Annotated in this window: 50 protein-coding genes and 1 pseudogene; 22 read left to right on the top strand and 29 right to left on the bottom strand. The window is 62.6% G+C overall.

All coding sequences use genetic code 11. The annotated features are described in order from the left end of the window. The first annotated feature begins 5 nt into the window (after positions 1-5). The 4 genes from istB to ROE7235_RS10550 all read left to right on the top strand — a co-directional run bounded on the left by istB (position 6) and on the right by ROE7235_RS10550 (position 3095). A complete protein-coding gene (gene istB, locus ROE7235_RS10565; RefSeq protein ID WP_121095411.1) occupies positions 6-764 on the top strand; it encodes an IS21-like element helper ATPase IstB in 759 nt (252 codons plus the stop codon). A gap of 291 nt (positions 765-1055) precedes the next feature. Continuing rightward, positions 1056-1967 (top strand): GTPase Era, encoded by a 912-nt coding sequence (gene era, locus ROE7235_RS10560; protein WP_121095409.1) that lies wholly within the window; start codon positions 1056-1058, stop codon positions 1965-1967. After that, complete coding sequence (locus ROE7235_RS10555; protein ID WP_121095407.1) at positions 1964-2299, top strand: DUF1491 family protein; 336 nt, start codon at positions 1964-1966, stop codon at positions 2297-2299. Before era ends, ROE7235_RS10555 begins: the two co-directional genes overlap by 4 nt. Next, positions 2292-3095 (top strand): propanediol utilization protein, encoded by an 804-nt coding sequence (locus ROE7235_RS10550; RefSeq protein WP_245963933.1) that lies wholly within the window; start codon positions 2292-2294, stop codon positions 3093-3095. The genes ROE7235_RS10555 and ROE7235_RS10550 overlap by 8 nt, the downstream gene beginning before the upstream one ends. Before the next feature lie 32 nt (positions 3096-3127). On the opposite strand, the gene ROE7235_RS10545 is transcribed toward ROE7235_RS10550, so the two are convergent. The 7 genes from ROE7235_RS10545 to ROE7235_RS10515 are packed head-to-tail and all read right to left on the bottom strand — an operon-like array spanning position 3128 to position 11708. Continuing rightward, a complete protein-coding gene (locus tag ROE7235_RS10545) occupies positions 3128-4912 on the bottom strand; it encodes a hypothetical protein (RefSeq protein ID WP_121095403.1) in 1785 nt (594 codons plus the stop codon). Beyond that, positions 4909-5610 carry a cytidylyltransferase domain-containing protein gene (locus ROE7235_RS10540; protein WP_121095401.1) on the bottom strand — a complete coding sequence of 234 codons (702 nt, stop codon included), beginning with the start codon at positions 5608-5610 and terminating at the stop codon, positions 4909-4911. The genes ROE7235_RS10545 and ROE7235_RS10540 overlap by 4 nt, the downstream gene beginning before the upstream one ends. A gap of 7 nt (positions 5611-5617) precedes the next feature. Continuing rightward, entirely contained in the window at positions 5618-6745 is a 1128-nt protein-coding gene (locus tag ROE7235_RS10535) for an N-acetylneuraminate synthase family protein (RefSeq protein WP_121095399.1), read from the bottom strand. Positions 6746-6750: 5 nt separating this feature from the next. Then, positions 6751-7722 (bottom strand): hypothetical protein, encoded by a 972-nt coding sequence (locus ROE7235_RS10530; protein WP_121095397.1) that lies wholly within the window; start codon positions 7720-7722, stop codon positions 6751-6753. Positions 7723-7724: 2 nt separating this feature from the next. Continuing rightward, positions 7725-8828 carry a polysaccharide pyruvyl transferase family protein gene (locus ROE7235_RS10525; RefSeq protein WP_183073466.1) on the bottom strand — a complete coding sequence of 368 codons (1104 nt, stop codon included), beginning with the start codon at positions 8826-8828 and terminating at the stop codon, positions 7725-7727. Between the two features lie 8 nt (positions 8829-8836). Continuing rightward, positions 8837-9889: a UDP-glucose 4-epimerase GalE gene (gene galE, locus ROE7235_RS10520; RefSeq protein ID WP_121095393.1), complete on the bottom strand. Its 1053-nt coding sequence runs from the start codon at positions 9887-9889 to the stop codon at positions 8837-8839. After that, a complete protein-coding gene (locus ROE7235_RS10515; RefSeq protein WP_220669554.1) occupies positions 9870-11708 on the bottom strand; it encodes an ABC transporter ATP-binding protein in 1839 nt (612 codons plus the stop codon). The genes galE and ROE7235_RS10515 overlap by 20 nt, the downstream gene beginning before the upstream one ends. A gap of 495 nt (positions 11709-12203) precedes the next feature. Between ROE7235_RS10515 and ROE7235_RS10510 the strand changes: the two genes are divergently transcribed. Further along, the gene (locus ROE7235_RS10510; RefSeq protein WP_220669553.1) at positions 12204-14042 is read left to right on the top strand and encodes an ABC transporter ATP-binding protein; all 1839 of its coding nucleotides are present in this window, start codon (positions 12204-12206) and stop codon (positions 14040-14042) included. A gap of 33 nt (positions 14043-14075) precedes the next feature. Here the strand turns inward: ROE7235_RS10510 and ROE7235_RS10505 are convergent, their stop codons facing one another. The 6 genes from ROE7235_RS10505 to ROE7235_RS10480 form a co-directional block, all read right to left on the bottom strand. Beyond that, positions 14076-14828 carry a hypothetical protein gene (locus tag ROE7235_RS10505; RefSeq protein WP_121095392.1) on the bottom strand — a complete coding sequence of 251 codons (753 nt, stop codon included), beginning with the start codon at positions 14826-14828 and terminating at the stop codon, positions 14076-14078. A gap of 21 nt (positions 14829-14849) precedes the next feature. Further along, positions 14850-17072 (bottom strand): hypothetical protein, encoded by a 2223-nt coding sequence (locus tag ROE7235_RS10500; RefSeq protein WP_121095391.1) that lies wholly within the window; start codon positions 17070-17072, stop codon positions 14850-14852. Beyond that, positions 17065-17439 (bottom strand): hypothetical protein, encoded by a 375-nt coding sequence (locus ROE7235_RS10495; RefSeq protein ID WP_121095389.1) that lies wholly within the window; start codon positions 17437-17439, stop codon positions 17065-17067. The genes ROE7235_RS10500 and ROE7235_RS10495 overlap by 8 nt, the downstream gene beginning before the upstream one ends. A 16-nt stretch (positions 17440-17455) precedes the next feature. Next, positions 17456-17953, bottom strand: a complete 498-nt coding sequence (locus tag ROE7235_RS10490; protein WP_121095387.1) for a DUF4123 domain-containing protein — start codon at positions 17951-17953, stop codon at positions 17456-17458. Further along, positions 17950-18387: a PAAR domain-containing protein gene (locus ROE7235_RS10485; RefSeq protein WP_281272859.1), complete on the bottom strand. Its 438-nt coding sequence runs from the start codon at positions 18385-18387 to the stop codon at positions 17950-17952. Before ROE7235_RS10485 ends, ROE7235_RS10490 begins: the two co-directional genes overlap by 4 nt. Before the next feature lie 140 nt (positions 18388-18527). Next, complete coding sequence (locus ROE7235_RS10480) at positions 18528-20426, bottom strand: asparagine synthase-related protein (protein ID WP_121095383.1); 1899 nt, start codon at positions 20424-20426, stop codon at positions 18528-18530. 103 nt (positions 20427-20529) lie between these two features. On the opposite strand from ROE7235_RS10480, the gene ROE7235_RS10475 reads away from it, so the two are divergent. From ROE7235_RS10475 to ROE7235_RS10430, 10 genes are all read left to right on the top strand, one after another. Further along, complete coding sequence (locus ROE7235_RS10475; protein ID WP_121095381.1) at positions 20530-22557, top strand: acyltransferase family protein; 2028 nt, start codon at positions 20530-20532, stop codon at positions 22555-22557. 259 nt (positions 22558-22816) lie between these two features. Next, the gene (locus ROE7235_RS10470) at positions 22817-23953 is read left to right on the top strand and encodes an MraY family glycosyltransferase (protein WP_121095379.1); all 1137 of its coding nucleotides are present in this window, start codon (positions 22817-22819) and stop codon (positions 23951-23953) included. 154 nt (positions 23954-24107) lie between these two features. Continuing rightward, the gene (gene rffA / locus ROE7235_RS10465; protein ID WP_121095377.1) at positions 24108-25274 is read left to right on the top strand and encodes a dTDP-4-amino-4,6-dideoxygalactose transaminase; all 1167 of its coding nucleotides are present in this window, start codon (positions 24108-24110) and stop codon (positions 25272-25274) included. Then, a complete protein-coding gene (locus ROE7235_RS10460; RefSeq protein ID WP_121095375.1) occupies positions 25271-26446 on the top strand; it encodes a hypothetical protein in 1176 nt (391 codons plus the stop codon). Before rffA ends, ROE7235_RS10460 begins: the two co-directional genes overlap by 4 nt. Positions 26447-26452: 6 nt before the next feature. Continuing rightward, complete coding sequence (locus ROE7235_RS10455; RefSeq protein ID WP_147434200.1) at positions 26453-27157, top strand: NeuD/PglB/VioB family sugar acetyltransferase; 705 nt, start codon at positions 26453-26455, stop codon at positions 27155-27157. Between the two features lie 126 nt (positions 27158-27283). After that, positions 27284-29257: an acyltransferase family protein gene (locus tag ROE7235_RS10450; protein WP_121095371.1), complete on the top strand. Its 1974-nt coding sequence runs from the start codon at positions 27284-27286 to the stop codon at positions 29255-29257. Continuing rightward, positions 29254-30048, top strand: a complete 795-nt coding sequence (locus ROE7235_RS20125; RefSeq protein ID WP_183073464.1) for a glycosyltransferase — start codon at positions 29254-29256, stop codon at positions 30046-30048. The genes ROE7235_RS10450 and ROE7235_RS20125 overlap by 4 nt, the downstream gene beginning before the upstream one ends. Positions 30049-30050: 2 nt before the next feature. Next, a complete protein-coding gene (gene asnB, locus ROE7235_RS10440; protein WP_121095369.1) occupies positions 30051-32030 on the top strand; it encodes an asparagine synthase (glutamine-hydrolyzing) in 1980 nt (659 codons plus the stop codon). A gap of 2 nt (positions 32031-32032) precedes the next feature. Continuing rightward, positions 32033-33106, top strand: a complete 1074-nt coding sequence (locus tag ROE7235_RS10435; RefSeq protein WP_183073462.1) for an EpsG family protein — start codon at positions 32033-32035, stop codon at positions 33104-33106. A gap of 3 nt (positions 33107-33109) precedes the next feature. Beyond that, complete coding sequence (locus tag ROE7235_RS10430; protein WP_121095365.1) at positions 33110-34243, top strand: glycosyltransferase family 4 protein; 1134 nt, start codon at positions 33110-33112, stop codon at positions 34241-34243. A gap of 19 nt (positions 34244-34262) precedes the next feature. On the opposite strand, the gene ROE7235_RS10425 is transcribed toward ROE7235_RS10430, so the two are convergent. Next, positions 34263-35573, bottom strand: coding sequence for a type VI secretion system protein TssA (locus tag ROE7235_RS10425; RefSeq protein ID WP_121095363.1), 1311 nt, complete (start codon positions 35571-35573; stop codon positions 34263-34265). 32 nt (positions 35574-35605) lie between these two features. Beyond that, a complete protein-coding gene (locus tag ROE7235_RS20815) occupies positions 35606-36136 on the bottom strand; it encodes an OmpA family protein (protein ID WP_183073460.1) in 531 nt (176 codons plus the stop codon). 243 nt (positions 36137-36379) lie between these two features. Here ROE7235_RS20815 and ROE7235_RS10415 point away from each other — a divergent pair, with 243 nt between their 5' ends. Both ROE7235_RS10415 and ROE7235_RS10410 read left to right on the top strand, forming a co-directional pair. Then, positions 36380-38038, top strand: a complete 1659-nt coding sequence (locus ROE7235_RS10415) for a caspase family protein (RefSeq protein WP_121095359.1) — start codon at positions 36380-36382, stop codon at positions 38036-38038. A 15-nt stretch (positions 38039-38053) separates the two neighbouring features. Further along, positions 38054-40003 (top strand): lysozyme family protein, encoded by a 1950-nt coding sequence (locus ROE7235_RS10410; RefSeq protein WP_121095357.1) that lies wholly within the window; start codon positions 38054-38056, stop codon positions 40001-40003. A 7-nt stretch (positions 40004-40010) separates the two neighbouring features. Here ROE7235_RS10410 and ROE7235_RS10405 read toward each other — a convergent pair whose 3' ends face one another. Together ROE7235_RS10405 and ROE7235_RS10400 are read right to left on the bottom strand one after the other, a co-directional pair. Continuing rightward, positions 40011-40904 (bottom strand): glycosyltransferase family 2 protein, encoded by an 894-nt coding sequence (locus ROE7235_RS10405; RefSeq protein WP_121095355.1) that lies wholly within the window; start codon positions 40902-40904, stop codon positions 40011-40013. Then, the gene (locus ROE7235_RS10400) at positions 40901-42148 is read right to left on the bottom strand and encodes a nucleotidyltransferase domain-containing protein (RefSeq protein WP_147434199.1); all 1248 of its coding nucleotides are present in this window, start codon (positions 42146-42148) and stop codon (positions 40901-40903) included. The genes ROE7235_RS10405 and ROE7235_RS10400 overlap by 4 nt, the downstream gene beginning before the upstream one ends. A gap of 259 nt (positions 42149-42407) precedes the next feature. Between ROE7235_RS10400 and ROE7235_RS20120 the strand changes: the two genes are divergently transcribed. Further along, entirely contained in the window at positions 42408-42569 is a 162-nt protein-coding gene (locus ROE7235_RS20120) for a hypothetical protein (protein WP_183073459.1), read from the top strand. A 327-nt stretch (positions 42570-42896) separates the two neighbouring features. Here ROE7235_RS20120 and ROE7235_RS10395 read toward each other — a convergent pair whose 3' ends face one another. Then, positions 42897-43403 (bottom strand): lasso peptide biosynthesis B2 protein, encoded by a 507-nt coding sequence (locus tag ROE7235_RS10395; RefSeq protein ID WP_121095351.1) that lies wholly within the window; start codon positions 43401-43403, stop codon positions 42897-42899. After that, positions 43378-43653: a PqqD family peptide modification chaperone gene (locus ROE7235_RS10390; protein WP_121095349.1), complete on the bottom strand. Its 276-nt coding sequence runs from the start codon at positions 43651-43653 to the stop codon at positions 43378-43380. The genes ROE7235_RS10395 and ROE7235_RS10390 overlap by 26 nt, the downstream gene beginning before the upstream one ends. 168 nt (positions 43654-43821) lie before the next feature. Between ROE7235_RS10390 and ROE7235_RS10385 the strand changes: the two genes are divergently transcribed. Together ROE7235_RS10385 and ROE7235_RS10380 are read left to right on the top strand one after the other, a co-directional pair. After that, positions 43822-44736, top strand: a complete 915-nt coding sequence (locus ROE7235_RS10385; protein ID WP_121095347.1) for a phosphoenolpyruvate carboxykinase (ATP) — start codon at positions 43822-43824, stop codon at positions 44734-44736. Then, a complete protein-coding gene (locus ROE7235_RS10380) occupies positions 44733-45596 on the top strand; it encodes a sulfotransferase domain-containing protein (RefSeq protein WP_121095345.1) in 864 nt (287 codons plus the stop codon). The genes ROE7235_RS10385 and ROE7235_RS10380 overlap by 4 nt, the downstream gene beginning before the upstream one ends. A gap of 75 nt (positions 45597-45671) precedes the next feature. Here the strand turns inward: ROE7235_RS10380 and ROE7235_RS10375 are convergent, their stop codons facing one another. The 6 genes from ROE7235_RS10375 to ROE7235_RS10350 all read right to left on the bottom strand — a co-directional run bounded on the left by ROE7235_RS10375 (position 45672) and on the right by ROE7235_RS10350 (position 50109). Then, positions 45672-46178 (bottom strand): hypothetical protein, encoded by a 507-nt coding sequence (locus tag ROE7235_RS10375; protein WP_121095343.1) that lies wholly within the window; start codon positions 46176-46178, stop codon positions 45672-45674. 183 nt (positions 46179-46361) lie between these two features. Then, positions 46362-48041: a hypothetical protein gene (locus tag ROE7235_RS10370; protein WP_121095341.1), complete on the bottom strand. Its 1680-nt coding sequence runs from the start codon at positions 48039-48041 to the stop codon at positions 46362-46364. After that, positions 48038-48454 (bottom strand): ExbD/TolR family protein, encoded by a 417-nt coding sequence (locus ROE7235_RS10365; protein WP_121095339.1) that lies wholly within the window; start codon positions 48452-48454, stop codon positions 48038-48040. Before ROE7235_RS10365 ends, ROE7235_RS10370 begins: the two co-directional genes overlap by 4 nt. 1 nt (position 48455) lies before the next feature. Next, positions 48456-48908: an ExbD/TolR family protein gene (locus tag ROE7235_RS10360; protein WP_121095337.1), complete on the bottom strand. Its 453-nt coding sequence runs from the start codon at positions 48906-48908 to the stop codon at positions 48456-48458. An 11-nt stretch (positions 48909-48919) separates the two neighbouring features. After that, positions 48920-49654 (bottom strand): MotA/TolQ/ExbB proton channel family protein, encoded by a 735-nt coding sequence (locus ROE7235_RS10355; protein ID WP_245963931.1) that lies wholly within the window; start codon positions 49652-49654, stop codon positions 48920-48922. A gap of 32 nt (positions 49655-49686) precedes the next feature. Beyond that, positions 49687-50109, bottom strand: coding sequence for a hypothetical protein (locus ROE7235_RS10350; RefSeq protein ID WP_121095335.1), 423 nt, complete (start codon positions 50107-50109; stop codon positions 49687-49689). A gap of 173 nt (positions 50110-50282) precedes the next feature. Here ROE7235_RS10350 and ROE7235_RS10345 point away from each other — a divergent pair, with 173 nt between their 5' ends. Next, positions 50283-50810: a hypothetical protein gene (locus ROE7235_RS10345; RefSeq protein ID WP_121095333.1), complete on the top strand. Its 528-nt coding sequence runs from the start codon at positions 50283-50285 to the stop codon at positions 50808-50810. A 22-nt stretch (positions 50811-50832) separates the two neighbouring features. Here the strand turns inward: ROE7235_RS10345 and tagH are convergent, their stop codons facing one another. The 3 genes from tagH to ROE7235_RS10330 all read right to left on the bottom strand — a co-directional run bounded on the left by tagH (position 50833) and on the right by ROE7235_RS10330 (position 54784). Then, positions 50833-52089, bottom strand: a complete 1257-nt coding sequence (gene tagH, locus ROE7235_RS10340; protein WP_121095331.1) for a type VI secretion system-associated FHA domain protein TagH — start codon at positions 52087-52089, stop codon at positions 50833-50835. Positions 52090-52184: 95 nt separating this feature from the next. Beyond that, positions 52185-52751, bottom strand: coding sequence for a DUF6931 family protein (locus ROE7235_RS10335; RefSeq protein ID WP_147434198.1), 567 nt, complete (start codon positions 52749-52751; stop codon positions 52185-52187). A 188-nt stretch (positions 52752-52939) separates the two neighbouring features. Then, positions 52940-54784 carry a type VI secretion system Vgr family protein gene (locus tag ROE7235_RS10330; RefSeq protein WP_121095327.1) on the bottom strand — a complete coding sequence of 615 codons (1845 nt, stop codon included), beginning with the start codon at positions 54782-54784 and terminating at the stop codon, positions 52940-52942. Positions 54785-55109: 325 nt separating this feature from the next. Between ROE7235_RS10330 and ROE7235_RS10325 the strand changes: the two genes are divergently transcribed. Further along, positions 55110-55775, top strand: coding sequence for an outer membrane protein (locus ROE7235_RS10325; protein ID WP_183073456.1), 666 nt, complete (start codon positions 55110-55112; stop codon positions 55773-55775). Positions 55776-55846: 71 nt separating this feature from the next. Here the strand turns inward: ROE7235_RS10325 and ROE7235_RS10320 are convergent. Further along, positions 55847-56047 (bottom strand): annotated as a pseudogene (locus tag ROE7235_RS10320) (IS630 family transposase); the annotation flags it as partial.

Below are 56047 nucleotides of genomic sequence, written 5' to 3'. Positions count from 1 at the left end.
ACACAATGCTTGATCATCCAACTCTTCATCACCTCAAGGCCCTCAGGCTGGACGGCATGGCCGAAGCTTTTGCCGAACTGCAGATGCAGGATAGAGCTGCCGATCTCAGCCACGCTGAATGGCTTGGCCTGCTCGTTGACCGCGAGGTTGCAAGCCGAGAAACAAAGCGGTTTGAGGCCCGCATGCGGACTGCCAGGCTGCGCCATGTTGGCGCCAGCCCGGAAGATGTCGATTACCGCGCACGCCGGGGCCTCGATAAGGCGCTGTTCCAAAGCCTGCTCACCGGCAAATGGATCACCGACAAGCGTAATCTGATCATCACTGGCCCCTGCGGCGTCGGCAAAACCTGGCTTGGGTGCGCACTGGCACAGGCGGCCTGTCGTGACGGCGTAACTGTGGTCTACAAACGGATGCCGCGTCTCTTTGAAGAATTGGAGCTGTCCCATGGTGACGGACGCTTCCCCCGCTTGTTCCGCAGCATCACGAAGGCGCAATTGTTGATCTTGGACGACTGGGGCCCAGACAGGCTGACATCACCGCAACGCCGCGATCTCATGGAGATCGTCGAAGAGCGTTACGGCCGCGGCTCAACGATGATCACAAGCCAATTACCCGTCAAAACCTGGCACGACGTCATCGGCGAACCAACCTTTGCAGATGCCATCCTGGACCGCATCGTTCACAACGCCTACCGCCTCGAACTCGAGGGGCAATCCATGCGCAAGACCATCACTAAAATAGATGACGAAACCCCTCAAGACTGATAACCAAAATACGCTGCCTCACGGCAACGCGTCACAGGTGGCCGGATACCCCGGAACAGGTGGCCGGATGTTGTCGGAATAGGTGGCCGGATCCTCCGGAATACGCAGTTTGGACCAGATCATGCGCGGCATGGCCTGTGATCGTCGGATATGGACCACGCCCAACGCGCAGTTGCGTGTGCCGACACTCTGTCTGGCCGCGTTGATCCCGCACCGATGGTTCTATACGCTCTGGCGGGGCGGGCTGAAACCGGCTAAAGGCGGCAGTTGAATGCAAACGGGGCCTATTCCATGACAAAACGCGCGGGCTTTGTTGCCCTGATCGGCGAACCCAATGCGGGCAAATCCACCCTGACCAACCGCATGGTCGGGGCCAAGGTCAGCATTGTGACGCATAAAGTGCAAACCACCCGGACGCGCATTCGCGGCGTCGCGCTGGAAGGGGATGCGCAGCTTGTCTTTGTCGATACGCCCGGTCTGTTCCGTCCGCGCCGCCGTCTGGACCGCGCCATGGTTGCGTCTGCTTGGGGGGGCGCTGCCGATGCCGATGTGATCGTTCTACTGGTAGAGGCGCATCGCGGGTTGACGGACGGTGTGCAGACCATATTCGACACGCTGCGTGAGCGCGCGCGCCCCGAACAGACCGTGGCGCTGGCGATCAACAAGATTGATCGTGTGAAATCCGAGGTGCTGCTGGCCCTGACCGCCAAGCTGAACGAGGCCTATCCGTTCGCGCAGACCTTCCTGATCTCTGCCGAGCGTGGTCATGGCGTGGACGACCTGCGCCGCTGGTTGGCGACGCAACTGCCCGAAGGCCCGTGGCTGTATCCCGAAGACCAGATCGCCGATCTGCCCATGCGCATGATCGCGGCTGAAATGACGCGCGAGAAGCTGACCTTGCGCCTGCATGAAGAACTGCCCTACCAGTTGACCGTGGAGAGCGAGAACTGGGAAGAACGCAAGGACGGCTCTGCTCGGATTGACCAGACCATCTATGTCATGCGCGATGGCCATAAGGGCATTGTGCTGGGCCATAAGGGTGAGACGATCAAGGCGATTTCGACCGCCGCGCGGGCCGAGATTACGGAGTTTCTGGGCCGCCCCGTGCACTTGTTCCTGCAAGTGAAGGTGCGCGAAAACTGGATGGAAGAGTCCGAGCGCTATTCCGAGATGGGTCTGGAGTTTCGCGACGGCAACGCATGACAGAGGCGCGGCTGGCAACGGGTATCTGGGTTTCGGCCTATGTGCGGCGGCTGCAACTGGCGGGGCTTCCCGCCTATATCACGGCCAAAGGCGACGATACGGCGGGCGCGGTGCTTGTTAAACTGGCGCTGCTGGACGGGACCGCGCGCGCCTATCTGCGCCGCTACGATTTCGAGCGGGATGCACGGGTCTGGGACGTCCTGTGCGACGGGGCGGAGACCGATGTTGATGCCGCAATCTCCCGCCAGCGCAGCTTCGACAGCGACCTTTGGGTAATAGAGGTCGAGGACGCCAAGGGCCGTCATCTGCTGGAAGAGGACGGGCTTGCATAGGCGCATTTTAGAGCAGCCCGGCCATTTCGGCGAATGGATGCAAGGGCGCTTGGGGCCGGACGGGCCGGTGGTTTTGGTCAGCCTGCCGTTCCCACGCCCGGTGCTGCGGGCATGGCATATCGCGGGGCGGGGGCCACTGCGCCTATCCGGCGCTGGGCTGACAGCGGGCCAGGCGCGGCACTTTTTGCAACGGCTGGGCTGTCCCCTGACGGGCCGTGTGCAGATGAAGCCCCTTGTGCCGCCGGGGCAAGGCATGGGCGTGTCCACCGCGCGGCTTGTGGCGTTGGCGCGGCTGGCGGGGTGCGCCGCGCCGGACGCCGTCTTGGCCCGCGCCTGTCTGCGCGCCGAAGGGGCAAGCGACCCGCTCTGGTGCGCCGCGCCCGAGAGGATCCTCTGGGCCTCGCGTTTGGGGCAGCGGCTGGGCGGCCTGCCCGAATTGCCGCGCTACCAGATTATCGGCGGCCTGTGGGGCGCTGGGCAACCGACGGACCCCACCGACAGCCGCTTTCCCGATATTTCGGATATCTTGGGTGCATGGCAAAGCGCCCGAACCCTTGCGGAGTATGCAGCGCTCGCTTCGGAAAGTGCGGCGCGCTGTGTGGCACTGCGCGGCCCGGTGGCCGATCCCACTGCGCGGCTGGCGCGCAATTTGGGCGCGTTGGGCTGGGCGGCAGCGCATACCGGCAGTGCGCGCGGTCTGATTTTTGCTCCCGGCACCGCCCCGCACACCACCGCCGCCCAGTTGCGCGCGGCCGGGTTCCGCAATCTGGTGGCGTTCCAGGGCGGTGCCAGATGAGTCCAGCCCGCCGCGCTACGTTGGCGGGAGGATCAGCGCGGGCTTGGCTGTGAGCCATGCGCGAAGCGGTCAAGCTGCGCTTCTACCGCGTCGATCAGCGGGCGCGGGGCCGGATCGATGGACGCAGTCAATCTGTCCCTGTCCTCTAGGCACCGGGCATGCAGACTTGCAGTATCTTCGAGCAACCGTAGCTGCTGGGCCAGTGTCGGTCGGTCCAGACAGATGCGACCCGTCGTTTCCAGCACATCGGCATGGGCCGGTGCGTTCGAGGACAGGTAGGGCAGGCTGAGAAGCGCCGCACCGCACCGGACACAATCGGCGCCGACACCGGAACAGGGCGTGATTGCAAGCGTGCGACCGGGCGTGACCACGTCTTCCAGCGGCTTGCCGGTGGCGTTTTCCCATGTCACGCCTTCCAGCTGCGCCATAAGCGCTGGCATCTTGTCCATCGGCCAGACCGGGTTGGCTCTTATCCGCAAGGTGTAGCGCAGGTCTGTCGGCAAGTTTGTCAGAATGTCCGACAACATTGCAGGGCTGTTCATGGCGTTGTCCAGCAAAACCAGAAGCACCGGCAAGGCTTCGGGATGCGGGGCGGCGATTGCCATGTCATCAACCATCAATTCGCGGCTGCCAAGTGCCACCATCTCGTTTGGGACACCCCATTCGGACAAAAGCCGCGCGGAATGCTTGTCAGAGACGATGAACCCTGCGGGCAGGCTGGCGTGCTCGCGGGCGTAGTCTATGGGCATGGCCGGCATGCGCGGACTTAGCGCGCGGGGCGTGACCACCAGTGTCGGAACGCCTGCGCGGCGGCATGCGAAATTCGTACGCCGCTCATCTGGGGTGTTGTAATTTCCGTTGCGCAAGAAAGCTGCCGGTGACATCCGCCGCGCCATACGCTCCAGACAGGTGGCGTGCAAAGCTACATGGAACAGATGTGGTATCTTGTAGCGAAACATCGGCGCCATCACCGGATCGACGCGGCCCAGCCATGGCGCAATACGCGCCTGCCGCCGGATCAGCCGAAGCGCCAGCGCTGTGGCCTGAACCAGTGCGCCGGGGCCGCCACCTTCAAAATGGGCAGAGACCACGTCCGCTGCGTAGCCGTCGCTACCGGCCCAGGGGCGTTCCTTCGGGTGCACCCCGGTCAACTCATACCCCTTGGCACGCAAATCCGCGATCAAGGGGCCGTAGCGGTGTTTTTCAAAGTTTGCACTTGAAACCAGCAACCGCTTGGCGCTGTCCTGTGATTTGGCGGCGCGCGAAGCCGGACGGGCCAGCCCAACGCGCAGGCAGGACCGCATCAAATACCGCCACATCCCGATTCTGTCGGAGCTGGAGAACATCACCGCCGCCAGCCCGGACGGGAACTGTGACGGGTCTGGGGTGGCCAATCCGAACTCGTCGCGGAGCGCGCGAATGAAAGGCTCGGGCGCGCGAAACCCCTTTGTCATGTGCAGCACCGTGCCGCTGCCGACCCGGTCGGCCAGATCTGGTTGTGCGCGCGCTGCCTTGATTTGTTCCAGCAGGAACAACCACAGCACCGGTCCGGCAATCCCGTCACGCTTGGCATAAATCCAGCCGCCCTCGAACAATAGCAGATCGCTGTCATGGCGGTCTGGCAGATCATACTGTGCCCGGAAAAACCGAAACAGACGGGCAATCGCGCGATCCATGCAAGCCAGCGTCTCGGACCAGCCAAGATGGCGCGACAAGGGCTCTCCGTCGAGGAACAGGTCCGCGATGGTCGGCGCCCCCTTCAGCAGCGCCAGTCCCGGCACGTCGCGCCGCATCGGATCGGGAACAGGGGTGTTCATGGGGTACCCGCCTGCGTGGTCTGGGGGATCATGCCAAGCGTGGGCGCGGCCAGACCGCAAGCTGACCAGTAGCTTAGCTGAGTGGGATCTTGCGAGCCGATCAGGCGCGTCAGGTCGGCATGTTCCTGCGCGGTATCGAGGGCCAGCCGCAGATGGCTGTCATCGCGCGCCTGTTCCAGCGACAGGACCCTCAGCTTTGAAAGCTGGCGATACAGGTGCTGGGTAACGTGTTCGCGTTCAGCCTCGGCTGCGCTGTCCGACAGGGTTGCATAGGCATCGGCGCTCATCCATTCGACAGCCACGCCGTATGGAAAGCGGCGACGGATCAGATTGCTGACAAGGTCGGCATCGCGCAAGTGGTCCATCGCGGCAGCGGCCAGTTCGGGGGCGAAAAACGGGCTGTCACCATTCACGCGCAGGAAATGGGTCGCGCCGGTTTCCGCAATCGCCTGAAGACTTCGCGCCACAAGGTCGGTGGCATGCCCGCGCACCACGCCCAGCCCCAGCGCGCGCCCGGTGTCGGCCAGCCGGTCATCTACCGCGCGGTCGGTCGTGACCAGCACACAAGACCGTGCGCCAACACGGGCGGCCCGCGCGGCGACAAGCGCGACCAGCGGGGTTCCCGCAAGCGGCATCAGCGCCTTGCCCGGCAACCGCTGCGAATCGCTGCGCGCATAGATGAAAACGACAGGCTGCATCCGCGTATCAGCCCTGCGGTTCGGCCGTGCCGGCGTTTGCTGGCGCGGGGGTCATGCCCTTTTCCTGCATCTCTTGTCCCCAATAGCTGCCGGCGCTGCCCCAGTTCGATGCGATAATCCCGACACCTGCACCCGGCCCAAGGGCCGCGTGGCGCGGCACGTCCTGCGTCAGGCGCTGCCCGACAAGCTGGGCAGGATCGGTCGCCTGAAACGCCGTCGAGGGGCGCACGAACAGCAGATCATCGGCGGTCAGCACATGCCCGGCTGGCAGATCGCGCGCGGCATAGAGCCCACGGCGGGCACGGACCTTTGTGACAAGTTCTTGTTTGGCCAGCCCCGCCGCGGGCTGGGCAAGGCTTTGGGCCGCAGCGCGAAGATGAAGGACATAGCTTTGAAGCGCCGGACCATCAAGCGCATGGGCATGGTCAAACCCCGGAAGGCTGCGGTCGGTGGTGAAGTGCTTTTCGAAAAAACTGGCCCCCTGCACAAGCGCCATGGCCGCAGAAATATCCTCTCCCGTATGGTCGGAATAGCCAACCGGCACCTCGAACGCGCGGGCCAGAAGCGCGACGCGCCCGGTATTTGCCTGCGCCAGATCACACGGGTAGGCCGAAACGCAATGCATCAGGCTAAAGTCGGTGCCCGGATGGTCGCGCTTGACCATGGCGACCATCGCCTCGATCTCGCCCATCGTGGCCATGCCGGTCGACACGATCACCCGTGGAAAGCTCTCACAGGCGCGCGCGATCAGCGCGTGATTGGTCAGGTCGGTCGAGGCGATCTTGACATAGGGCGCGCCAAGCCGCTTCAGCAATGCGATGCCGCGCTCACAAAACACAGAGGCCGAGACCGTAATGCGCACGCGGGCCGCGTGGTCCCAGATCGTCTGCCAATCGGTGTCGGACATCTCTTCGCGCGTGCGCTGCGCAAAAACAGTGCTGGGGCTGTAGACGACCGACCCGTCCGAACCGTGTTCGGGATAGTCGGGCAGATAGAGCCCGTCGGCATAGATGAACTGGAACTTGATCGAACTCGCGCCCGCTTGCGCCGCGAGGTCGATCAACTGGCAGGCACGCGCGGGATCGCCATTATGGTTGCTGCCCGCTTCGGCAATGATCTCTGGAAACTGGGTCATGGTGCTTAAACCTTCGGCCTATCGTGCAACGTGGTGATGACAGCGCGCGCCAGCGCGGTTGCGCGGCCGGGCCCGTCAAGGTGCCATGCGTTGGCGTGCATTCGCTTTAGCGCGGTAAGATCACGGATGCGCTTTGTCAACTCCGCGTCCATACCCGGTCCGCGCAGCACGCAGGCCAATGCCCCGGTGGCCATCAATGCGGCATTCTTTGGCAAACGGTCTGCGGTGGTCAGGCTAAGGGCGGGGATGGCTTGCGCGATCGCTTCGGCCAGCATGACACCATCGCCGCCGATGAACAGGTTGATATCCTGTAGAGCGCCCCATGGGGCAGCGCCGGGGGCGACATGGACCACGCGACCATCCGTGTCATCCGCCCGCAAGGGACGGCGCGGGTCGATCACGGTCAGCTGCGCGACTTCGGGCGCAGCCAACAGACAGTCGACCAGCGGGTCCAGCGCCGTGCGGTCCACGCCGCCGGACAGGCAAAGGCCGATCCGCAATCTGTCATAGATGCGTTCGCGCCGCACCAGACCTTGTGCGGTCACGAAGGCAAAGTCAGGATCGGTCAGAACCCGCGTGTCTTTGGCCAACTGCCCGGCCAGACCCGGCGGCATATCGCGCAAAAGCACATGTGTCGCGACATCGGCATCGGCGCAGACCGGCGAAATCAGGATGCGCGGGAATACGTGCTGCGCGGCATCGCGTGTTGCGCTTGGCAGGTCCAGCGCATCCACAACCAACGCAGCACACGGATCGCCAAGCGTGGCCGTTGCGGCCAGCCCCCGCGCTTTCGCAAAGGCCTGGCCTGCGGCATCGGCATCAAGGCTCAGCCGACATGTGACGCCTTCGCCCTCCAACCCCGCCATCAGGGCCGCACTGCGGGCCAGATGCCCCATACCGACACTGGCCCCGGCCTGCACATGAAACAGCACCGGCAGGCGCTCTTCAGGTCGCGTTCCGGCAGGGGTGTCCGCCAAGTTCACCCGTCGCGGCCCGCACGTTCAAGATACTGCTGCATCATGTCCTTGAACCGGGCAAACTGTGCAAATTGCTCGGCCCCTTTGGCGGTCCAGTCCGGGGCAAGCCCGACATGATCCTGCGCGGTATAGCCGCCCTTGCTGATTGTCGCTGCCAACGTGTCGGCAAAACCGGTCCCCAGTTCAACCATGTTCAGCGTGGCCGGGGTCAGGCCCAGATCGTCGAACAGCGACATGGCGCGCTCGTCATAGACAATGTTCACGGTCGGCGTGCCAAACGAAATCGCGGGCAGGGTCGCGTGCAGCCGGTAGCTGACCACCATGCTCGCCGATTTCAGCAGCGACAGATACTGGTAGACATCGTTTGTATACACCGAGTCCACCTGCTTGGTGTAGCGAAAGGCGGTCGCAAAATCGAGGTCGCGGCTGTCATTGCACAGAATGCGGATACGCTTGTGGCCTGCATCGCGCAGCGCGTCGATGGCGCGCTCGATATCAAGCTGGATACGGCTCTGGAACAAGTAGGGCACATTCATCAGCCCCGGCGTGCGCACCGAAATCAGCGCGCCCGCATCTTCGTTTTCCGGCAGGGAGGGCAGGTTGCCCGCGTAGCGATTCATATTGATGGTCGGGCACCATCCAAGCTGGTCCCGTGCATTGATCTTGGACAGATAGTCATGCGTGGCCGTGTCGCGCGACAACGAAATATCGGCCCGCCCCAGCAGGGTTGCGAGCTTCGAATCGGGGATCACGTCCGACCGGTCGGACAGGTTGCCGTGCCGGTCATAGATCCGCCCGCGCGAATTCGAGAACAGCATCAATGGCGGTTGCAGGGCCGCCAGCGCGCGCGGGTCGACCGCGATCTCGTCGTTTTCATACAAGTTGCCCCCGCCGACGATGACACCATCGGCGAAGCGGTTAATCTCGTGGACTGTGCCCGCGCTCAACCCCGCCTTTGTGGTGCTTTCATGCTTGCTGGTCGCAGGGTATTCGATGACCGAAACGAGCCGCCCGAAGGTTTCATACAGCATATGGCGCAATGCGAAATTGATCGCATGATTGCCGACATTATAGCCAAGTGGCCTGATATTCGCGATCGTATACATGTGCTCTCCTAGTTTGGATGGCCGGTCAGGCCTTGGCGTTTGGTTGTGGAATGACTGGCTTCCCATGCAAGGCTATGCGCGATAATTCGGCTCAGATCGGCATATTGCGGGCGCCAGCCCAATGCGTCCGCAAGGGCGCGGCCATCCGCAACAACCTGCGCCAGATCGCCCGCGCGGCGCGGGGCTGTCTGAATCGGCAGGGCTGATCCGGTTGCTGTTTCAAGTTCCTTGATCACATCGCGCACGCTGTAGCCGCTGCCATAACCGCAATTGAAAATGCGATTGCGCGCGGCCCCAGCACCTTGTTGCAGCGCCATTATATGTGCCTGCGCCAGATCAGAGACATGAACGAAATCGCGCACGCCGGTCCCGTCGGGCGTCGGCCAGTCAGTGCCGTAGATCGTCAGGGAAGGGCGGTGTCCGCAGGCCGTCTCGCAAGCCAGCTTTATCAGATGCGTGGCCGCGGGCGTGGATTGGCCCGCGCGGCCATCGGGGTCGGCCCCGGCGACGTTGAAATACCGCAGGATGGTATAGTCCAGTATGCCCGTGGCGGCGGTATCGCGGATCATGCGCTCGGCCATGAGCTTGGTCGCACCATAGGGTGATAGCGGGTCGGTCGGGGCGTCCTCTGCGATCGGGGCGCCCGCTGTGTCGGCCCGGTAAACCGCCGCGGTTGAGGAAAAGATGATCCGCCCGACCGCCGCTCGCGCCATTGCCCCCAGCAAGCTGAGCGTGGCGCCGATATTGTTGCCGTAATAGCCCAGCGGGTCGGCCACAGAGTCCGGCACGACGGTCGAAGCAGCGCAATGGATTACGGCGCCCACTTCGTGGCGCCGCATGATCTGCTCCAGCGCGTCCCCGTCGCGCAGGTCGACCTGCTCGAACGCGGCTCCGTCCGGTACAAGCCAGCGCAACCCGGTGCATAAATTGTCGGCAACGACCACCGTGTGACCGGCATCCAGCAACGCCAGAGCAATGTGACTGCCGACATAGCCGGCCCCCCCGGTCACCATGACGGGGCGGGACAGAATTGGGTCTGGCTCAAGATGCGGGATGGGCATTTGCAATCCTCTGGAACGTGTCGTTTTCGGCCATGAGGGCATCCCACGGTGCAAAGCCTGCGAGGCGGCCTTTGTCGAGCACGATGATGCGGTCGCAGCTGCGCACGGTGCTCAGGCGGTGGGCGATCAGCAGGATGGTCTTGTCGCCGGGCAGCGCGTCGATGGCCGACATCACGTCGCGCTCGGTGGCATTGTCGAGCGCGCTGGTCGCTTCGTCGAACACGATCAACTCGGCATTGTGATACAGCGCCCGCGCGATCCCCAGCCGCTGGCGTTGCCCGCCCGACAGCCGCACACCGCGTTCGCCCACCGGGGTGGCGTAGCCTTCCGGCAGGTCCGACAGGATGAACTCATGCAGTTGCGCGCGTTTCGCGCAATCCTCGACCCGCGCGGTATCGACCTGCTCGGGTGCGATGCCAAGGGCGATATTGCTGGCAATACTGGAATCGGTCAGGAAAATCTCCTGCGGGACATAGCCCAAGCTCTGCTGCCAGGCGCGCAGGTTGTCCTCGGTGATGACGGTGTCATCGGCGCGCAACACGCCCGCTTGCGGGCGCAACAGGCCCAGCGTGATATCGGCCAGCGTCGTCTTGCCCGCGCCTGTCGAGCCGACAATCCCGATCCGCTCGCCCGCGCGGATGGTCAGGCTGACATCGCGCAACCCGCGGTCGGTCGTGTTGGGATAGCTGTAGCTGACCCCCTCGAACCGCAACTCCCGCGAGAGACCAAGACCCGGCGGCATGGTTTTCGGCGGACCTGATGACGGAACAGGGACCCGCAACTCTCCCGCCACATGGCGCACGACGGCGGTGCCGAATTCCAGCTTTGCGGCGGAACTGTAGAGCCTCGACAATTCCGGCAAGATCCGCTGGCCCGCAAATGCAAACACCCCGATCACAGGCACAAGCGCGCCCAGACCGGTGCCACCCTCGTAGCTGGCCCGGTCCACAAGCAACAGGCACAGCAGGATGATCCCGCCGAACGCCACGGATTGCATGACGAATTGCGGCAATGCCGAAATCGCATTCGCCTTCACCTGCACATGCGCCATGTCCAACGCGGTTTTCTGGAACCGGGACAGAAGGAAACGCTCGCGACCAAGCGCCTTGATATCCTTGATTCCGCCGAACGCCTCGTTGGTGACTCGGTAGCGCCCGGAATTGTGGCGCACACGCGCCATACCAAGCCGGTCCAGAACCCCGCGCAACCCCAGAAACAATATCCCGTAGCTGCCACCGAGGACCGCCAGCGCGATAAAGGCGATAACCGGGTCCGCCCAGATTATCACCGCGAGGATGGCCAGCGCCGAAAGCGCACTCGCGACCATTTCTGCGGCGGGACGGAAGAACGAACTGACCACCTGCAGACTTTCATCGAGGATCGATTTGCTCAGATGCCCGCTATGGCGGTCCAGAAAAAACTCGTAAGGTTGGCATAGATAGGTTTGCAACAGACGCAAAGAGATCGAGTGCATCTGCAACATCGTGAATTTCAAAACGAGATAGGTTTTCAGAAGCTGGATCAGGTTCGAAAGAGTGATGACCAGCAGCGACGCAACGCCGAGACCAATGACGAACCCGTAGTCGCTCTGAAATCCGAAAAAGTCATAGGCCCATTGCAGGGCCGGTGTGGAGTGTATGCGGTCACGATCCGCGAGCACCGCAAGGAACGGAAAAATCGACACGACCATAAATGCCGAGGAGAGCGCCGCGAAAACCACGATCCCAAGCATCCAGCGCGCGCGGCGCTTCTCGGCTCTGGTCAGCAGGCTCCACGCCACTTTCCATACGCTGAGATTAGAGAGCGGTAAGCTGGTCACGGGAGTTCTGCCGTTCTTTCTGCACCTGGCGCTGGCTGTGACGAGTTAGCCGTTTTCCGCTGGAAAGGAAAGTCCGTATCTCCCCTCTATGTCCGGCCCGAAACGTCGATGCCCGAACCTTCCGCGCGGGGCAAGCTTTCGGGCCGGAGCGGTTGACATCCACTGCATGAGGGCCCTCGGCCGTCGGATGTGGTAGTCCTTCCGCGGTTGATCATGTGGCCTTGCTCTGACCCTGCCGCGAACGCGGATGCTTCGCGCAGCGTGCGGGAAGAAGGATCGAGAGCGCGCGCCGCCACAGGCCGCCATCGCGGTTTCGGACCGGCCCAATGGCGCAGGTGACCCGCACTGTCGCCCCCGCAAAGCGCGGACGCAGCACGCAGGGCGCGGTGAAGCCCGCTGATCATGCGGGCAGGGCGATACGGTCTTTTCATCTTTGCGGAAAGCCGCTAAGTCAGCGCAGCAGTTCCAGATTGCAGCAAGCACGGCAGTTTCTCATTGACCAGCTTTCCGACCTCCAATCTCGGCGTGTGGAAAAAGGCGTGGAACCTGCTCGATTCCGCTGAAAAACGGCGCGCACGCTGGATGTTGTTCGTCGTTGTCCTGGCGGCGCTCTCCTCGGCCTTCATGGTTGTCTCGATCTTTCCGTTCCTTGCGGTGCTTGCAGATCGCGACACCATTCAGCGGAATTCCAGCTTGTTGTGGCTGTACGAGACATTCGGATTCCAGAGCGACTACGCGTTCCTTGTGGCACTCGGCATCGGCTCTTTTCTCGTGATTGCTCTGTCGAACCTGATCCAGATGCTCAAGACATATCTCGTCTTGCAGTTCACAAACATGCTGACCTATTCGGTCAGCATTCGTTTGCTAGAACGATACTTGCGGTCGGGCTATGTCTATTTTCTGAACAATCACACGACGAAACTTAACAAGACCATCCTGACGGAAAGTTCGCAGATCGTCGCAAATTTCTTCCGTCCTGCATCGGAACTGATCGCCAGCACCCTCGCGGCGCTCGCAATTGTGACCGTGGTGATCTGGGTCGATCCGGTGATCGCGCTGATCGCCTTGTTGATGCTGGGTGGCAGCTATGGAGCAATCTTCCTGTGGTCACGCGCGTTTCTGGACCGCTTGGGATCGGCCCGCATCCAGCATAACGGGGCCCGGTTCCGCATTGTCGGCGAGGCGTTTGGCGGCATCAAGAGCATGAAGATCACAGGCCGCGAACACCAGACGCTGGAACGCTACCACGGTCCCTCGCTTGCCATGGCGGATGTGCAGGTCAAGGCCAACGTGGTCTCTAGTCTTCCGCAATTCGTGGTCCAGTCCGTGGCCTTCGGCGGGATTATTGTGGTTTGCCTGTTGCTGGTCGACCGGGCGCGCTACGAACAGGGCGCGGCCTTGGGGGAATTGCTGCCGCTGATCGGTGTATTCGCCTTTGCCGGACAACGCATCCTGCCAGAGCTGGGCAAGCTATACGGCTCGGCGACCAAGCTGGCCTTCGGTGCAAGCGTCGTGCGGCATGTGACGCAGGAACTCGCTCAGATGCGCGACCTGCCGCCGTTGCCAGAGTCGATCCCGCCGGGTCTTGGTCTCTCGCGGGAGTTGCGGTTCGAGGGGGTCAGCTACAGCTATCCCAACACGACCGACCGCGGGTTGCGCGATGTCAGCCTGACCATCCGCGCGGGCGAGCGGATCGGGATTGTCGGCTCGACAGGCGCGGGCAAGACGACGCTGGCCGATATCACGCTGGGCCTGTTGCGCCCGCAAGCGGGCGCGTTGCGCGCCGATGACACCGTCATCACCGAGGACAACCTGCGCGCCTGGCAGCAGAGCGTGGGCTATGTCCCGCAGGAGATATTCCTGACCGATTCCAGTATTGCCAGCAATATCGCCCTTGGCATCGCACCCGAGCAGGTCGATACCGCGCGGGCCGAGGATTGCGCGAAACGCGCGCAATTGCATGAGTTCATCCTGTCGGACCTGCCGGAGGGCTACGCCACCCCGGTGGGCGAACGCGGCGTGCGGCTGTCGGGCGGGCAACGCCAGCGGCTTGGGATCGCGCGGGCGCTGTATCACAATGCCGAGTTGATCGTGTTCGACGAAGCGACCAGCGCGCTCGACAATGCCACCGAGCGCGACGTGATGTCGGCCATCGACGCGCTGCCCGGCGACAAGACCATCCTGCTGATCGCCCACCGCCTGAGCACCGTGCGCAACTGCGACCGGATCATCGTGCTCGACAAGGGCCGTCTCGCAGGCTTCGCACCGTGGGATGACCTCATGGCCGAAAACGACACGTTCCAGAGGATTGCCAGCGTGCATCCAACGACCTGAACCGTCGAGGCGGCTGCAAGACTGGCCCCGCCGCTACCGCAGAATCATGACTTGCCCGTCGACCAGACCGAATGTGGCTTCCATCCGCATGGTCCGGTCCATGGATTGAAACAAGGCCCCGCCGTCGCGCATCACCCGCACCAGCGGGCCTAGTTGCTGGGTGCTGAGCGCATAGTCCAGCCCGCGTTCGGGCAGGCCATCTGCAATTTCTAGAAACCCTTGTCGGATTTCGTCGCGGAGTGTCGATAGGGGATCTTGCCAGACAATGACAATATCTTCGAGAAGCGGTGTCATCATGGTCAGGATCTGGTCGATATTGCGCGCTTCAAGAGCGCGCAGCGCCGTGAGGCCCATCTCTTGTGCCAGCGATGAGGGCAGTGCCGCTGCCGGTTCAAGTCGGTGCGTGAAATCTGGCCCGAAGCTCTCAAAGCGCAGCTCCGCCCGAAACGGGCTCGGCCCAGACAGAGTGAAACGACCATCCGGTTCCTGCGGGATGGGAGCGCCCGTCGCATCGCGGATTTCGGCACGCAGGCCGATGCCGGTGTCCGGTGCCATGACGGTGCCGGGTGCATGACGGCTCAATCGAAACATAGCGTCCAGATGTTGGCCCGGCTCTGCCGCAATCTCTATTTCAAGAGTGTTGTGGCGCTTCATCCGCAGATTCAGGATATCCATCCATTGCAGGTTTGCACCGCGCGGGCCGTGTAGAATCGGCAGGCCGTTCAGCATGAGGTGGCACTGCGCATCCTCCGATGCCGTCATGGTAAGGTAGGCGAAATCATGCATGTTCGATCTGTCCTTGCACCATCACGCTCCAACACTAAGCTTGGCACGCTTGACCGGGCAGGCGGCAGCATCGATCGCTGTGTCCAAGTCACCCGATAACAGTGCATCAAAGACGTCTTCGAGGTCGATTTTCCGCGTTTCGTCGTTCTGGGTGATGTTATTGTAGACGACTTGTACAAGGCCCTCGATCGTGCGCGGCTTCATCTCCAGCGTGGTCCGGTTGTCGTATAGTTTCTTGGTAATCATCGTGTAAATGTCGTCTGCGGCCACTTTCGATTGTTTTTCGACATACTCATACCGTCCGGTCGGTCTGAAGAACTTGTAGATCTCTTTGCGTTCAACAGTGGTTTGGTAGAATGAATAATTGAATTGATACCAACGCCTTGTGAAGGCTTCTTCAACCACTGCCTTAATCTCTGCGAAGCCAAGCGCCGGATCCTCCGGTATTTTGGACGCACGCAGGAAGTCGTGCTTACCCAACTCTTTCGGTCCCAGAAGCGGTGTCGAGAAGTCCTTGTTGAACACGCGCGCGGTCGTAACCGTGGCATAGAGCTCAACGCCGTCGAAATGGACCTCGGTTGCGATATAGAAATCCTGCCCGCCGTCCATATGCCCCGCGCCGGTCGCTTTCAGAAGATTGCCGCGGACGCCACCCGTGGCCGAAACGATGTCGCCAGCACTGACATTGATATAGGCGGAAACGGTAAAGGTGCCCGTCACTTCGCCGATCTTGTCAGACTTTGCGAATCCTGGACCGTCGCTGTCGAACTCGAACGACACGCCCGGAATGGTCAGTTTGAAAGCACCCTCTGCCGACAGCATGGCCTGTGCGCCGACACCATAGGCCATGATCCCAACACCGATTTTCCCGCCTGCCTTGACCAGCGTAATCTCGCCCGATGTGCTGAGATTGTAGAACACATCGTGGCTTTTGGCATGTCCGGCGTCGCGTTCTTGCCACCCCCAGTCCAAGGCGATCTCGCCATCGAGGAACGAATAGGAGAAATCCCACGTCCAACCGATTTCGGGAACCGTATTCCGGATCGTGTCCTTGATGTCTTGAATGCTCTGCCCGAGGCGGAAAACGACAGCAAGCATCTCTAGGGCTGGGAAATCTTGTCGCCGCGTGTTGCAGGTCAGTGAGAAGATGTCGCTGCCCAGCCCGGACAAAACCGTTCCGTTTTCGGTCTTTTTGGTGCTGCGCGCTTCATCTGGGATATCGCTTTCGACATAGCCGTGTTCTGGGTCGTAACCGATGTTCTTGAGCGCCTCACCTTTCAGTTCCCATGTTTCGGTGGTTTTCCCATCGGACTTGCTGGCGGACAGGGTCGTCTCGGTGTCGTGTTCGCGCCCGTCGACGCTCATAGTGTCCTTTGTCTTCTTGGTGTCCGTTTCCGAGCGCCCGTCGCGCATGTCCAGTCTGGTCTCGGTTTCATGGATTGTCGTGGTCGCCCCATCGGCCCCGATGGCGTGTGATAGGGTCTCGTCTTCGGTGATGCTATCGCCGTGGCGATTGGTCCAGCTATCGGATTCTTTTAACTTCTCGGTCCTGCCACCGGATTTATCACGCTCACTGCTGCTTTCCGCGCTGTGGGTTTCCGCCGTCCCGCTCAGGCTGTGGGTCTTGGTCGTGTGCTTGTCGGATGTGCCGCTTGTGCCATCCTTGCCACGCCATTCCCGGTGGATCTTTTGGCTCTCGAAAAGCGGGGGAACCGTGGCTTTGAAGCTCCATTGGTCGGGGTTGTAAACCAAGACCGTTGCGGTGAACTCTGGCGCTCGGAATTCCCATCTGCTGACATCCGCTGCGAAGGTCAGCAGGTCTTTGAACGGCGCGGCCACGGCTTTCTTGACGCTGTAGGGCGCCTTGGGCGGGTGATAGGTCACGTTGTAGGACCATTGCGTTCCACCGCCCAGATTGGCCTTCAGGATATCGTTGCAATACACATCCATCGCAGTCGGTGGCGTCGGGCCGGTATATTGGATCGATACGCCGTCGGTGGCGTTGGTCTGCACAATATGCAGGGTGCGCGTGGCTTCGTCCCAGTAGCGCGCGCCTTTGCTTTCGCTGTCCCAGACGGTGACGCTCTCTTCTATCTCCGGGTCTGGGGGCGGTGTGTCATCACAGGCACTGGTCGGATCGCCGACCTTTTGCGGTCGAAGCCCAGCCTGCGAGTTGGCTTTTTGCTCTTCACGATCCTTGAAATGCTGGCGAAGTCGGGCGTTTTGGTCGACGTTATCAGACATGCCAAGGCCCCGTCGCGGGTTTGTGCCCGATCTCGATCAGCTTGACCAGCATGACGCGGCGGTCAGGATCAACGGTCTCGGCAGTCAGTGCCTGCCGCAAATATTCATAATCCGGTTGGTCCATGATCGCAGGACCGAAGCGCCACGCCCGCAGCGCGATGCGCGCAATATCGCCCTCGCGCCGGATTCCATTGGGCAGACACAGCTCAAGCGCGGCATCGACGGCATGCTCTGCCTGTTGCGGCGCCGGTGCGGGCAGACCGAATCGGGGCGCATTTGCGACAAGCCACCGGCACAGGCGGGCCCGTGCCCCGGTAGCCTGTTCACGGGCGAGAGTGTCGAGGCTTTCGGCTGAAATTGTCAGCATCGCGCAACGCCCCGTTTCAGGCCGGGATCACGGACCGGGACAGCCCGGTATCCGACAATGTGAAATGCCATGTCCCGTCCGGCAGCGGCAGCCACCAATCGCTGACATGCGCGAACCACGGGGCCAGCTCTGATGGTGTCAGACTGCCCAGATAAGGAGCCATGACACGCGGATCAAAAAATCGGAACATGACGACCCTGCCATCGGGCATGCGGGCCAGCAAATGCTTGCGCAATGCGCGCCAGACCGTGGCCATGTGAGGATGTGCGCGCAGCACGCAGCCAAAGGCCCCGGCGCGTCCCTCCGGACTTGCGAGCAGTGCCAGCAAAGCAGAATCCTGGTCCACCTGCACAAGATGCGGTGTGGCTTCGGCAAGATCGGGGTGCAATTCACCGGCGAACAGGGCCGTGCCACGGCCCGCTTGCAGAACCGCACCATAAAGCCGTTGGTCCGCAGCGCAGTCAACCGCGCAATACAGTGCTGCGTCTTGGGGCGTCTGTCGCGCCACGCTCATGGATTGCACAATTCACAAAAGGCGGCCCCGCTTGCAGAGGCGCGCCGCAACGTGCGGGCCTGCCGCTGCGGGGCGCGCAAGGCCTTGCCGCTGGCCATCGCCTCTGGCGTGTCATGCTGGGCCGTGCCGTCGCTGCCGCGTCCCGTGCCACCGCGCGCCGCGCTGGAATGGCCGCCATCGCCGATCAATACCGTCGGGCAGCCAGAGGTAATCTTGCCACCATGCGCTGTGGAATCGCCCAACCGTGCGGCGGGCAGTCCCGAGATCACTACCGTCGCAGAGCCGGATACGATCGGGTCGGGAATGCCGACCGGAGTGCACAGCGACGTGTCGGACAGGCGCGCCGCGGGCATGCCGCCGATCAGCACAGTAGGGGCTCCGCGCATGATCGGCCCGCCCACATGCGGGATCGGGGGAGTGCCCGGAATAACCATCGGGCAAACATGCATGTCGCTTAATCGTGCCGCTGGGCGCATTTTCAAATCCCGAGATCAAATATAGCCCAACGCTAGCGTGGCTTGACGTTTCACTCAAGGGCCTTTGCAGGCCGGTAGTCACAGCCCGCGCACTTCGGTCAGATATCGTTGCGGCCTTTCAGATAGCCGATGAAACGCGCCGAGACCACGCCACGGGTGAGGGCGTGATAGGCCATCGTATCAGCTTTGGTGATCTTGGTGTCATCCTCTGGCAGCGCTTCGAGCCCGCGGCGCAGACGCTCGGTGTCAATCCGTCCCGCAACATCGGGATCGCGCGCCAGCATCTCCAACTCGTCCAGCAGTGCCGCACGGGCCGGGCGCATGCGGGCGGACCAGTCGGCTGCCTGCTGCCCGCGGCGCGTTTCATTCAGCACCATGTCGGGAACCTTGCCCGCAAGCAGGCGCTTGGCCAGCCACCGTTTGACCCCGTCATTCAGGTATTGGCGGGGCGGGATCGCAAAGCAGAACTCCAGAAACGGGCGGTGACGTGTCGGGTCGCGCATGGGCACCCCGTGGATCTGTTCGATCGCGCCGGTTATGTCGCCCGCCTCGTTGACGGCATTGGACATCATCCGCGTACGAAATTCCCGTACCGATCCGATCGGCAGGAAAAACGGGTCGAACCCCTGGTGTGCCGCGCGGTCCAGAACCCCGCTTTCCCGCGCGTAATCGGCCCGCAGCGGCGACCAGCTTTGCAGCGGGTCCTCGAACGGCCCGTCGCGCCACGCCATGAGCGGTTTTTGTAGGGCAGGGGGCAAGACCGGCAGAACCGCTTGCCGAAATGCCCGTTTGCCCACTGCCGCGCGGGGGCCGCCAAGCCACAATTCGCGCGCCAGTCGCAGCCAGTGGCCCGTGCGGAACAGGTCCGGCAGGTAGCCCGTGCCGTCATAGCTGAACGTCAGGTTGCCCATCGCCCCGGTCAGGACAACATCTGCGCCTTCGCGCCGCGCAAGCTGGCGGATATCATGCGCCCAATGCAGGTTGCCGACATTGCGCGGCGGGGCCATCGCCCTATCGAACATGTCGCGCAGATGATGCGATAAATCGCGTCCCGCCCCGTCCACCCAATGCGGGTGCAGTTGAGGATACATTTCCGCCAGCGCTTCGACATGGGGACGCTCATCGACCAAGGCGCGGCTGCGCGCCGGGGGGCGCCAGTCAGCTTGCGGGACAGATGTGGCCGATAGAAGCGGCATGCCGGGGCGGCTGCGCATGGCATATGCTGCGACCGCTTGCGAATCGTATCCGCCCGACAAGCTGACAAGCGGCGTGTCGAACCCGTCTAACACTGCGTCTGTCGCCTCTGCGAACAGCGCGTCTGCGGCCTCGACATAGTCGGCGTCGGATTTCAGCTTCAGAGGTGCGATGTCATCCAGCCGATACCACGTCTCTTCGTGCATCCGTTCGCGCGTGATGCGCGCGCGTGCGCCGCGCGGCAAACGGGTGACGCCTGTGAACCAGCCGCGCCGCTCGTCGCAATAGTTCAGAAACAGGCCGTCCGACAGTTTTTCCTCGTCGAGTTCGCGCGTGACTTCGCCGGTCGCAAAGAGCGCGGCGGCGGTGCTGGCGACGATGCACCGGTCAGTGTCATGCCAGATATGCAGTGTGGGTGCGAAGATCGGACTGCGCAGAATATGCAACTCGCCGCCATGTGGCGGGATCAGGATCGCAGCGTACTCGCCCAGGACGCGGGTGTCGGCGGTGTCCCCCCATGCCGAGCGTGCCGCCGCATAGAGCGCCGCGTCAGACACCGGTGCCGCGCCAAGCGCAGACCGCAACGCGGGGCGGTTGGAAATAAAACCCGTGAACAGAACCGCTGTGCCATCCGCCATTCGGGGCAGAGCGCTCTGCGCAGGTGCCGCCCCATCGCACAGCAACGCGCCGTTCATGCGGTGGCAGGTCGGGTTGGTCAGGCCCGTGCGCAAGGCTCCGGCAAAGGCATGCGCCCGGTCGGGTCCGGGGTCGGGGCTGTCCCAAAGAAGATAAGCGCCAATCATGCGCCGCTTGTGTGACAGTCATCCGCGCTTGGCAAGGGGCGCTGTTGCCTCTGGCCAGACAGCGTGGCATAGGATCACGGCATAGTTTCCAGAGCGGTTGGACATGAAATATCGTCCCGAGGTCGATGGCTTGCGGGCCGTTGCTGTTGTTCCCGTCATCCTGTTTCACGCCGGACTGCCCGGTTTTTCCGGCGGTTTCGTCGGGGTCGACGTTTTCTACGTCATTTCGGGCTATCTTATCACCGCGATCCTTGTGAGCGATCTGGCGCAGGGGCGTTTCTCGTTGGCGCGGTTCTACGAACGGCGCGCCCGCCGAATCCTTCCTGCGTTATTCGTCGTTATGGCCGCAAGCGTGCCCTTCGCATACGCATGGATGATGCCGCAACAATACGAGGCGTTTTCGGTCAGCCTGCTGGCGGTCGCGCTGTTCGGAGCGAATATCCTGTTCTGGCGCGAAGACGGGTATTTCGCCGCGGCCGCAGAGCTCAAACCCATGCTGCATACATGGTCACTGGCGGTGGAAGAGCAGTTCTACCTGGTGTTTCCGCTGTTGCTAATGGCGCTTTGGGCGCGCGGCTCGCGTCGGCTGGTCTGGATGGTCGCGCTGATCGCGCTTGGTAGCCTTGCCCTGACCGAGATCGGCTTGCGCCTGCCACAGGTTTCCGACTCTGCGGTCTTCTACCTGTTGCCGACCCGCGCGTGGGAATTGCTTGCAGGCGCGCTTTGCGCATTGGTCGCAATGCGTGTCACCCGTTTCGACGGCTGGCTTGCCGCCTTGGGTTTGGCCATGATCGCCCTGTCGGTTGCGATCTTTGACCATACCACGCCGTTCCCATCCATCTGGGCGTTGCTGCCGGTTGTCGGCACCGTGCTTGTGCTGCGCTACGCGCGCGCCGAAACCGTTGCGGGACGGCTGCTGTCCCTGCGCCCGTTCGTCTGGGTCGGGCTGATCAGTTATTCGGCGTATCTTTGGCATCAGCCGCTTTTCGCCTTTGCGCGCATCCGCAGCTTCGATCCGCCCTCTATGGCGGTTATGCTGGGCCTATCGGTGGTGTCACTTGGCCTTGCCTGGCTCACGTGGCGTTTTGTCGAACAGCCGTTCCGGCGGCACAAAGGCCGCGTACTGTCGGGTCAGGCGCAGGTGTTCGGGTGGTCTTTGGCCGGTCTGGTGGCCTTTGCCACGGTCGGAACGCTTGGGTGGCTGGGCAATGGCCTGCCGCAACGCCTACCACCCGAGGCGCTGCGCTTCGCCGAGGCTGAGTTGGACCGCAATCCCTATCTGCGGGAGTGTAACCTGAGCATATACGCGCCGCCTCCGGCGCATCCTTTCGCACCCTGTTCGGATTTTTTGATCGATGGGAGCGCCGATGTCGTCATCATGGGTGACAGCCATTCCCATGCCATCGCCTTTGAAACCGCAACCATGTTGCAGGCCGAAGGGCTAGGCACCTACTTCTTGTCCTATGGCGGCTGTCCGGTTTTGCCCGGCTTTATGCGTGCTGATCGCCGCGAGGCGCAGCAATGCGATGCGTATATCGACAGTCTGCTCGGGTATATGCGCGACAATCAGATCGGAACCGTTATCATCGCCGCGCGTTTCACGCAGCAACTGGAGGGGACCGGGTTCGACAATGGCGAAGGCGGCGTGGAGCATGTGTCGGGCGCCTATATCGATCAACGCGCCACGGTCAGCGAGTTGGGCGCGCAAGACGACCCGGCACGTCGGACCCGTGTGCTTGAGGGCTGGCGGACCGAGCTGTTTGCGCTTGTCGAGGAGTTCAACATCATCCTTTTGCATCCAATCCCGGAGGCGGGCTGGAACGTGCCACGCACACTCGTGCACAGAACGCTTTATGGCGATGGAATCGCGACACCGCTGAGCACCGATTCGGCCCGTGTTCTGGCACGCAACCAGCCCGTGAATGATCTGTTTGAGTCGATAGATCATCCCAACCTGTATCGGGTGAATCCGTATGATGTGTTCTGCGATACCAAACTCGCCGGGCGCTGCCTGAACGAATGGGATGGCGACGTGCTGTACTTCGACGATGATCATCTATCGAACGCCGGCGCGCGCTGGGTTGCAGACGCGATCCGTCCCGTCATACGCGACATCTTCGGCGCAGAGTAATCTGGGTTATGCTGCGACCTGCGCCCGGTTCGCCGTTATAGCGTTGATTGTTTTTTGGGCAAATGCCGGTCGGATCCGATCCAGAGGGTGGAAGTTCGCCTATTTTGCAACGCAGCATGATTTGTGCGGTGCCTAGGGATACACAACTGCATGTAGCTCTGATATGAGATTGCGGAGGCAGTTTTGTTCTGGCACCCGCGCAGTGTGGCGCATGCATCATAATCAGCGGATCTGTTCGTCAAATCAAAGGCAGGCCTAAATGCAAATCGAGATCATTAATCTCGCGCTTGGAATGTTCGCAATTTCATTCACGGTGTGCGGGTTGCTTGTCGTAGCAAGCCAGCTTCGCCCGGACTGGGTAATCCGCCCTTCGGATCTGAAGGCCAAGCAATCGGCGCATCGCCGTCCCACATCGCGGTTGGGCGGCGTCGGGATAATGTGCGGGGCCTTGGCTGCTTTTGTCATATCGCTCCCGAAAGAGGTCGAGCCGGGGTTGAAGGTAATCTTCATTTCCGCGCTGCCTATTTTCCTTGCCGGACTTGCAGAAGATCTGGGCCTGCGGATTAGCCCGCGCGTGCGCCTTGGCGCGGCGGCGTTCGCGTCACTTCTGGCGGCGGGTCTGGTCGGACATTGGGTCACGAGCAGCGATATTCCAGGACTGGATATGATCTTGGTCATCCCCGCAATCGGGCTTCTGGCCACCGCGATTTGGGGGGCTGGCGTTTGCCACGCTTTCAACCTGATAGACGGTGTCAACGGTCTGAGTTCGGGGACCGCGGCCTTGTCTGCCCTCGGTCTTGCCGCGATTGCCCACTCTGTTGGAGAGCCTGGGATCGCGCTGGCCGCTTTGCTACTCGTACCGGCCATTCTGGGGTTTCTGGTGTTCAACTGGCCCTATGGCCGCCTGTTTCTGGGCGACGCGGGCGCATATTCCCTCGGGCATCTGCTGGTCTGGCTGGGCATCCTGCTGGTTGCACGCCAGCCCGAAGTGTCGATGCTGGCCATTGTCGGTTTGTTCTTCTGGCCGGTGACGGACACATTATTTGCCATTTATCGGCGGCGGCGTGCCGGACGGCGCGCGGACCAGCCCGACCGTCTGCATTTCCATCAGTTGGTCATGCGCGGTCTTGAAATAATGATCGTTGGGCGTGGCCGTCGGCATGTCTCAAACCCGCTTGCCAGCGCGCTGTTGCTGCCTGTCATCGGTCTGGGCATCCTCGGCCATGTCATGCTCTATAACAATCCTCTCGCGATAGCCGCGCTCTTGGGTGTGCAGGTCTCTGGTTTCGTTGTCGCTTATCTGATGGGGATGCGGCTGGCCAACAACAACCGCAGGCCTGCCGTGTTCGAGCGTGAAGGGCCAATGGAACTCGCGACAGAAGCGCTGCGACGGTAAGCTGGGCGTTGACCCCATTCTTTCCAAGAGCCTCGGTTACCAATGGTATTTCCCTTTGCAGATATGCTAGAGCGCCCTCAAGCTCGGAGTGACGAGGGCGCGGCGGTGTGCGCCCCGGTTCCCTGACCGTGTTCGACCAAATGCAGGCGCTGCCATGACCCTGAAATACCCCTATGTGAAATCCACCTTCACGCAGCACGAATTGGGGCTGGTGACAGAGTTGATGGAACGCGACAACATGACCCTTGGTTTCAGCCACTCCGCGCTGTGCACCGAGGAGATTGCGCGCAGGTTGGACGTGCCGCAGCCGCCTCAGCGGGTGTTCCTGACACCGTCCTGCACCAGCGCGCTGGAGGTGGCGGCGCTTTTGTCCGGCGTCGGGCCGGGCGACGAGGTGATCCTGCCGTCCTACACCTTTTCGTCGACTGCAACGGCCTTTGCCCTGCGCGGCGCGACACTGGTCTTTGTCGATAGCGAACCCGGCAGTTTTAACATCGACCCGGAGGCTGTGCGCGCCGCCGTCACGCCCGCAACCCGCGTTGTCATCGCGATGCATTATTGTGGCGTGTCCTGCGACATGGACCGACTGTCAGCCATTGCCCGCGACTGCGGCGCCATGTTGATCGAGGATGCCGCGCAAGCCTATGGCGCAACCGCGCAGGGGCAGGCGGTCGGCACGCGCGGCGATGTCGCGACCTTCAGCTTTCACCACACCAAGAACCTGTCTTGCGGGGAAGGGGGCGCGCTGGTCGTCAACAACCCCGACCTGTGCGACCGCGCCGCGATCCTGCTGGAAAAAGGCACCAACCGCAGCCAGTTTTTCCAAGGGCTGGTCGACAAGTATTCCTGGGTTGATCTGGGCACATCGGGTGTCATCAGCGAGATCGCCGCCGCCGTGCTTCTGGGCCAGTTGCGGCGCGCGGACGAGATCAACGGAGCGCGCATCGCCGGCTGGAATGCCTATCACGCCGCGTTCGCGCCGCTGGAACAGGCCGGGCTGATCGCGGCCCGCCCGCATGTGCCTGAGGGGTGCGTGCATAACGGGCACATCTATTTCATCATTCTGCCCGATCCGGCCCTGCGTCCGGGCGTCATAGCGGAGTTGTCGCGCCGCGGGATCAGCGCGCCGTTCCATTATGTGCCGCTGCATGACACGGTGGCGGGTCGCCGCTTCGGGCGCGTGTCAGGCCAGATGGTCGAGGCCCATCGCGCAGGATCCTGCCTGTTGCGCCTGCCGCTCTGGCCGGGGGTCGCAGAGCACGTCCCCGAGATTGTGGCAGAGGTGGAAGCAGCGATTGAGACCTCAGAGGTCGTTGCATGACCGTGGTGGAGGGAATGCAGACGATCTTGCTGCTCAGTCGCGGCAATATCCATAACCCAACCTTGCTATCGACTCTGGTGAATGAGTATTCGGTTGATCGTGATAGTTTTGTTGTGGTTTTCTTCGACGCTGAGACAAAATCTGGCAATTCCGAACTTCCCGAGGGCATTATCGAAATGCCTTGGGAAGATGCTGTTTCGCTTCAGGGCGGGGCGATAAAGGCCGTTATCTTGCAAAGCCTCTATCCGGCCAACGCGCGGGCCTTGCGTGAACTCGCATCAAACACGGGTCTGACCTATGATAAGGTCGGGATCATCATTACCGACAATGAGGTTGATCTGTGGAAAACTCATTTCGACCGATTCGGGTCGATTGAGGCAGGGCGTACCAAGACCATCACAGATGATGTGAAACATGCGCTGCAGCATATCGACAGCTTCTGTTGCGCCCGCGTCCCTTTTGGGGAAACGCTGGAATTGATCCTCGGGCGCCATTTGAATATTTCGGACACATTTCCGATCCGCAAAATGCTACCTGAGCCTACGGATTACGCCGTGTTCACCGGTCGGGTGAAAGACGATATCGACCATCTGGAACGCATCGCCAACCGCCGGACGATCATGGTCCTGTCCAAACCGCTGCCCTATGACCGCAAGCGGCTTTATGTGCGTGACCTTTTCAGATTCTGCCTGTTCGGGCGGTCGCGCCATGCGGTAACAGTATTATTCTGGGAGCGTCGCAAGCCTTGGAAAATGTGGGATAAAATCGAATATCGGTTCATCATGATCCTAGTTTCATGGTTGTCGCCGGTGCTGCGCCGTTTCGGGCGACCGGATATTCGAATCCGGTTCTTGGCGTCGCTGTCACGTCATGAATACATGACGAACTTGTTGCGTTGTTATGCGCTGGTTGGGCAAGGGCGCAGTGGTGTTGGTGCGATGACAGAGGCCGCCCGTAATGGACGCCACCTTGTGTTGGTGCGTGGCACCTATAATGAACGGCTTTTTGCCGATTCGTGGAACGCTCCGGTTATCTATCGCCGCAAAAACATCTTTCAGGAGCTTGTGGACGAAAAGCATGAAGCGTCTGATTTCGAACGGATTATGGCCGAGTCGCGTGACAGGTTCTGGATTTTTTATGAGGGAATTTTCTCGAAGAAGTCAGCGGGCTAGCGGAAGGTGGAGCGTCAAAAGACGATATTGCTTTGGGGTGCGGGAAGTCAGGCCCGTCTTGTCGAAGCCATGCTTCGGGACACGGAGAAACTGTCGGATGCCAGTGCAGTGTTCGACCCTTTGGGCAATTCAGACCTTACAACCGATCTGGAGATCATCCGAGATGTCAAAACGCTGGCTAAGAGGTTGCCGGATTTCGACGGTTTTGTCGTCTGTATCGGTAATCAGAACGGCTTTGCCCGCGTAAAGATCGGAGAGTTCCTTGCAGAACACGGGCTTTTGCCGGTTTCTGTGTTTTCGCCTTGGGCAATTTTGGACCCGACAAGCCAAATCGGTCGTGGCAGTGTAGTTATGCCAGGTGTGATCGTGCAGAAGTTCTGCTCGGTCGGAGGCTACGCCATTTTGAACACAGGTGCCTGCATCGACCATGAATGTACACTGGGGCGGGGCGTGCATGTCATGGGGCAGGCAGCCGTGGCCGGGCGCGTAACCGTTGGCGCATTTGCGACTCTGGGGACAAATTCTACGATCCTTCCTGACGTGGCCGTGGGTGCAGGGGCCTACGTCGGCGCAGGGAGTGTTGTCCTGCGGGATATTGGCGAGGATGCAGTTGTCGTTGGCAATCCGGCACGGACCCTTCGCCACGCCAGCCCGCAATTCGACGGGGCCTTGCTCACGGCTTTGGCCACAGAGGTTGCGCGTTTGGCCTAGGCTTCGGGCAGTTCGGTGACGCTTCGGGGGAAATGACACGGGCTGACAGGCCGAGCCTTGTATTTCCCCTTGGAAACGGGCTAACCCCACGCCAACCCCTTTGCCCGCGAGCAGGCACGCCCGCCCATGACTTACCGCCCCGAGATAGACGGCCTGCGCGCCGTGGCCGTCGTGCCGGTGATCCTGTTTCACGCGGGCGTGGGCGCGCTTGCGGGCGGGTTCGTGGGGGTTGACGTGTTTTTCGTCATTTCCGGCTACCTGATCACCTCGATCATCCTGCGCGAGCGCGCCGAGGGGCGGTTTTCCATGCTGCGCTTCTGGGAACGGCGGGCGCGGCGCATCCTGCCCGCGCTTTACGTGGTGATGCTGGCCTGCATTCCGGTCGCTTGGGCGCTGATGTTGCCCGACCAGTATCGTGATTTCGCACGGTCGCTGGTTGCGGTGGGGCTGTTCGGATCGAACATCCTGTTCTGGCGCGAGTCGGGGTATTTCGCGGCAGCGGCGGAAGAAAAGCCGCTCTTGCACACGTGGTCACTGTCGGTCGAGGAGCAGTTCTACCTGGTCTTCCCGCTGCTGATGGCGGTTCTGTGGCGCTTTGGACAGCGAGGTGTGGCGGGCGTTCTGGCGGTATTCGCGCTGATCAGCCTTGGCCTGAGCCATTACGCCGCCGACACAATGCCCAGTGCAAATTTCTTCCTGTTGCCGACGCGGGCATGGGAATTGCTGGTGGGCGCGCTCTGCGCGTTTTGGCTGACCGCGCGCTCGCGTGCAGGGCATGACGGGCTTGCAGCGCTGGGGTTGGGGGCGATCATGCTATCGGTCCTGTGGTTCGATGGCACGACGCCCTTTCCCTCGCTCTGGGCCTTGGTGCCGGTGCTGGGCACGGCGGCGGTGATCCTGTTCGCGCGGCCCGGTGGCTGGACCGGCCGGCTTTTGTCATGGCGGGCCATGGTGGGGATCGGGCTGGTCAGCTACTCGGCCTATCTGTGGCACCAACCGCTGATGGCGTTCGCGCGCATCGCCCACCTGTCCGCGCCACCCCTGTGGTTGATGCTTGCGCTAGGGGCGCTGTCCTTTCCGCTGGCCTATGTCACGTGGCGCTTTGTCGAGCAGCCGTTCCGGCGCCCGGGCGCCACCTTCGCGCCCCCGGCCCGGTTGGGCGCGGTTCTGCTGCCCAGTCTGGCATTGCTGCTGGCAGTGGGGGTCCATGGGCATGTGACGGAAGGACGGCGCGACATATGGATGAAAAATGCGGCCGTGGCGCAGGTCCAGATGTATCGTCTGTGGGAACAGGCACGGGCCGAAGGGGCTGGCTGGCGTGCTGACCCGGCGGTGCCCTGTGTTATGCAACTGACACGCCTTGACGGCCATATGGACAGGTTGCGCGCGTGTCGGGAAAAGCATGGGCCGGGGCTGCTGGTGGCGGGCGATAGCCATGCTCGCATGGTGATGCCCGGCTTGCACTGGCTTACGGAGCGCCCATTTGTTGTAACCCTTGCCCAGGGCGGGTGTCAGAGCTTCTCGCAACGGCCTGAATGCACCCATGCGCGAGAGTTGCGGACCTTGCTGCGCGACGCGCCCGCGCTGTTTTCGGACATTGTCTACCATGTGGTCGGGCAGTCACTGCTGACGGATGGCACGGCGCATGCCGGCACACCGGACATGTTCGAGCGCATCGGCCCGGAAGAGCCGGTGGCTGGAATTTCCGTAAACCAGACCAATATCGACCATGTGGCCGGGTTTTTGGCAGAGATATCCCTGCCGGGTGGTCCGCAGGTGCATTGGCTCGGGTCAGGGCTGGGACACTACCTTCCGATTGCGGGGCTGCTGCGCGCCGGATGCACGGCGCGGCACGCGCTGCGACCGGGGCAGACCCGGCTGTTTTCCGAAATGGACGACCGCGCCGCCGAAGCTGCGCGATCGCTTGGGGTGCGCTATGTTTCTTTGCAGGGGCTAATCGCTCTGGACACAGCTGTCGATATCACATCCTGTACCGATATTTACTGGATCGATGGGCATCACTGGTCGGTGGCGGGCATGCGGCATTTCATGCCGCGCCTGACGCCGCTGGCTGCACGACTAAAGGACACGCCCGCATGAGGGAAGCGCCGCCATTCCGCCATTTCCTGATTACCCGGTTCAACCTGAATTACGGCGATTTGTATCCGTATTCCGAGGATTGGATGCGCCACCGCATGGACCTGTTCGCGCGGTTCTGCCAACCGTCAGTCCGCCGTCAGACCTCGCAGAACTTTACATGGCTGGTGTATTTCGATCGGGCGCGCACCGTGCCCTATCTGGACCGGCTTGCCCCGCTGCTTGATGATCCGCGCTTCCGGGCCATTCATATCGACGATCCGGCCGAAATGCTGGCCGATATCCGCGCGCGGGCCGGGACCGGGCAGGCGCTCTTGACCTCGCGGCTGGACAATGACGACATGTTGCATCCGGAGTTCATCGCGCGCTTGCACGCCCGCGCGGCGCAGGCGGCACCCGGCGAGCTGCCCTTGGTCATCGACTTCCCGACCCTGACCTGGTGGCGCGAAGGCAGTCCGCGCGCGCAGCGCTTCCGCTCCGACGTGGTGTCGCCCTTCGCCTCGGTCCTTGAAGCGCCCGGCCCGACCGGGTGGGAGTCGGGCCCGTGGGGGGACGGGCCGCGCACCGTCCTGATCGCGCGCCATGAAAACCTGCGCGCACGAATTGGCCGTGTCGAAGATATGCCCGATCCATTGAGCATGACAGTGCTACATGCCAATAACGTCTCGAACGGGCAGGCCCGCTTCGGCGGGCTTGGGCGCTTGCTTCGGGCCTGGCGCGACCGAGAGTCGACATTGTCGCGCGCAGAGACGAAAAGGGTTCTGGCAGAGTTCGGATTGAGCGGGAAAGGCTAGGTATGTGCGGCATTGCAGGGCTTTTGGGACAGGGTTCCGCTGCCATGGCGCCCGCGCCCGCGGTTTTGCAGGCCATGACCGACGCGATCCGGGCGCGTGGTCCGGATGCAGACGGCCATTGGCGTGACGCGGAGCGTGGTGTCGCGCTCGGGCATCGACGGTTGGCGATCATCGACCTTTCAGACGCCGGTGCGCAACCGATGCAGTCTGCCTGCGGGCGGTTCGTCATCGTCTTCAATGGCGAGATCTACAACCATCTGAACCTGCGCAAAGCGCTTGCAGCGCAGGGGCACGCCCCCGAGTGGCGCGGGCATTCCGATACCGAAACCCTTTTGGCCGCGATTGCAGCATGGGGGCTGGTGCCTGCGCTGCAAGCGTCTTTTGGGATGTTCGCTCTTGCCCTGTGGGACCGTGACACACAGACCCTGTCCCTCGCCCGCGACCGTATGGGGGAAAAGCCGCTCTATTGGGCCGACTGGAACGGGCATTGGGCCTTTGCATCCCAACCTTCGGCGCTGCGAGCGTTGCCGGGGTTCGCGCCCGGCCTGTCGCGTGGCGGCGTGGCTGCCTATCTGGCGCGCGGCTATGTAGACGCGCATGAAAGCCTTATGCAGGGGCTGATGCGTGTCGCGCCCGGCGGCATGGTCAGCTTGCAGGCCGGACAGGCCCCGGTTCACGGCAGTTGGCAAGATTTTGGCGCTCTGGCCGGCGGTGCTGCCTTGCAGACCCCGCCCCCCAATGCGGCCCCGGCGCTTCGGCGCTGGCTGGAAGACCTGCTGGCGGAGGTCGTTTCGCAACAACAGATCAGCGATGTGCCCTTGGGGTGTTTCCTGTCTGGAGGGATTGATTCGTCGCTCGTGGCGGCGCTTATGCAGGCGGGATCGGCACAGCAGGTGCAAAGCTTCTCGATCGGCTTTTCGGGCAGCCGCTTCGACGAGTCGCCGCATGCCGAGGCGGTCGCCCGTCATCTGGGATGTGCCCATCAGACCTTGCATGTGACCGAAGAGGATGCGCTGGCATTGGTTCCAGAGCTGCCGCGCATCTATGACGAACCTTTTGCCGACAGTTCCCAGATTCCCACCACCTTGCTATGCCGTCAGGCGCGCGCGCATGTCACCGTCGCGCTGACCGGCGACGGGGCCGACGAGGTGTTCGGCGGCTACAACCGGCATGTGCTTGGTCCGGGATTGTGGCGCAACCTGTCGCGCCTGCCGCGCCCCGTGCGCGCGGCGCTGGGCAAGGCGGTGATGGCGGTCGCGGGACGCGGTGCTGCGTCGAGCGACCGATTGCAGGCCTTGGCGCGCCGGTTCCGCCTGCCGGTCACGCTCATCGACAAGCTGGCACGGCTGGGCCGGATGAGCGCCGAAGCTGGCACGCCCGACCAGTTCTACGCCTTTCTGACACGCGGGATCGCCGATCCCGCGGCGCTGATGGCGCATGACCCCGGCGCTGTGCATGAGCCGCCCTTGCCGGGTGCGTTGACCGATCTGCCACCGGGACGCGCTGACTGGCTGATGGCGCGCGACAGTATCGGCTATCTGCCCGACGACATCCTGGTAAAGGTCGACCGCGCCGCGATGGCCGTGTCTTTGGAAACCCGCACGCCGTATCTGGACGGGCGCGTGGTATCCTCGGCGTGGGCGCTGGACGCGGCCGACCGGATCGACGGGGCAGGGCGCGCCCGGCGCGGCAAGGTGATCCTGCGCGATATTCTGGCGCGCCACGTTCCGCCCGCCCTGACCGACCGCCCCAAGCAGGGGTTTGCGATCCCGCTGGACGAGTGGTTGCGCGGCGGTCTGCGCAGCTGGGCCGAGCGATTGCTGGACCGCGATGATCTGCTGGCCGAGGCGGGGCTGGACCACGCGGCTTGCCGTGGTCTTTGGGCGCGCCACCTCGCGCGGCGCGGCAATGAAGGTCAGGCGCTTTGGGCCGTGCTGATGCTTCTGGCATGGCTCGATCATCTTCCGGCAGGAGACGTCTAGCGATGCTGCCCTACTGGCTTTTGTTTCTGATGCCGGCCCTTCTGGCCATTACCAGCCCGCCGTCGCGCAAGGTGCGACGCGACGGGACACGGTTCACCCAGTCCGACCCGATCTGGGTGTTCATGCTGCTGCTGCTGACCATCATGATCGGCTTTCGCTACCGCGTCGGCGGCGACTGGGGAGCATATTTTGAGTATCTTGCTTTCGCGGCGACATCGGACCTGCGCGAAACCTTGTTGATGGACGATCCCGGCTTTCGTTTTCTGAACCTGCTCTCGATCTGGCTGGGATTCGGGATCATCGGTGTCAACACGGTCTCTGGGCTGATCTTCAGCGCCGGACTTCTGGCCTTTTGCCGCAGCCTGCCGCGCCCATGGCTGGCGCTGGCCGTGGCCGTGCCCTATCTGGTGATCGTGGTCGGCATGGGCTACGCGCGCCAAGGTGTCGCGATCGGGCTGGTTCTGTTGGGGCTTGTGGCCTTGGGACGCCAGAAATGGATCCAGTTCATTTTTTGGGTTCTGCTTGCCGCGACTTTTCACAAGACCGCTGTCATGCTGCTACCGATCGTGGCGCTGACAATGACCCGCAATCGCTGGCTTATCATCCTGCTGGTCGGCGTGACAGGTGCGCTCGGCTATCAAGTTCTGCTGGGAGATGCCGCCGAACAGTTGATCAGCAACTATGTCGAGGCAGAATTGCAGTCCGGCGGTGCGCTGATCCGGCTGGGAATGAATGCCCTGCCGGCGCTTTTGTTCCTGTATTACCGCAAGCGTCTTCGGGTTTCGCCCTCGGAATACCGAATCTGGCGGTTATTCGCGCTGATATCGGTCGGGATGTTTATCGGTTTCTTCGGCTCCGGGGCCTCGACTGCATTGGACCGGATGGGTCTGTATATGCTGCCCTTGCAATTGTTCGTGTTCTCGCATCTGCCAGACCTGATGGGGCGCTACGGCAAACAGAACTCGGGTATCGTCAGTATGATCGTGGCCTATTACACCGCAATCCTGTTCGTCTGGTTCAATTTCGGCTCCTTTTCGTTTGCTTGGGTGCCTTACCGCATGCATCTGGGGGGCTAGAGCGTGACCCGGCCTTTGCATATCGTCGTGACGGTCAATGCGGCGTGGAACCTCGTCAATTTTCGCACTGGACTGCTGCGTGCCCTGATCGCGGATGGCCACCGTGTGACCGTGCTGGCCCCGCATGATGACAGTGTGGCCAGATTGCAGGCGCTGGGTTGCGCCTTCGTGGACCTGCCGATGAACCGCAAGGGCCTGTCCCCGCTGGCCAATCTGCACATTTGGCGGCGGCTGGGCGCGGCGATGGACAGGCTGCGCCCCGATGTCGTTCTGAGCTTTACGATCAAGAACAACCTGTTCGGCGCGTTGGCCGCGCGCCGTCGGCGCATTCCGTTTATTCCGAATGTGACAGGGCTTGGCACAGCGTTTCTATCGGGCGGCGGATTGCAACGGGTTGCACAGATGATTTATCGCCATGCCTTTCGCGGCTTGCCGGTCGTGTTTTTCCAGAACCGTGACGATCTGGAACTGTTCGCGGGAATGGGGTTGGTCCGCCCCGGTCAGGCGCGGGTTTTGCCGGGTTCGGGGATAGACCTGACGCGTTTTGCGCCAGCCCCGATGCCGGAAAACCCGCCGGACGCGCCTGTCTTCCTGATGATCGCGCGCTTGTTGCGGGACAAGGGCGTGGTCGAATTCGCCGATGCCGCGGCGGTCGTGCGGCGGCAATTCCCGCACGCGCAGTTTCGCATAGTTGGTCCGTTCGGGACCGAGAACCGCTCGGCCTTGCCGCCAGCGCAGATCATGCGTTGGCAGGACGCGGGGCATATCGTTCACCTTGGGGCCATGCCCGATGTGCGGCCCGCGATTGCCGAGGCCGATTGCGTCGTCCTGCCCTCATACCGGGAAGGCATGCCGCGGGTTTTGCTGGAAGCTGCGGCCATGGCACGTCCTGTCATCACCACCGATGTGCCCGGTTGCCGTGATGCGTTGGACGCTGGAAAGACGGGGCTGCTGTGCCAGCCGCGCGACAGCGCGAGCCTTGCACGCGCCTGCGCCGACTTTATCACCCTGACTCCCGAAGCGCGGGCCGCAATGGGGCAAGCCGGACGCGCCCGCGCCGAGCGCCTGTTCGGCGAGGCACATGTGATCGCGGCGTATCGTCAGGCACTGGCCGATGCGACGGGTCAGGCGGGTTGAGTTTAGCCGCTTGCCGCGCTCAATCGTCTTCGGGCGGGAAGAGTTCCGCAAGGATCGCCGAAAAGCTCTGGTTCAGATAGCCCCGCGCGCGGGTCATCAAAAGCGGGACAGGGCTGGAAGGTTCGGTTGCTGTGAAATACCGCTCCAGCGCGCTCATCATGCTGGACGCTTCGGCCCGCGTGCTGATAACGGGCGGTTCGCTGTCGTCTTCTTCGGCGTCGTTGCGGTCCAGATCCGACAAGGCGCGCATCCGGTCCATGGTCAGCACAAACCCCATGTCGCGGCTGAAATCTATCCGGGCGGATTCGAACCGTTCCGGCACCAGCAGTTCCAACGCTTCGACAAGCGGGCGCCCGACCAGTTCGCGCGCCTGCCGGACCAGTAGGAAACTGGGCGATGACGGTTCATGCACACTGAAATAGGCATCCAGCGCATCCAGCGCGCGGCGTGCCTGCGATAGCGAGGCGACGGCACCGGTGGGTGCAGGCGCGGCCTGATGTGGCGTCACGCCGGGCGCGGTCTCCGCGGCCGTGTCTTGCACGCTGTCGGCATCATCCGCCGTAGCTTCGGCAGTTTCCCCGCCTAGGTCCGGTCGTGCTTGTTCCAGCAGCCGCAGCATGTCGCCGACCTGTCCGCGTAACGGGTCCAGATCGGGCCTGAAGGGCGTATCCTCATCTATCAGGCAGATGTTCTGGATGTTCTGCGCGGCACTGTCCAGACGTTTCAGCAAGGCGTGGCTCGCACTCACCTGATCGCCATTCTCGGCAGAGCGCAGGGCTGCAAGCAGGCTTTCGGCATCAACGCTTTGCCCGTCTTCTGCCATCGCGCGGCGCAGATCCATCGCAACCGCATATTTGCGCCATGTCAACGCGCGCAAACGGCGGTCTTCTGCCAGCGGCATGAACTCTAGCGGCATCACAAGTGTCGGCTTGTTTGCCAGCAATTCCAGCGTGTTCTGGCGAGCGATGACATCGCCATCCATTTGTGGGTGCACGTGTTGGCCATGCGTTTCCAGCAAAGTCGCGGTTGCTTCAAACACATCCGTCAGAACGGCAAGATTGCGGGCAAGGGCGCAATACTGGGCCAGGGCCGCCAGTATGCGCAGGTCATAAGCCCGTGCCAGCAATTCACCGGCTTTGGTCAATTCGTCGGACACGCGGATCGACGCGGGATCGACCATCGCCTTGCCCTCGGCATCGAAGAACCGGTCTGACAACCGCTCGGCGGCATCAAGGTCGTAGTCGTCGAACGCGGGATCGCCGTCCATCAACAGGTCCGGCCCGCATGGCGCCTCGGCATTCAGGGCTTGTGTGAAGTCTGGAAGTGTCATTGGCGGGCCGTTACCGGAAGAGGCTGCGGCATTCAGCGCAGCACGGCATGAAGCTCGACACGCCGGTTCGCGGGATCGCGCGGGTCAGCCACGCGCGGGGCCGATTGCCCCAGCCCGACAGCTTCCAGACGCGCCTGCGGCAAGCCCTGTTCGCGCAAGAAGTCATGGACTGCGCGCGCCCGGCGCTCGGACAGATCAAGGTTGTAAATCTCTGCTCCCACGGCGTCGGTATGCCCCTCGACCTTGAAGATCGCTTGTTCCAGACGCGGGTCGCGCAGCGCCGCAGCAAACACCCTGAGTGCGTCTTGGGCAGAGGGGTCCAGAACATCCGAATCGAAGGCGAACCCGACCCGCATATCCAGCCCATCTGCTTGCGGCGCGCAGTCGGATTTGGTGCCGATGCACACGGCCCGCGCCGCGCCCAGATCAACCGAGGTGATCAGCGCCTGAACGATCTGTTCGCGCGAATAGGGTGTGTCTTCGGCCAGAACGCCTGACGGAATGGCGACAATAGCTGCCAGTAGAATGCCGCTGGCCTTGGTTCTGAAACGCTTGGCATACATGTGAAGTCCTTCCAATAGGCCCTTAAATTTCCACCCCTTTAGCAGGCTGGGCGCTGCCGGACAAACCTTCTGTCGCAGGGCGCGCGCGTTGCTGAATTGTGCAGCGTGGGTGCCACACATGGCCGTCTGTGCCGCCCGAATTGGCAGGACGCGCGAAAAACCGGCGCAAGACTCGCCTGTGCGTTGGATTCGCGCTATCATTTCTCATTACATGTGGTTGCATTCAAAGGTTTTTGACGGGCGATGAGTCTTTTTGGTTATCTTGTTACACCCCGGTCGGCCCTGTTGGCTGCCTTGCTTGCGCTTTGCGCAGTCGGCGTTGGTGCGGCCTATGCGCAAACGACCGCAGAAACGCCGCGCCGTGTGGCGCTTGTGGTTGGCAATTCGGGCTATGACACGTTGGAAGATTTGCCCAATGCCGGACGGGATGCGCGCGATATGGCGGATAGGCTGGAAACGCAGGGCTTTGAAGTGACCCTGCTTTTGAACAGTGCGCGCGAGGTTTTCGACACCACGATCCGCAATTTCGGCGAGCGGGCCGGCGAGAACGCGGAAGTGGTGTTCTATTACTCCGGCCACGGTTTTCAGTTGGGGGGGATCAACTATCTGGCGCCGGTGGACGCGGTTCTGTCCAGCGCCGGGGATATTGCCGCGCAAACGCAGCGGCTGGACACTATAATCTCGCGACTGTCTGCACCGGGGCGCCAGACCGTCATCCTTCTGGATGCCTGCCGCAACAACCCGCTGCCGCCCAATCTGCGCGAGGACGGCTCGCTCGGACTGGCGGCGCCTGCCACGGGGCGCGATACATTTGTCGCATTCTCGACCCAGCCGGGCAACCTGAGCTATGATGGCCGCGTGGGCGAAAACAGCCCGTTTACACGCGCTCTGCTCGACAATATCGGGACCGAAGGGCAGTCGATTTCGGAAATGATGATCGCCGTGCGCAACGCGGTCGAAACCGCCACGCTTGGGCGGCAAACCCCTTGGGATCAGTCATCGCTCACAGGGTCGTTCTTTTTCCGGCCCTTCATGCCAGGTCCCGATGAGATTGCGCAGGTTGCACAGATGGACCCCGAGATTCAGGATTTCTTCCTGAGTTCATGGGCCCGGCAGGGCGCCCAGATCAGTCGTGATGACCTGCAAGCAATGGCTGCGTCCGGAGCGCAAGCTGCCATAGATGCGCCGACTGTTTCTGCGGCAGATGACGCGCCATCACCGGCCGCTGATCCCACGGTCGAGGCACCACAATTCGACTTCATCATGATCGAAGACGACCCTGTGCCGGACCCCGTTGCACCCGTTGTGGCCGAGCAAAGCCCGGAACCCGATCCGGCTGCTCCCATGGTTGTCGCGGCGTTGCCGGACGCGACCACAGCCGAGCCCGAAATGGGGCGGACACGAGCCCTGCCACTGCAGCAGCTTTCGGTCGAGGCGGCGCAGGGTTCGCGCGCGCCCTTCATCCCCGATGCGCCGATCGCGCGGCTCGCCGCATTGTCGCCCGACCCCGCGCCCGATATCCGGTTGCGGCGACTGATCGGCACCGATGCCACCCCCGAAGAGGCGCCAGAGGATCTGGCAAGGGCTTTGCAGACCGAATTGCAGCGCGTCGGCTGTTACCGGATGCGGGTTGACGGGGCTTGGGGCGGCGGGTCAGCCCGCGCCATGCGGGCGTTTCTAAGCGAGACCGGTGACACTGGCGAAGATACCACTCCCACCGCAGAGATGTGGCGACTGGTCAGCGCTGCAGAGGGCGAGATTTGTGCCGCGCCCGCGGCGGCGCCGGTGACCCGTGCACGCACCACCTCTACCCCGCGCCCGGCAGCACCGGCTCCGCCACCCCCGGCGCCTGAACCGTCCCGTCGATCGCTGTCGAATTCGTTCGGCAGCGGTTTCAGGTAGCAGGGGTCTGGTCTGGTGAGTGCGGTCGACCCCCGCTTCAAAGAAGCGCGTCGCCGGGCACAGGGACGCCGCCGCACCGGACGGTGGCGCTGGGTCGCACTGGCCGGTGCGATCATCATTGTGATTGGTGGTTTGGGTGTCTGGCTTGTCCTGCCCAAGCCGGCACTGGATATTGCCGTGGCCCCCAAGGCGGAACAGCCTGTCACGGACCAGCCCGTTCTAGACGGGTCAGAGCCGGAAACTCTTTCGCGCCCCGCCGATTCTAATCTCGCAGATGACGAAGATGAGCTTGGCGGTCCCCGCGCCAGTCTTGACCTGCCGGGCGATCCGATCCTTCTGGTTCTGGGCAATGCCGTCGCGCCGCAAGCGCAGGTCAAGCCGCGCCCCGACGGGTTGGACGCAAGCCGCGGTCGGGGCGAGCTGCTTTTGGCCCGTGGCCCGCTTTTACCGCCGGGCGAGCGCCTTGCGGTCGCGCTGCCGTCCAGCCAAGAGGATTTCGCGATCTTTCAGGGGCAGCGCCAACGCGCCACGCAGGCCCGCGCACGGCCTCTGTCCGGGCAAGCCTTGGCGCGCCCGCCGCGTTCGGTCGCGGAAGCACGGGCCTGGGTGGCGGCGCAGCAAGAGGCCGACAGTCTGTTTTACGGGTCGAACACGATTGCCCTGCGCCCCGCCGATGCGCGTCGCGTCGCTTGGCGCGATCTGGTGCTTCGGGTCGGGCACCAGTCTGATCTGGCGGAGCTGTTGCAACTGGAAAACGTGCCGCAGTCCCAAGCTGACGGGGCGGCTGCCGCTGCCGCCAGCCATCTGGGCGGACGTGTCGCCGCCGAGGGCAGCTTGCTTGCGCTGCGCTTGCGCGGAACGTCGCCCGAGATCGTGCAGATGGCGTTGTATCAAGATGATCGCTACATCGGTGCCGTGGCGCAGGCAGATGCGCCGCCGCTTTTCACGACCGAGGGGCCCGAGGCGACCCCGTTGCAACCGGCCTCTGACCCGTGGGTCCAGCAGGATTTGCCCGCCCGGCTTGGTGAAGCCGACACCACCGCGCAACCGGTTGTCACAACGCCGCGCGTGATGGACGCGCTGTATGATGCCGGGTTGCGCCACGGCCTGTCGCCCGGCCTGGTGGGTCAGGTCATCATGCTGCTGTCGCAAACCTACAAGCTGGATATGCTTGCGCGCCCGGTTGACCGGTTCGAGCTGTTGCGCACGGCGCAACCGGCGGTGGGGGACGCGAGCACGGGCTCGGCTCTGGATCAAATCCTGTTCATCGGGTTGCAGGCAGAGGGGCTTGATCTGGAATGCTATGTCTACCGGCCCGGCCCCGACCGTGCCCCGGCGTGTTATGGCCAACGTCGGGCCGGCAGCACGGTGGCGGTTGCGGCGGCTGCCCCGGCAGGCGCAGGGCAATCCGTTATCGCCAGCGACGCGGTCGAGCAATTGGTCAATCGCATCATTCAGGTCGAATCCGCGGGGCGCGCGGATGCCAAGAACCCGCTATCAACGGCAACGGGGTTGGGGCAGTTCATCTCCAGCACTTGGTTGCGGATGATGCGCACCTACCGCCCCGACCTGACCGCCAGTCTGTCGCGCGGTGAATTGCTTGCTTTGCGCACCGATCCCGATATCTCACGCGCGATGGTGCTGAATCTGGCCCGTGAAGGCGAAAGCTACCTGCGCGCGCGGGGGCATGACATTACCGCCGGGCGGCTTTATCTGGCGCATTTCCTGGGCATGGATGGCGCGCATGTGGCGCTTAGCGCCGACCCGTCAGCCGATCTTCAGGCCCTGTTCGGGGCCGGGGTAATCAACGCCAACCCGTTCCTGCGCGGGCATGATGCCGCGTATGTCGTTGACTGGGCAGAACGCAAGATGCGGGGGCGGTCGGGGCGCACGGCGCGGCGGATTTCCGAGCCTGCGGGCCTAGCCGGGTTCCGCAAATTGGTGGATGCCGCCTTGCAGGGATAAATTCGGCCTAACGCCGTGCCGCGCTGAATGCCACGTCGATCAGGTAAAACAGCGCCCCGGGCAGCAGCGCCAATCCTTGGGGCAGGCTTGCGGGCGCAGGTGGGCGGCTGCGGCGCAGCTGCGCATGCCACCAGAACCGTCCGTAATTGGCCAGCGTCCGCAGTCTCAGCGCAGGGCGCAGCCGGCAGGCAAGCGTGACCTGATACCCATGGCACGCGCCAACCGGCGACGCCATACGCTTGCGCAGGATATGCGCCGACAGGCCGTCGGGCTGGTATTCGGCTTCGACAAGAACATGGTTGGACAGCCAGACACGACGGTCGCGCCCAAGCTGGAACAGCAGCGCGGCTTCGGCCAGAAAATCCTCTTTCGGAAATTCCGGGAATCGCAGGCCGTCGGTGTCTCGCCGGAAAATCAGGGTGCAGTCGAAGGCCGGTTCGGTATTTGCGCGCTCTGTGTAGGTCAGGGCGCGGTCAGGCTGCCGAAAGCAATATTGCCGCGCGGCCTTGGGAACGATCAGCGGCAGGATCGCGGCAAAGACATCTTCCTGCGCAATCTGGTCCAGCAGGGCCAGCACAGCCGGAAGGGCGTTGTCGCGGCACCAGTCGTCGCTGTCGATAACCGCGATCCAGTCGCCATGCGCTGCGGCAAATCCGGTGTTCAGCGCGCGGTGCTTGCCGCCATGGGGCTGGCGCACATAGCGCATCGGTATCGTGCCGGGTTGTGCGGACAGGCGCGCCAGTTCGGCGTGCGTTTCATCGGTAGAGCCATCGTCGACGACCAGCCATTCCACCTGCCCGTGCGCGACAGGCTGGCGCATCAGGGACGCGTGCAACCGCCCGAGCAGGTGAGCGCGATCCCAGCTTGCCGTCAGGATCGTCAGTCGTGGTCGCGGGCTCATTTGCGGCCGGTGCGCAAGGCGCGCAGGTCCAGCAAATGGGCGCGCAATTTGTCGGGACCGAGCGCAAGCTGACTGTCGGACCGGCCCTGAGCGGCCCGCATCTGGCGGCGGCGTGTGCGCAGGAACCAGACCCAAAGCCGGGGCGCTGCAGGGGCAGGCGCTTCGTGCCCCTGTTCGCGGTGCCAGCGGTCCAGCATGGTATGGCGCGGGGCGAAGACCTTGCGCAGAAGCAGACTGAAACGGGCCATTGTGCCGCGTTCGGCCAGATCGGCGGCAAGGCGCAGGTCGGTGCGGAACCTGCCATCCTGAAACAGCAGCGCCGCAGCCATATCGCGCGGCAGGGCGCGACCATCCAAGTCGAAGCCCTGCGCGGCAACAAGCCCATGGGGCAGCAGCGAAAGCGATAGCGCCAACCCGTCCGCGATACCCAGATCCACCGCGCGTTTTTGCAAGGCGACTGCGTCCAACGGGCTGGCGCGCAAAAGGTGCAGCAGATCGGTCACAAAGACAGGCCCGTTATTCAGTTCATGATCGTATAGCCCGTGCATCACCAGATGCAGGCACATGTCTTCGGGCGCAAGGCAGGGCAGATCGTGACCGCCAAGCGACACTGTTGTGGCGCGATCCCAAATCTCGCGCTCGAACCGCGCGAAACCGTGCGGGTCGAGGTCGGCAAAAGGTTCGGTCAGGTGGCCGTGGAGTTCCACCGACACGACCTGACCCGGGGACCAGACCGGAGTCGCGTGTTTCGCCTCTTCGGGAGCGTTTTGTGCAGATTTGTGTGCCATGTGCTGCAATTCGCCGCCCGCCAACGCCAGAATCTTGCGCGCACGGGGCAGATCTGTGGGGCGGACCAACAGATCCAGATCGCGCATCGGGCGCATCGCGGGGTTGGGATAGGCGAAGGCGGCCAGTACAATCCCTTTCAGAAACACATGCGCGATTCCGGCATCCTGCAACAGGGTATGCACCCGCAACGTCTCTGCTTGCAGAGAGAGCGCGCGCATCTGCCAACCGCGCCGTGTTGCAGGCGCAATCGCACAGGCGGCGGGCAGGGCCAACCCGGCTTTGTCCAGCGCGGGTTCAAGGCACGGCAAGACGCGCTGTTGCTTGGCAAGGGTGACGATCCGCGCCCAATCCGTGCCCGACAGCTTGGGACACGGGTCTGTCAGCCGTTCCGACAACAGGTCCAGCAACAACATCTCCGGTCCGAAATCTGTGTCTGTGGCAGCGGTTGGGGTCACGGGGATGGTCTTGTCATGATATAGGGTAGGGGCAAGGTAGCCTGCCAGTGACAGGTGGGGCAAGCCGGGTCAACGCGGAACTCTGGCTTTGCGGGCCGCAGATGCGTGCACAAACGGCACAGCCGGCGGAAAATACGCAAAATATGGTATAAGTAGAGGCTTTGCGCTTGCGATACGACAGGGTTTTGATGTAGGAAAACCCTATCACAGGTACACATCCGCGAGTTGATTCCCGGATTTATTTACTGGAGGCGAGAAGATGCAGCAGAAACATCATGTTGAAGCAAAGCTGAAAGCATGGGACAAGCCGGCACTGGTCGTGTTTGGTGATGCGGCCACATTGACCATGCAGAATGCGCCGGGTGTCAAGAGCGATACAGTTAACACCACGAACGGCGGCATAGGCGAAGGTCAGTCCTGATCTGAGGTGTCGCTGTAATGCGGCGGCGCTATGTGTGATGGCTTAACACGGCATGGGAAACCTTTGCCGTGTTTCTTACTAAATGGAGGTGTGTGTGGCCTAAGCGAACGAATTTAAGCCCGACCCGAAACAGCCCAAATCCCCTTGGCAGCAACCCTGTCTAATTGCGTTCGGGTCGGCGTCAAACCTGACACAGTCGGGAGCTGGCGGTGCCTTGTCGGATGCGACAAATCTTGCTACCGCTCTCACGGTTGCCGCTGGCAGTTAAAGCGTCTTTGGCCTTCGGTTTGCGCGTCGGATAAGCGCTTCCGATCAGCAGCTTTGGCGTCAGGCAAACGTATGCGATACGAAGGCGCGCACAACCGTGAAATCCTCGAACCCGCGACCACCGGTGATCGCAACGGGACCCGCCGCAACCCAAGCATGGGCTTCCACCGCGCCATTCTTGCGCCGCATCCCGAAACAGATGACATGCGGAACCCCAAGCACCGCCAATAATGCGCGCGCGCAAAGCGCCTGTGGGTAGCAATTGACCGCCCAAGGGCTGTAGGTTGCAGCGATGCCGATCGCAGCTTTAACCGCCCGCGCGCGCCGCTCTTGCGTCTGGTCGATCAACGGCACCACGCTGGAAATGCCGATATCATGCCCGTAAGCGCGGTGCAGGTATTTCAGCGGCACGGCAAGGATCAGCAGGCGGAACACGCCCAGCAAAACCCAAGCCGGGACCAACAGCGCCAGAGCAAGGCCCGGCTGGGATAGCAGGCTAAGCCCCTTGCGCCGCAGAACGGCAAACAGGCTTTGGGCACGCTCAGCCAACGCTGACCACAAGCCCATTGGCCTGCATATCGTCCAGAACAGCCATCACATCGGCGCGACAGGTTTCGGGGGTCACATCGTATTCCTGCGACAAGGTATCGACCAGTTCGGCCAGAGTGGCAGGGGTTTCCAGCAGATCCCAAACCCGGCCACCGCTGCCGGATAGTCCGAAATAGACGTTCTTTTCAAGGCTCATGATGACAGTCTCGCCATCCATCTCGGCAGAGACCACATTCGTCGCGCGTTGAAAGGCGGGGGTGTTCGTCATCGTGTAAACCTGTTGTCTGCGTGTCAGCGATGCGAGTGTGCACTGTCTGACAGCAGTTATCCGATGATGCTCGCTTTGGCAATCTGCCCGCTTTGTGTGTGTGAGTGATTGCAACTCCAGGCCTGATGGGCCAGAAGGGCGGCACCCTTTCCCAAGCGTTGTATTGCTATGCCCACCCTTTACCAAGCCTATGGTTTGACCATTTCGTCCGAGATTGATCTGCCGGAATTGCCGCAGCTTTCGGGCTTGGCCCAGCCCGCCGATCTGAGCATTACGCGCGATCCTACCCTGACCTCGGCTCCGACCGGCGACGAGTGGGTCCAGTTGTCACCATACGCTTGGACAACACCGACCGCGTTCATGCTGTTCGTGCCGGATGTTGCATGGTTTCTGATAGAGGGTGGCCGGACCATTCGGGTCGCCCCGATCGGCGGTATCGACATGGCATCGGTGCGCGTGTTCCTGCTTGGCTCTGCCATCGGGGCGCTGCTGTTTCAGCGCGGCTTTTTGGTGCTGCACGGAAACGCGGTTGATATGGGCGACGCCTGTATGCTGTGCCTTGGCGTGTCGGGCGCCGGAAAATCCACTCTGGCGGCGGCGTTTTCAGCGCGGGGCTACAATGTGCTGGCCGACGATGTTGTCGCGGTCAATGCCGACGGGCAGGCGCTGCCCGGTATTCCGCGCATCAAGATATGGCGCGACGCGGCAGAGCGTCTTGCGCTATCGACCGGATCATTGGACCGCATCCGCCCGCAAATGGAAAAGTTCAATCTGCCTTTGCCGAAAACTCTGGTCAGCGCGCCGCGTCCAGTAAAGTGGGTGTTCTTGCTGGGCAAGCATGAGAAGCCCGATTTTGAGCTGACCCATCTGAACGGGATCGCGCGTTTCGGGCCGCTTATGGCAAATACCTATCGCCGCCGGTTCATGGAGGGGATGGACCTGAACGCCGATCATCTGGCGCAATGCGGGCGCTTTGCCGGGCTGGTGCATATGGCGCAGGTCAGACGACCCGACGCGGGGTTCGATATTGACGGATTGGTCGACTTGTTGCTTGAGGACATGTCGAAAGTTCCGGTGGCATGACTCAGCAGGGGCTGTCTTGGCTGGCCTCTTACCCGAAATCGGGGAACACTTGGTTTCGCGTGGTGCTGAGTGCCTATCTGGACGGGGGCGAGTCCGAGGTTGATCTGAACGCTTTGCAGACAGGCATGATCGGCAGCAGCCGTTTATGGGTCGATGACGTCGCAGGGTTTGACACGGCAGATCTGACCCCGGCAGAGATTGAGCGTCTGCGCCCGCATGTTTATCGCTGGAGCGCCCTGCATGACGGGATGGGGGGCTATCACAAGATTCACGACGCCTATCTGTATAACGACGCCGGAGAGCCGATTGTCGACCCGGTTGCCACGTCTGGCGCGGTTTATCTGCTGCGCAACCCGCTGGATGTGGCCCCATCCTTTGCGGCACATCTGGGCGTGGATATAGATCGCGCCATCAAGCTGATGTCCAGTCCGAACGCAAGCCTGTCGCGCAATGACAAGGGTTTGAACCCACAGATGATGCAACGCATGGGCACATGGTCTTCCCATGTCGAAAGCTGGGTGGATGCGACCGAGATTGCCTGCCATGTTTTACGTTACGAGGACATGCACGCCACGCCGCAGCAGAGCTTTGCCGCCGCCTTCGCCGCGCTTGGTTTGACGGTAGATCACGAGAAACTGGCGCGCGCGATCTCTCTTGCCGCATTCGACAAGCTATCCCATCAGGAAAAAAGCGGTGGTTTTCGCGAGCGCCCGTCGAAGGCCAAGCAGTTCTTCCGAAGCGGGCAGATGGGAGGATGGCGCAAGTCGCTGACCACGGACCAAGTGGTCCGGATCGTTGCGGACCACGGTGCTGTCATGAAGCGCTTTGGCTATCTGGATGCCCATGGCGAGCCCGTGTAGACACAGCGGACTATTCCCGCACCGCGCGCAGCGGGATGGTTCCTTGAACAGACGGTGGTGAAGCTCGGTCTAGCCCTAGCGAAACTCGCCAGAGCTCCAGCGGTTCAAAAGGCGCTTGCCTGATTGCGACGCGGACGGCGTCGGGATGGGCTGCGCGGACTCTGCGGTCGTGTAATGTTGCACATTGGCGGGTGTGGTCACGATTTGTGCGTCTTCGACCAATGCGCGTGGTTCCGGTCTGACGGAATATTCCGCCGCCTCGGGCGAGGGGGCAGGTAAAATTTCGGCATCTGCAAGTATGGCCGGTTCCACGGCTTGCGCAGGTGCCGTCATCTCGGTCGATGAGAGTTGTTCCTGCGTCTGCCCCACGAATGCCGATACTTGGGTAGGGTCGATATCTGGCGCCGCGACGATGCTGGATGCCTGTTGCGGCGCGATGGCCGATTTCATCACTGGCCAGGCCACAGCGGCAGTCCCCATCGCAACCAACCCGACCGTGCCGACCGCGACAGAAAGAACGCGGTTCGAAAGGCCGCGCCCATCCACAATGCGCAAGTTATCCTGCTGTTCAAGTCCTTGCATGATATCTCATCCTGACGTTTCTGGTCTGGGCGCGCAGAGCGCACGGTAATTCGGTTTGTGCCTAATTATGCAAACACAACAGCCTTAGCGTAGCATAACGACTGCGATCTGCCTACCCGGCGATCGAAAACAGTCTTTGGCGAGTTGGAAACAACACGCGGATTCGGCATCTTTGTGCTGCCGCTAGCCTAGTAGCGCAAATGCCACCAGCGCCACGCCAGGGCGCAGACCTGTGCGCAGCGTCAGGTCGTCCAGCGCGGTGAAGAGCGGACCTGCGGCCTGTGGCCCGTCCAGACTGCGCAGCAGGTCGATCCGGTCGGGGACTGATACGGCCATGAGCAATTGCCAAGTCTGCACCTCACCGCCCTGCAATGTCATGGGAATCGCGAAACGGCCATCCGGCCCCAGAAACCGGTCAAGGACTTGTACCCGCCCAGCATTGTCCACCAACAACAGATGCAGTGCGCCGCTATCCGCGCTGCGCCCAGCCATTCGCCCGGAAAGCTGGCTTCCGCTGTCGATCACGCGGGAGTCGAGTTCGAAATACAGCCCGGTTGCGGGGTAATCCGGTGTCGCGCGTACGAAATTCAACGTCGCGCACTGACCGTCGGAGATCGGGCGCAGAACCATCGCAGGGATCAGGCCCGTCTCTGCCTCCAGCCCGGTGCGAAAGGCGTCGAGTCCGGTCGCGGCGGGGCCGAACACCTCGAACCGGAGCAGACCATCCGCGCCAAGTGCGGGCAAGGCCGCGAAACAGTCGATATCCGGCAGGTTGCGCAGGTATGACAAGACCTGCGCGTAAAGGCCTTGATCGCGTGCTTGCGTGTCTTCGGCGGCGGGGGCTTGTAGCCCTCCGCCGGGCGGATCGGGCAGGCGCGGTGCGGCCTGCCGGTCGCCCAATGTGCGTTCGGGGCGGGCGCGCAGGGCCATAAGCAAGCTGTCCTCACGCGCGGCGCGTGGCGCAGCTGTCGTGGACTGTGCGGCCAAGCCAGAGGGCGCCGCCCGGTCGGTTGTTACGGCAGCAGACAGGGCCGCGGGCGTAAGCGCGCGCGGGCGTTGCCCGGCGGGCGTAACGGGGCGCGCCACGTTTTGCGGCGCAGTTGCCGCGTCGGCTTGCGCCGGGGCAAGCGTGCGCGGGGTCGTCGGGTCCAGCGACCGCGACGGGCTCTGCTGTGCGGCCACAGGGTCCGTTTGCGCTGGGGCAACCGCGCGCGGTGTGGTCGGGTCAAGCGATCGCGACCGGTTTTGCTGTGCGGCCACCATGTCTGGTTGGGCCGGGGCAAGCGCGCGCGGCGTCGATGGCACCAATGGCCGAACGGCACTCTGCGCGCGGTTGGGCGTGGCGGGGCGGACACGCTCGACCCGGGGCAAGACCGGCTGAGGTGCAATGCGCGTGACCGCGGCAGGGGCCGGTTGCTCTGGCGCGCGCGGCACGATGTCTGCCCCGGCATTGCCGGGTTGAACCCGCCTTGGCGTGACCGATTGCAAGGGCTCGACAAACTCTGTGGGCGGCGTGACCGGTTCCGGCGTCACGGCGGCAAGCGGCTCTGCGCGGGGGGCCTCGACTCCCGCGCTTTGCGCTTGCAGTCGCGCGGCGTTGGCGCTTCCGGCTTGGCGTTGCTCTGGTGCCAAGGCGCCAAGCCGGGGCGCGGCTTGCGGACCGCCGCCGGCCACAAGCGGAATGGACTGAACCACGATCTCTGTCTGTGAACCAGGTGGGGCGGCCGGCGGGGAATAGGCGATTGCCAGAACCCCCGTGGCCGCCAGCAGCACATGCACGGATACCGATAGCCCGGTGGCTAGACCCCAGCCCAAAGGGCCCGGCGACAGCGGTGGCGCGGCAAGCCGGGCCGCGCCCGTCATGGTGCGCCCCCGCCATCCGGACCAGACCGGACAGTCACAAGCTTGACCTGCGCGCCGGCGGCGCCAAGCTCGGCGCTGAGTGCCAGCACAGCGCGCGCGGCATGGTCGCGCGCGACCAGCAGATGCAGCATCTGCGGCCCGTCGCCCTGCCGGATTGCCGATATAAGCGCGGTGCGTGCCACGATCTGCCCGTCCAACACCAGCCCATCGCCCGAGGTTAGCCGCAAGAGCGGTCTTGGCAGGGCCTCTATCGGCAGATCGCGCACTTCGGGCAGGCGGATATCGCGCTCTGCGGGATCGGCGGGCGCCCCGACCACGATAAAGAACAAGACCAGCAGCAGCACGATATTGACCATGGCCAGCGAAAAATCGGGCTTGCGCGTTTCATGGCGGGGCAGGGACAGGCGCTGCATCTCAGGTCCCGACCAATTGCACACGCGCGATGCCCGAATCCTGCACGTTCTCTATCAACAGCGCGAGATCGCTGGCCTCTGCCATGCGGGTTACAAAAACCACAAGGTCCGATACAGAGTCGCTTTGAAGTGCCCTGATCGCTTCGGGCAAGGCTGACAGGGGTATCCGGGCTTGGCCCGCGCGAATCTCTCCGCGTTCCAGATGCCAGATTACCTGCGCCTCTGCCGCCGGGGCGGGGCTTTGCTGCGCCGGTATATCGCGCAGGCTCTGTCCCGATGATGGCGCCGCCGCGCTCAGCGGCAACAGCGCATAAGGTGCCAAAGACGATGTCAGCATAAAGAACAGCAAAAGTTGAAACATGACATCGGCCAAGGGGGTCAGCGCGAAACCCCGCCTGCGCGCGGGTGGCACCGGCAACCGTAGCGGGGCAGTTTCGGGCAGCGCCTCGGCCATCCTGATGCCTCCTAGCTGCCTGTGCCGGGTTGCGGTGCGGGGCTGCCAAGACCGGACCTCGGGTCGGCACCGGTAAAGCCAGAACCACGCCACGGGGCTGCGGTTCTGTGTTGGCTCATGCGCGCTTTCTGGGTCAGAACGATATGGCCGATGGCCTGCTCCAACAAGTGGCGTTCGCGGGCGATGCGCCCGTCAAGCCAGAGCGACGCAAGGTAGAACAGCACTGCGATGGCAAGGCCAACGGCCGTGGTCAGCAACGCTGTCCAGATCCCTCCGGCAAGCTGGGCGGGGTCTGCCGCGCCTGAACTGGCCGCGAGTTTGCCGAAGGCCTCAATCATGCCCACCACGGTGCCCAAAAGCCCCAGCATCGGCGCGGCCTGAACCACGGCTTCCAGCCCGCGCATGTTGCGCCCCAGTTGCTCTAGACCGTCACTGGCCTGTTGCATTGCGCCTGATTGCGCCTGCTCGACACCATCGGGCGCAGTGGCGAGCGTCGAGAGCGCACCGCGCACAACTTGGGCGCGCAGGCCGCGTGCTTGCTCCAGTGTCTGCAAAGCCTCGTTGCCGCGGTCCTGATGCCAGGCCAGAAGCGCAGTTTCCGCCGTGCCGGGACGCCCCACCCGCGCGCGCGCGAACTGCACCAGCTTGGCGAAAAATACCGTGGCCCCTAGAACCGACATCACCGCCAGAACGCCAAGGATCACAAGACCCGGAAGGCTGATCTGGGCCAAGGCACTTGCTTGCATGGCCTATCCTCTCGATTGGTGAGCGCGTCGGGTCAGGACCCGAAACTGACAGGCACCCGGCTCGACGGCGCCAGCGCATCCATGCAGACACGGCTTGCAGCGCCGCTTTCGTCGGTGCATTCCTCTGCCCCGTTCAGAAGCAGGCGCGAGAGCGCCGTACAACTGCGGTTGAGCAGGAACTGCACAACCCGCGTCTTGCCGCCGGGCAATTCGCCGAATTCGAGGATCAGCCGGTCCGACACCGCACCACCGTCATCGAACACCGCCACGTCGTAGGAGGTGCGCGACAGGTTCACCCCTGTCTGGTTCTGCGCCACGAAGGTCAGCCGACAGCCACCATCCACCGGTTCGAGATTGTTGAGTTCGATGTTGAAACTGCTTTGCTGCGCCACGGCGGGACTGATCGCGAGTAGACCGGCAGCAAGCATGGGCAGAAAACGGGCAAATGAACGCATGGGGGCTGTTCCTTGGATATCCTCGGCAATGCCATCACGCTACCACGGTCAGGTGATTTGGCAACCGGGAAGGTTCTGCTTCATTCGCCAAAAACTCTTTGGAAACACTCTCTGCTTTGCTACCGTTCTGAATGGTCTCGTTCTGAGCATTCAAAGTCAGGAGAAGTTGCACGATGAATGATGTGGTGGAGCGCTCTGAGCGCAAAATCGTAGATTTGGCGCGCGACCTTATTTTCGAACAGGGTCAGAACGCCTGCACTGTTGGAATGATTGGCTTCGGTATTGCCTTCGGTGCAGGTTCAACCGCAGGAATCGGGGCTCCTGCTGGCGGGATGATAGGTGCTGTCGCTGGTTTGACCGTTTGCCCTGTTTTGGAAAAGGGCGCAAAGAAGTTGCTGAAGTGGAATGACCAGCGACAAAATGAAGGCGCTGAAAAGCCAGGACCGTCGAAGCACACACCTAAAGGCAAACAGAAAACCGGTCCTGACTTGGCTGGTTCCGTGATGCCGCACGAGAAGCGATTTCTTCCGAAAGCGGAAGCCGACAAACTGTTTGGACAAATCCGTGACTTGAGTGATCGGGAATTGTCCGACAAGGAAGTGCGACGGCTGGCTGCGATGCATCGTCAGGGGAGCCTTCCGCTGCAAAGCAAGGCGGTCAACGCTGTGGCCAAGCGGATGAAAACATCCATGCACGCCTGATCCTGAGAAATATGGGCAGCCACTAACTACCCCGCCCGCCTTCCTTGTCATAGGCATCGGCAAACAGCGCCAGAAACACGTCCAGCATGCCGTTGTCATGGCTGCGGGTCTTGGCGTCCCAGCGTTCGACATAGGTTTCCCAAGCCCGTGATTTGCGGTTCAGGCGCATGCCTTGAAGGCGTTTTTCCACCGCTTCGGGCGACAGGTCATCCAGCAGTTGCGCCAGTGCCGGTTGCAGCGCGGCATGGGTGGCGTATTGATGCGCCTTGATATCGGCAAAGCCCGACTTCACCGCTTGCGGGCCGCGCTGGAATCCTTGCCGCGCAGGGCCGAACATAATGCTGAGCGCCTGGTCGGGCAGCGGCATGAATTTCAGGGGATTGTTGTCCTCGCGACCGATCATCGTGACCTGCGCCGAGCGCACGGACCGGCGCGCGACGGCACGCGCCTGAAGCAGGCTGGCAAGTTCTTCCGTCAGCACGCGCAGCGTTTGCCCGATCTCTTCCGCCGTGGCCTGCGGGTCATTGGTGCCAAGCGTGCCCGGCGCAAGCCCGGCGGCGGTACCGATCACATCCAGAAGAGCGGCGGCATCTGGCGCGGACGGCGCCGGTGTCGGCGGCGCAACCGGAGCGGGTGCCGGTTGCGGGCTGGGCGCGGGTTGCACAGGCGGCACGGGCGGCTGCGGGTCGGTATGGCCGCCGGTATTCTGCGGCACCGGAAAGGGTTCCGCAGTCTTGCCGCCGGTCACTTCGCCCCAGATATCGAGCGGTGCGGTGCCGCCCGGGCCGCCTTGGCCATTGTTTGTGCCGGGCTGCGGGATGCCCGACCAGGGGTCCGCCCCGCCGGGCAGGCTGCGCGGAGTTGGGCGTTCCGGCGCCGGGGGGGTGCCCGGCTCCCAAGAGGTCTGTGGCGCGCCGATCCCTGCGCTCGCCCCGGCGCCTGGGTCCGATCCGGCGAGCGGCTGCAAGTCGACCTCGATGGTGTATTGTCCGACTTGCAAGCGGTCACCGTGGTTGAGCGGGCAGGGGCTTTTGACCCGCGCCGTGCCGCCATTCACGAAGGTTCCGTTGGTGGACAAGTCGAACAAGGCCCAGCCCGAGGCATCGTGGCGCACTTCGAAATGGCGCCCGGAAATGAAGCGTCGCGGATCGGGCAGGCACCACCCGCTGTCGCGTCCCGCTTCCAATATCTCGCCCGGCCGGGCAGAGACACTGAGCGGGCCACCATCCGGCAGGCTCGTCATATTCACGATGGTCAGGGTGAGTGCTGTGTCGGTCATTCTAGGGTCGTTGTCGCCTGTCAATTCGGGGCGCGCAAGCCTCTGTGTCGCGCAAGGCCCGCTGACGCGTTGATAAATGTAGAACTCGATGAATGTCAGATCAGATCGTTCGCCATCTGGACGAAAGTTTCAAGCGTTGTGCGGCGCGCGCGGTGTGGGCCGCGTGCCAGAACCGACAGCACGGCGGCATTCACCCCGCGCCCCGTCAGGAAGCGGGGCGGGGCCACTGGATCACCCTCGGGCGGGGCCAACGAGCCGCCGGTCCATCCCGTTGCCATGGCAAGCCAGACGCCCGGGCTGCGGGCGCTGGCTGCCTCGGCCGCATCCGCCGTTGCACTGAGATGCAGGTCGTCCGGCGTTGCCACCCAGTCCGCGACCAAAGCCATCATCTCGCGGTCTTGCGCGGTCAGGCAGTCATCCATGTGCCGCAAGCATTCATGGCCCCACCAAAGCGATACCCGCCGTTTGAACATCTGCGAGGTGAAGGTGATCGCTTCTTCCGGTGTGTCGCCTTGCAGCAATCGTTGCCCGAAGGCCGCGACGGAATCGGTGCGGTCCGGGCGCATGGACATGTCATTCGCCAGTTCGGGAATCAGCTCAAAGATCTCTGTCGCCAGCGGCGCGCGCAGACTTGCGCTTTTCGGGGGGTAGTCCTGTGTCATCCTGGCCATCCTGCCATGCCCATGATCCGTGGTGTGCCCGTGGTCGTGCCCGGCGGCATCAGCCTGCATCCTAATCCACCACGGCCCCGAGCCTGCGCGGCGATCTTGCGTCAAACCTGTTCAAGCTGCTCTCCTGTTTTTGCCAGCGCGCGGGTTTTGGCCGGTTGTTCCGGCTCTGGCGCGCGTCATCACGTGTTTATCTTCACCACAGCGCCCTTGATATCATAGACCGCGCCGGCCTTGTGCTGGGACATCATCCCGGCCTCTGACTTGAACTCCATCCCCGCCTTGACCTCGACCGTCGGGGATTTGAGCGTGATCGACGACCCGTCCATCACGATAGAGCTCATGCCCACCTTCAGTGTGATCTTCTCGGCTGCCGTGATGGTCAGTTCGCGCCCGACATCCAGCGTGTCGTGCCCGCTGATCTGGCTGTCGCGTGTGCCTTTCACCTTCAGGCTGTCATTGTTATCAATCTGCGTTGCGCGATCATTCAGCACATGCCACGTCTGGTCATGCAGCACCTTCGCGGTCAGGTCGTATTGGGCATGTAGGCGCACGCCCTCCTTGCCTGCGGTGTCATCGAAGACCAGTTCGTTATAGCCGTCCCCGCCCGGTGTGCTGTTGGATTTCATCCCCATGACCATATTTGCGCCCGGCAGGTCGAAGGGGGGCATATTCTCGGCATTGTAGACGCAGCCGGTCACAAGCGGGCAGGCGGGGTCGCCGCCGATGAATTCGACCACCACCTCCATGCCCACGCGCGGGACGATCATGCTGCCCCAGCCATTGCCCGCAGAGCTTTGCGCCACGCGGCAGCGCATGGATTTCGCGGTGTCGCGGTCCCAGTGGAACAGCACAAGGATGCGGCCGTATTCGTCGCAATCGATCTCGCCCTCGCCGACGACGATGGCAGTTTGCGGACCCTGCACGCGCGGGGCGGCGGGGGCGGCATCGGGCACCATCGGGCGGTCAGTGTCCAGAAACTCGAACACGCCTTGGTAGCTGTCGCGGTCCGCCGTGCCGCCATCGCCCGTGCGATACCCTTCAGAGACATATTTATGCTCTGCCTGGGTGACAAGATAGCTGCGCCCGTCGATGGCGGGGTCGGGGTGGTCGCGCAACGTCATGCGCAGCCCCGCCGCCAGGCCAAGGCTGTCACCTTGCGCGCGATGCCGTCCATCCGCGGCGCGGGCCTGGTTCAGGCGCAATTGCGCAAGGCTGCGTCCGGCCCCCTGATCCGGGTAGCGACCGGGAAACTGGAAGCTTTCGATATCGTCGAACGGATGTCCCGCGCTGTCGGCCTGTTCTGCCAGCATGGCGCTGCGCGGGGCCGTGAAGTTATAGTCGGTCAGCGCGACACGTCCGGTCGTCACCTTCCGCCCGACGCGCCAGGAATGCAGATGTTCCAACTGGTCGCGGTACTGCCGGTCAGTGGCCCGGATCGGGCGAGTCGTGCCGGGCACTTCAGGCAGGCTGTCGACCTCGTCAAACAGAACGACGCGGTGCGTGCCGCCTTCGTAGCGGAAACAATAGTTGATCCCGTAGTGCGCCATCAGCCGCGTGGCGAAGGCCAGATCGGTTTCATCATACTGGACGGTGTATTCAAGCACCGGGTAGCTGCCCTGCAGCAGGCTGTCATGCGGAAAGCCATATTCCGCGAAAATCGCCTCAAGGATCTGTAGGGGCGTCTGTTCGTGGAAAATGCGCTGGTTGGTCCGCAGCCCCAACAGCCACAGCCATGGCCTGAGAACCAGCGCATAGCCTGCGCCGCCCCAGACCGGACCCAGTTCGCGCACCTCGCACAGCACGCCGTCAAACATGCGCGCGGGATGGGCCGGATCAATGGTTCGCATTTCAACCCAAAGATTGCGCCCGAGGACATCATCCGCATCCAGCTGGCCGGTCGGCAACAGGCAATCGACCTCGAAGCCGCCGATCATGTTGATCCCCTCGCGCCCCGAAAACGCCATCAGCGCAAGATCGGTGCCCGGAGCATGCAGTTTGCCAAGCCTGTCGTCTTGAGAAATCATTCGTATAAGCTCTTGGTTCGCAAAGCGGACGGCATGAAACCGTCGGAAATAGATGTCAAAGAATAGCCGGATGCCGCAGAATTGAAATGAAATTGTATTTCTGCGGGCGCTTCCGGCCTGTCTCGGGGCGTGCGCCGATGTCTTTGTTGTGTTTTCGCAACACAGGCGGACAAGCAATCTTTACGTGTGCGCCAGTCTCGCATCTGCAAAGGAGCAATGTTAGGCTACCCACATAGTCCCGGCCGACAAAAGCCGTCTATCGAGCAGCCTGTACGACACAAAAAAAATGTGCCGGGAATTTGAAAACAAGATGAGAGGATGGGTCATGAAAGCCACTTTGGTTGCTGCCGTCATAGCTATGGTCGGCGGTCAAGCGTTTGCAGATGGGTATAAATCCGTCCAGACACCGCGTGTTACTTCAGTTCACGACTGGAGCGGCGCTTATGCGGCGGTGGGTATTTCCTACAGCATGGGCAGCTACACCACCACTGGCGGCAGCGCCTATGTCGCGCCGGATGCAGAAGGTGTCGGGATCAGCGCGATTCTCGGGTACGCGATGCAGGATGGCGCCTTCGTCTACGGGGGCGAGCTGATGGGCAACATGGACCGCGCCGACGGCACGGCAGCAGGTTGCGGGCTGGGCGGGGGTATCACCTGCCGGTCAAGCATCCGGAACTATCTGGCCGCGCGTGTGCGGGTGGGCTATGCGTTCAACGAGACAATGCTCTTTGCCACCTTGGGGTATGCGACTGACAAGCAGGACCATACCATCCGTAACGGTGGCGTGAAGGTCGGCGTGAACGCACAGCGTCACTACGGGCCGACCGTCGGTTTGGGTGTTGCCCATGCCCTGAACGAAGACCTGAGCGTGCGCGCTGATGTCGAATATTACGACTTTGGCGACCGGACATACAACCTGACGGTGCCGGGCGCGACGACTATCGACACAAATACAGTTTCTGCGCGAATCAGCCTTATGCGCCGTTTCTGATCGTCGGAGCTGTTGCCGATTCTGGAAAAAAGGGGGGGGTAGCCTCCCCTTTTTTGGTTTCTATACTTCTTCTACTCCAAAACCCGAAAGTTCTCGTGTGTTATGACGCGGAAGTTATCTGACACCTTGTCGCGGAATTTCTTCCATTCCTGCGGGATGGTCTCACGCATGAATGCAAGGATGGCGTCGGCGAATTGCTTCTGACTTCGGTAGTAGCGATTGTGGGTGACATAATGGTGCAAGACCGCCCAAAGACGTTCAATTGGATTGAG

It is taken from the genome of Roseinatronobacter ekhonensis, from assembly GCF_900499075.1.
Lineage (GTDB): Bacteria > Pseudomonadota > Alphaproteobacteria > Rhodobacterales > Rhodobacteraceae > Roseinatronobacter > Roseinatronobacter ekhonensis.
This window is presented reverse-complemented; position numbering and strand designations above follow the sequence as displayed.

Excerpts from the sequence above, each read along its gene's own strand:
- istB (WP_121095411.1), top strand. The coding sequence starts at position 6 with ATGCTTGATCATCCAACTCTTCATCACCTCAAGGCCCTCAGGCTGGAC.
- era (WP_121095409.1), top strand. The coding sequence starts at position 1,056 with ATGACAAAACGCGCGGGCTTTGTTGCCCTGATCGGCGAACCCAATGCG.
- ROE7235_RS10555 (WP_121095407.1), top strand. The coding sequence starts at position 1,964 with ATGACAGAGGCGCGGCTGGCAACGGGTATCTGGGTTTCGGCCTATGTG.
- ROE7235_RS10545 (WP_121095403.1), bottom strand. The coding sequence starts at position 4,912 with ATGAACACCCCTGTTCCCGATCCGATGCGGCGCGACGTGCCGGGACTG.
- ROE7235_RS10540 (WP_121095401.1), bottom strand. The coding sequence starts at position 5,610 with ATGCAGCCTGTCGTTTTCATCTATGCGCGCAGCGATTCGCAGCGGTTG.
- ROE7235_RS10535 (WP_121095399.1), bottom strand. The coding sequence starts at position 6,745 with ATGACCCAGTTTCCAGAGATCATTGCCGAAGCGGGCAGCAACCATAAT.
- ROE7235_RS10525 (WP_183073466.1), bottom strand. The coding sequence starts at position 8,828 with ATGTATACGATCGCGAATATCAGGCCACTTGGCTATAATGTCGGCAAT.
- galE (WP_121095393.1), bottom strand. The coding sequence starts at position 9,889 with ATGCCCATCCCGCATCTTGAGCCAGACCCAATTCTGTCCCGCCCCGTC.
- ROE7235_RS10505 (WP_121095392.1), bottom strand. The coding sequence starts at position 14,828 with ATGCATGATTTCGCCTACCTTACCATGACGGCATCGGAGGATGCGCAG.
- ROE7235_RS10500 (WP_121095391.1), bottom strand. The coding sequence starts at position 17,072 with ATGTCTGATAACGTCGACCAAAACGCCCGACTTCGCCAGCATTTCAAG.
- ROE7235_RS10495 (WP_121095389.1), bottom strand. The coding sequence starts at position 17,439 with ATGCTGACAATTTCAGCCGAAAGCCTCGACACTCTCGCCCGTGAACAG.
- ROE7235_RS10490 (WP_121095387.1), bottom strand. The coding sequence starts at position 17,953 with ATGAGCGTGGCGCGACAGACGCCCCAAGACGCAGCACTGTATTGCGCG.
- ROE7235_RS10485 (WP_281272859.1), bottom strand. The coding sequence starts at position 18,387 with ATGGTTATTCCGGGCACTCCCCCGATCCCGCATGTGGGCGGGCCGATC.
- ROE7235_RS10480 (WP_121095383.1), bottom strand. The coding sequence starts at position 20,426 with ATGATTGGCGCTTATCTTCTTTGGGACAGCCCCGACCCCGGACCCGAC.
- ROE7235_RS10475 (WP_121095381.1), top strand. The coding sequence starts at position 20,530 with ATGAAATATCGTCCCGAGGTCGATGGCTTGCGGGCCGTTGCTGTTGTT.
- ROE7235_RS10470 (WP_121095379.1), top strand. The coding sequence starts at position 22,817 with ATGCAAATCGAGATCATTAATCTCGCGCTTGGAATGTTCGCAATTTCA.
- rffA (WP_121095377.1), top strand. The coding sequence starts at position 24,108 with ATGACCCTGAAATACCCCTATGTGAAATCCACCTTCACGCAGCACGAA.
- ROE7235_RS10460 (WP_121095375.1), top strand. The coding sequence starts at position 25,271 with ATGACCGTGGTGGAGGGAATGCAGACGATCTTGCTGCTCAGTCGCGGC.
- ROE7235_RS10450 (WP_121095371.1), top strand. The coding sequence starts at position 27,284 with ATGACTTACCGCCCCGAGATAGACGGCCTGCGCGCCGTGGCCGTCGTG.
- ROE7235_RS20125 (WP_183073464.1), top strand. The coding sequence starts at position 29,254 with ATGAGGGAAGCGCCGCCATTCCGCCATTTCCTGATTACCCGGTTCAAC.
- asnB (WP_121095369.1), top strand. The coding sequence starts at position 30,051 with ATGTGCGGCATTGCAGGGCTTTTGGGACAGGGTTCCGCTGCCATGGCG.
- ROE7235_RS10435 (WP_183073462.1), top strand. The coding sequence starts at position 32,033 with ATGCTGCCCTACTGGCTTTTGTTTCTGATGCCGGCCCTTCTGGCCATT.
- ROE7235_RS10425 (WP_121095363.1), bottom strand. The coding sequence starts at position 35,573 with ATGACACTTCCAGACTTCACACAAGCCCTGAATGCCGAGGCGCCATGC.
- ROE7235_RS20815 (WP_183073460.1), bottom strand. The coding sequence starts at position 36,136 with ATGTATGCCAAGCGTTTCAGAACCAAGGCCAGCGGCATTCTACTGGCA.
- ROE7235_RS10415 (WP_121095359.1), top strand. The coding sequence starts at position 36,380 with ATGAGTCTTTTTGGTTATCTTGTTACACCCCGGTCGGCCCTGTTGGCT.
- ROE7235_RS10405 (WP_121095355.1), bottom strand. The coding sequence starts at position 40,904 with ATGAGCCCGCGACCACGACTGACGATCCTGACGGCAAGCTGGGATCGC.
- ROE7235_RS20120 (WP_183073459.1), top strand. The coding sequence starts at position 42,408 with ATGCAGCAGAAACATCATGTTGAAGCAAAGCTGAAAGCATGGGACAAG.
- ROE7235_RS10395 (WP_121095351.1), bottom strand. The coding sequence starts at position 43,403 with ATGGGCTTGTGGTCAGCGTTGGCTGAGCGTGCCCAAAGCCTGTTTGCC.
- ROE7235_RS10390 (WP_121095349.1), bottom strand. The coding sequence starts at position 43,653 with ATGACGAACACCCCCGCCTTTCAACGCGCGACGAATGTGGTCTCTGCC.
- ROE7235_RS10385 (WP_121095347.1), top strand. The coding sequence starts at position 43,822 with ATGCCCACCCTTTACCAAGCCTATGGTTTGACCATTTCGTCCGAGATT.
- ROE7235_RS10380 (WP_121095345.1), top strand. The coding sequence starts at position 44,733 with ATGACTCAGCAGGGGCTGTCTTGGCTGGCCTCTTACCCGAAATCGGGG.
- ROE7235_RS10375 (WP_121095343.1), bottom strand. The coding sequence starts at position 46,178 with ATGCAAGGACTTGAACAGCAGGATAACTTGCGCATTGTGGATGGGCGC.
- ROE7235_RS10370 (WP_121095341.1), bottom strand. The coding sequence starts at position 48,041 with ATGACGGGCGCGGCCCGGCTTGCCGCGCCACCGCTGTCGCCGGGCCCT.
- ROE7235_RS10365 (WP_121095339.1), bottom strand. The coding sequence starts at position 48,454 with ATGCAGCGCCTGTCCCTGCCCCGCCATGAAACGCGCAAGCCCGATTTT.
- ROE7235_RS10360 (WP_121095337.1), bottom strand. The coding sequence starts at position 48,908 with ATGGCCGAGGCGCTGCCCGAAACTGCCCCGCTACGGTTGCCGGTGCCA.
- ROE7235_RS10355 (WP_245963931.1), bottom strand. The coding sequence starts at position 49,654 with ATGCAAGCAAGTGCCTTGGCCCAGATCAGCCTTCCGGGTCTTGTGATC.
- ROE7235_RS10350 (WP_121095335.1), bottom strand. The coding sequence starts at position 50,109 with ATGCGTTCATTTGCCCGTTTTCTGCCCATGCTTGCTGCCGGTCTACTC.
- ROE7235_RS10345 (WP_121095333.1), top strand. The coding sequence starts at position 50,283 with ATGAATGATGTGGTGGAGCGCTCTGAGCGCAAAATCGTAGATTTGGCG.
- tagH (WP_121095331.1), bottom strand. The coding sequence starts at position 52,089 with ATGACCGACACAGCACTCACCCTGACCATCGTGAATATGACGAGCCTG.
- ROE7235_RS10335 (WP_147434198.1), bottom strand. The coding sequence starts at position 52,751 with ATGACACAGGACTACCCCCCGAAAAGCGCAAGTCTGCGCGCGCCGCTG.
- ROE7235_RS10330 (WP_121095327.1), bottom strand. The coding sequence starts at position 54,784 with ATGATTTCTCAAGACGACAGGCTTGGCAAACTGCATGCTCCGGGCACC.
- ROE7235_RS10325 (WP_183073456.1), top strand. The coding sequence starts at position 55,110 with ATGAAAGCCACTTTGGTTGCTGCCGTCATAGCTATGGTCGGCGGTCAA.